This is a genomic window from Agarivorans sp. QJM3NY_33 (genome assembly GCF_050870865.2).
In the GTDB taxonomy this organism is placed as follows: Bacteria; Pseudomonadota; Gammaproteobacteria; order Enterobacterales; family Celerinatantimonadaceae; genus Agarivorans.
The window spans coordinates 2,624,627-2,682,297 of sequence record NZ_CP194039.2; the positions used below are offsets into that span (position 1 = coordinate 2,624,627).

The 57,671-nt window shown below is 42.9% G+C and carries 50 protein-coding genes, 6 tRNA genes and 2 pseudogenes (2 of these 58 running past the window's edge); 16 read left to right on the plus strand and 42 right to left on the minus strand.

All coding sequences use genetic code 11. The features are described from left to right. The 7 genes from ACRRSY_RS11760 to ACRRSY_RS11790 form a co-directional block, all read right to left on the minus strand. Nucleotides 1–509, minus strand: the 5' portion of a protein-coding gene (locus ACRRSY_RS11760) for a hypothetical protein (RefSeq protein ID WP_432463236.1). The gene continues 1,909 nt to the left of window position 1, outside the view; only the first 509 of its 2,418 coding nucleotides appear in the window; its start codon is at nt 507–509; its stop codon lies off the left edge, out of view. Between the two features lie 80 nt (nt 510–589). After that, nucleotides 590–3,661 carry a type I restriction endonuclease subunit R gene (locus ACRRSY_RS11765; RefSeq protein WP_432463237.1) on the minus strand — a complete coding sequence of 1,024 codons (3,072 nt, stop codon included), beginning with the start codon at nt 3,659–3,661 and terminating at the stop codon, nt 590–592. A gap of 36 nt (nt 3,662–3,697) precedes the next feature. Continuing rightward, a complete protein-coding gene (locus tag ACRRSY_RS11770; protein ID WP_432463238.1) occupies nt 3,698–5,689 on the minus strand; it encodes a DUF262 domain-containing protein in 1,992 nt (663 codons plus the stop codon). Then, a complete protein-coding gene (locus ACRRSY_RS11775; protein WP_432463239.1) occupies nt 5,682–7,094 on the minus strand; it encodes a DUF262 domain-containing protein in 1,413 nt (470 codons plus the stop codon). The genes ACRRSY_RS11770 and ACRRSY_RS11775 overlap by 8 nt, the downstream gene beginning before the upstream one ends. After that, a complete protein-coding gene (locus ACRRSY_RS11780; protein WP_432463240.1) occupies nt 7,095–8,417 on the minus strand; it encodes a restriction endonuclease subunit S in 1,323 nt (440 codons plus the stop codon). A gap of 1 nt (nt 8,418) precedes the next feature. Continuing rightward, nucleotides 8,419–10,803 (minus strand): type I restriction-modification system subunit M, encoded by a 2,385-nt coding sequence (locus ACRRSY_RS11785; protein ID WP_432463241.1) that lies wholly within the window; start codon nt 10,801–10,803, stop codon nt 8,419–8,421. A 53-nt stretch (nt 10,804–10,856) separates the two neighbouring features. Continuing rightward, a complete protein-coding gene (locus ACRRSY_RS11790) occupies nt 10,857–11,780 on the minus strand; it encodes a WYL domain-containing protein (protein ID WP_432463243.1) in 924 nt (307 codons plus the stop codon). Nucleotides 11,781–11,851: 71 nt separating this feature from the next. Between ACRRSY_RS11790 and ACRRSY_RS11795 the strand changes: the two genes are divergently transcribed. The 4 genes from ACRRSY_RS11795 to cas6f are packed head-to-tail and all read left to right on the plus strand — an operon-like array spanning nt 11,852 to nt 16,609. Then, a complete protein-coding gene (locus tag ACRRSY_RS11795; protein WP_432463244.1) occupies nt 11,852–13,036 on the plus strand; it encodes a TniQ family protein in 1,185 nt (394 codons plus the stop codon). Next, the gene (locus ACRRSY_RS11800; RefSeq protein WP_432463245.1) at nt 13,037–14,962 is read left to right on the plus strand and encodes a type I-F CRISPR-associated protein Csy2; all 1,926 of its coding nucleotides are present in this window, start codon (nt 13,037–13,039) and stop codon (nt 14,960–14,962) included. It abuts the gene before it with no gap. Next, nucleotides 14,946–16,007: a type I-F CRISPR-associated protein Csy3 gene (gene csy3, locus ACRRSY_RS11805; protein WP_432463247.1), complete on the plus strand. Its 1,062-nt coding sequence runs from the start codon at nt 14,946–14,948 to the stop codon at nt 16,005–16,007. The genes ACRRSY_RS11800 and csy3 overlap by 17 nt, the downstream gene beginning before the upstream one ends. A 2-nt stretch (nt 16,008–16,009) precedes the next feature. Then, complete coding sequence (gene cas6f / locus ACRRSY_RS11810; protein ID WP_432463248.1) at nt 16,010–16,609, plus strand: type I-F CRISPR-associated endoribonuclease Cas6/Csy4; 600 nt, start codon at nt 16,010–16,012, stop codon at nt 16,607–16,609. A gap of 453 nt (nt 16,610–17,062) precedes the next feature. Here cas6f and ACRRSY_RS11815 read toward each other — a convergent pair whose 3' ends face one another. After that, nucleotides 17,063–17,269 carry a helix-turn-helix domain-containing protein gene (locus ACRRSY_RS11815; protein ID WP_152782792.1) on the minus strand — a complete coding sequence of 69 codons (207 nt, stop codon included), beginning with the start codon at nt 17,267–17,269 and terminating at the stop codon, nt 17,063–17,065. A gap of 94 nt (nt 17,270–17,363) precedes the next feature. Here ACRRSY_RS11815 and ACRRSY_RS11820 point away from each other — a divergent pair, with 94 nt between their 5' ends. Continuing rightward, on the plus strand, nt 17,364–17,912 hold the full coding sequence (locus ACRRSY_RS11820) for a hypothetical protein (protein WP_432463249.1): 549 nt from the start codon (nt 17,364–17,366) through the stop codon (nt 17,910–17,912). Next, nucleotides 17,906–17,995 (plus strand): annotated as a pseudogene (locus tag ACRRSY_RS11825) (hypothetical protein); the annotation flags it as partial. The gene ACRRSY_RS11820 and the pseudogene ACRRSY_RS11825, both read left to right, overlap by 7 nt. Nucleotides 17,996–18,041: 46 nt before the next feature. Here ACRRSY_RS11825 and ACRRSY_RS11830 read toward each other — a convergent pair. The 3 genes and pseudogenes from ACRRSY_RS11830 to ACRRSY_RS11840 all read right to left on the minus strand — a co-directional run. Further along, nucleotides 18,042–18,164, minus strand: a pseudogene (locus tag ACRRSY_RS11830) (IS3 family transposase); the annotation flags it as partial. A gap of 39 nt (nt 18,165–18,203) precedes the next feature. After that, a protein-coding gene (locus ACRRSY_RS11835) for an IS3 family transposase (protein WP_432462919.1) occupies nt 18,204–19,288 on the minus strand; the annotation gives its coding sequence in 2 pieces (ribosomal slippage) (nt 18,204–19,039 and nt 19,039–19,288; 1,086 coding nt in all). A 128-nt stretch (nt 19,289–19,416) separates the two neighbouring features. Beyond that, nucleotides 19,417–19,713 carry a transposase gene (locus tag ACRRSY_RS11840; RefSeq protein ID WP_432463250.1) on the minus strand — a complete coding sequence of 99 codons (297 nt, stop codon included), beginning with the start codon at nt 19,711–19,713 and terminating at the stop codon, nt 19,417–19,419. 162 nt (nt 19,714–19,875) lie between these two features. On the opposite strand from ACRRSY_RS11840, the gene ACRRSY_RS11845 reads away from it, so the two are divergent. Beyond that, the gene (locus ACRRSY_RS11845) at nt 19,876–20,679 is read left to right on the plus strand and encodes a DEAD/DEAH box helicase (protein ID WP_432463251.1); all 804 of its coding nucleotides are present in this window, start codon (nt 19,876–19,878) and stop codon (nt 20,677–20,679) included. Nucleotides 20,680–20,845: 166 nt separating this feature from the next. Here ACRRSY_RS11845 and ACRRSY_RS11850 read toward each other — a convergent pair whose 3' ends face one another. The 21 genes from ACRRSY_RS11850 to ACRRSY_RS11950 all read right to left on the minus strand — a co-directional run bounded on the left by ACRRSY_RS11850 (nt 20,846) and on the right by ACRRSY_RS11950 (nt 35,915). Continuing rightward, nucleotides 20,846–21,835: a TniB family NTP-binding protein gene (locus ACRRSY_RS11850; RefSeq protein WP_432463252.1), complete on the minus strand. Its 990-nt coding sequence runs from the start codon at nt 21,833–21,835 to the stop codon at nt 20,846–20,848. An 11-nt stretch (nt 21,836–21,846) separates the two neighbouring features. Continuing rightward, a complete protein-coding gene (locus ACRRSY_RS11855; RefSeq protein WP_432463253.1) occupies nt 21,847–23,658 on the minus strand; it encodes a Mu transposase C-terminal domain-containing protein in 1,812 nt (603 codons plus the stop codon). Continuing rightward, the gene (locus ACRRSY_RS11860; RefSeq protein WP_432463254.1) at nt 23,651–24,340 is read right to left on the minus strand and encodes a Tn7 transposase TnsA N-terminal domain-containing protein; all 690 of its coding nucleotides are present in this window, start codon (nt 24,338–24,340) and stop codon (nt 23,651–23,653) included. Before ACRRSY_RS11860 ends, ACRRSY_RS11855 begins: the two co-directional genes overlap by 8 nt. A gap of 142 nt (nt 24,341–24,482) precedes the next feature. After that, nucleotides 24,483–25,532, minus strand: coding sequence for a GMP reductase (locus ACRRSY_RS11865; protein WP_432453230.1), 1,050 nt, complete (start codon nt 25,530–25,532; stop codon nt 24,483–24,485). A gap of 436 nt (nt 25,533–25,968) precedes the next feature. After that, nucleotides 25,969–27,027, minus strand: a complete 1,059-nt coding sequence (gene nadA, locus ACRRSY_RS11870) for a quinolinate synthase NadA (RefSeq protein WP_432463255.1) — start codon at nt 27,025–27,027, stop codon at nt 25,969–25,971. Between the two features lie 117 nt (nt 27,028–27,144). After that, nucleotides 27,145–27,220: transfer RNA gene (locus ACRRSY_RS11875), tRNA-Lys, on the minus strand. 23 nt (nt 27,221–27,243) lie between these two features. After that, a tRNA-Lys gene (locus tag ACRRSY_RS11880) sits at nt 27,244–27,319 on the minus strand. 35 nt (nt 27,320–27,354) lie between these two features. Further along, nucleotides 27,355–27,430 (minus strand) — tRNA-Lys (locus ACRRSY_RS11885). Between the two features lie 17 nt (nt 27,431–27,447). Further along, nucleotides 27,448–27,523: transfer RNA gene (locus tag ACRRSY_RS11890), tRNA-Lys, on the minus strand. Nucleotides 27,524–27,542: 19 nt separating this feature from the next. Next, a tRNA-Lys gene (locus ACRRSY_RS11895) sits at nt 27,543–27,618 on the minus strand. 30 nt (nt 27,619–27,648) lie between these two features. Then, nucleotides 27,649–27,724, minus strand: a tRNA-Lys gene (locus tag ACRRSY_RS11900). A 197-nt stretch (nt 27,725–27,921) separates the two neighbouring features. Then, the gene (ybgF, locus tag ACRRSY_RS11905; protein WP_432463256.1) at nt 27,922–28,683 is read right to left on the minus strand and encodes a tol-pal system protein YbgF; all 762 of its coding nucleotides are present in this window, start codon (nt 28,681–28,683) and stop codon (nt 27,922–27,924) included. A gap of 25 nt (nt 28,684–28,708) precedes the next feature. Beyond that, nucleotides 28,709–29,266, minus strand: coding sequence for a peptidoglycan-associated lipoprotein Pal (gene pal, locus ACRRSY_RS11910; protein WP_432463257.1), 558 nt, complete (start codon nt 29,264–29,266; stop codon nt 28,709–28,711). A 30-nt stretch (nt 29,267–29,296) separates the two neighbouring features. Next, entirely contained in the window at nt 29,297–30,646 is a 1,350-nt protein-coding gene (gene tolB, locus ACRRSY_RS11915; RefSeq protein ID WP_432453234.1) for a Tol-Pal system beta propeller repeat protein TolB, read from the minus strand. Beyond that, nucleotides 30,646–31,710 (minus strand): cell envelope integrity protein TolA, encoded by a 1,065-nt coding sequence (gene tolA / locus ACRRSY_RS11920; RefSeq protein WP_432453235.1) that lies wholly within the window; start codon nt 31,708–31,710, stop codon nt 30,646–30,648. Before tolA ends, tolB begins: the two co-directional genes overlap by 1 nt. 13 nt (nt 31,711–31,723) lie before the next feature. After that, entirely contained in the window at nt 31,724–32,161 is a 438-nt protein-coding gene (gene tolR, locus ACRRSY_RS11925; protein ID WP_432463258.1) for a protein TolR, read from the minus strand. A gap of 8 nt (nt 32,162–32,169) precedes the next feature. After that, the gene (tolQ, locus tag ACRRSY_RS11930) at nt 32,170–32,853 is read right to left on the minus strand and encodes a protein TolQ (protein ID WP_432453237.1); all 684 of its coding nucleotides are present in this window, start codon (nt 32,851–32,853) and stop codon (nt 32,170–32,172) included. Then, nucleotides 32,843–33,241, minus strand: coding sequence for a tol-pal system-associated acyl-CoA thioesterase (gene ybgC / locus ACRRSY_RS11935; RefSeq protein WP_432453238.1), 399 nt, complete (start codon nt 33,239–33,241; stop codon nt 32,843–32,845). The genes tolQ and ybgC overlap by 11 nt, the downstream gene beginning before the upstream one ends. Before the next feature lie 173 nt (nt 33,242–33,414). Continuing rightward, on the minus strand, nt 33,415–34,422 hold the full coding sequence (gene ruvB, locus ACRRSY_RS11940) for a Holliday junction branch migration DNA helicase RuvB (protein ID WP_432453239.1): 1,008 nt from the start codon (nt 34,420–34,422) through the stop codon (nt 33,415–33,417). A 15-nt stretch (nt 34,423–34,437) separates the two neighbouring features. After that, on the minus strand, nt 34,438–35,058 hold the full coding sequence (gene ruvA, locus ACRRSY_RS11945) for a Holliday junction branch migration protein RuvA (protein ID WP_432453240.1): 621 nt from the start codon (nt 35,056–35,058) through the stop codon (nt 34,438–34,440). Between the two features lie 224 nt (nt 35,059–35,282). Then, on the minus strand, nt 35,283–35,915 hold the full coding sequence (locus ACRRSY_RS11950) for a TetR/AcrR family transcriptional regulator (protein WP_432463259.1): 633 nt from the start codon (nt 35,913–35,915) through the stop codon (nt 35,283–35,285). 239 nt (nt 35,916–36,154) lie between these two features. Here ACRRSY_RS11950 and rssA point away from each other — a divergent pair, with 239 nt between their 5' ends. Both rssA and ACRRSY_RS11960 read left to right on the plus strand, forming a co-directional pair. Further along, entirely contained in the window at nt 36,155–36,979 is an 825-nt protein-coding gene (rssA, locus tag ACRRSY_RS11955) for a patatin-like phospholipase RssA (RefSeq protein WP_432463261.1), read from the plus strand. Between the two features lie 181 nt (nt 36,980–37,160). Continuing rightward, nucleotides 37,161–38,102 (plus strand): YeiH family protein, encoded by a 942-nt coding sequence (locus tag ACRRSY_RS11960; protein ID WP_432453243.1) that lies wholly within the window; start codon nt 37,161–37,163, stop codon nt 38,100–38,102. A gap of 12 nt (nt 38,103–38,114) precedes the next feature. Here ACRRSY_RS11960 and ACRRSY_RS11965 read toward each other — a convergent pair whose 3' ends face one another. Continuing rightward, nucleotides 38,115–38,282 carry a hypothetical protein gene (locus ACRRSY_RS11965; protein WP_432453244.1) on the minus strand — a complete coding sequence of 56 codons (168 nt, stop codon included), beginning with the start codon at nt 38,280–38,282 and terminating at the stop codon, nt 38,115–38,117. A gap of 181 nt (nt 38,283–38,463) precedes the next feature. Here ACRRSY_RS11965 and ACRRSY_RS11970 point away from each other — a divergent pair, with 181 nt between their 5' ends. Further along, a complete protein-coding gene (locus ACRRSY_RS11970) occupies nt 38,464–38,907 on the plus strand; it encodes a hypothetical protein (protein WP_432453245.1) in 444 nt (147 codons plus the stop codon). 18 nt (nt 38,908–38,925) lie between these two features. Here ACRRSY_RS11970 and ACRRSY_RS11975 read toward each other — a convergent pair whose 3' ends face one another. From ACRRSY_RS11975 to ACRRSY_RS11990, 4 genes are all read right to left on the minus strand, one after another. Then, nucleotides 38,926–39,747 (minus strand): lipase family protein, encoded by an 822-nt coding sequence (locus tag ACRRSY_RS11975; protein WP_432463262.1) that lies wholly within the window; start codon nt 39,745–39,747, stop codon nt 38,926–38,928. A gap of 90 nt (nt 39,748–39,837) precedes the next feature. Continuing rightward, a complete protein-coding gene (locus tag ACRRSY_RS11980) occupies nt 39,838–40,398 on the minus strand; it encodes a hypothetical protein (RefSeq protein ID WP_432463263.1) in 561 nt (186 codons plus the stop codon). Nucleotides 40,399–40,455: 57 nt separating this feature from the next. Further along, nucleotides 40,456–41,199 carry an alpha/beta fold hydrolase gene (locus ACRRSY_RS11985; RefSeq protein ID WP_432463264.1) on the minus strand — a complete coding sequence of 248 codons (744 nt, stop codon included), beginning with the start codon at nt 41,197–41,199 and terminating at the stop codon, nt 40,456–40,458. Nucleotides 41,200–41,243: 44 nt separating this feature from the next. Next, nucleotides 41,244–42,254 carry a DUF2817 domain-containing protein gene (locus ACRRSY_RS11990; RefSeq protein ID WP_432463265.1) on the minus strand — a complete coding sequence of 337 codons (1,011 nt, stop codon included), beginning with the start codon at nt 42,252–42,254 and terminating at the stop codon, nt 41,244–41,246. A 249-nt stretch (nt 42,255–42,503) separates the two neighbouring features. Here ACRRSY_RS11990 and ACRRSY_RS11995 point away from each other — a divergent pair, with 249 nt between their 5' ends. The 3 genes from ACRRSY_RS11995 to ACRRSY_RS12005 all read left to right on the plus strand — a co-directional run bounded on the left by ACRRSY_RS11995 (nt 42,504) and on the right by ACRRSY_RS12005 (nt 45,052). Further along, entirely contained in the window at nt 42,504–43,196 is a 693-nt protein-coding gene (locus tag ACRRSY_RS11995; protein WP_432453250.1) for a sensor histidine kinase, read from the plus strand. Nucleotides 43,197–43,229: 33 nt separating this feature from the next. Further along, entirely contained in the window at nt 43,230–43,997 is a 768-nt protein-coding gene (locus ACRRSY_RS12000; protein WP_432453251.1) for a DNA repair protein, read from the plus strand. A gap of 98 nt (nt 43,998–44,095) precedes the next feature. Continuing rightward, a complete protein-coding gene (locus ACRRSY_RS12005; RefSeq protein WP_432459328.1) occupies nt 44,096–45,052 on the plus strand; it encodes a methylenetetrahydrofolate reductase in 957 nt (318 codons plus the stop codon). A gap of 72 nt (nt 45,053–45,124) precedes the next feature. Here ACRRSY_RS12005 and topA read toward each other — a convergent pair whose 3' ends face one another. Then, nucleotides 45,125–47,767, minus strand: coding sequence for a type I DNA topoisomerase (topA, locus tag ACRRSY_RS12010; RefSeq protein WP_432463266.1), 2,643 nt, complete (start codon nt 47,765–47,767; stop codon nt 45,125–45,127). A gap of 300 nt (nt 47,768–48,067) precedes the next feature. Between topA and astB the strand changes: the two genes are divergently transcribed. Beyond that, entirely contained in the window at nt 48,068–49,408 is a 1,341-nt protein-coding gene (astB, locus tag ACRRSY_RS12015) for an N-succinylarginine dihydrolase (protein WP_432463267.1), read from the plus strand. A gap of 131 nt (nt 49,409–49,539) precedes the next feature. Here the strand turns inward: astB and sohB are convergent, their stop codons facing one another. From sohB to ACRRSY_RS12030, 3 genes are all read right to left on the minus strand, one after another. Beyond that, complete coding sequence (gene sohB, locus ACRRSY_RS12020) at nt 49,540–50,565, minus strand: protease SohB (RefSeq protein WP_432463268.1); 1,026 nt, start codon at nt 50,563–50,565, stop codon at nt 49,540–49,542. Nucleotides 50,566–50,941: 376 nt separating this feature from the next. Beyond that, nucleotides 50,942–52,270 carry a 6-phospho-alpha-glucosidase gene (locus ACRRSY_RS12025; protein WP_432463269.1) on the minus strand — a complete coding sequence of 443 codons (1,329 nt, stop codon included), beginning with the start codon at nt 52,268–52,270 and terminating at the stop codon, nt 50,942–50,944. A 10-nt stretch (nt 52,271–52,280) separates the two neighbouring features. After that, nucleotides 52,281–53,816: a PTS transporter subunit EIIC gene (locus ACRRSY_RS12030; protein ID WP_432463270.1), complete on the minus strand. Its 1,536-nt coding sequence runs from the start codon at nt 53,814–53,816 to the stop codon at nt 52,281–52,283. Nucleotides 53,817–54,084: 268 nt separating this feature from the next. On the opposite strand from ACRRSY_RS12030, the gene ACRRSY_RS12035 reads away from it, so the two are divergent. After that, entirely contained in the window at nt 54,085–54,783 is a 699-nt protein-coding gene (locus tag ACRRSY_RS12035) for a GntR family transcriptional regulator (protein ID WP_432463271.1), read from the plus strand. A 157-nt stretch (nt 54,784–54,940) separates the two neighbouring features. Here ACRRSY_RS12035 and ACRRSY_RS12040 read toward each other — a convergent pair whose 3' ends face one another. After that, a complete protein-coding gene (locus ACRRSY_RS12040) occupies nt 54,941–57,397 on the minus strand; it encodes a VolA/Pla-1 family phospholipase (protein WP_432463272.1) in 2,457 nt (818 codons plus the stop codon). 148 nt (nt 57,398–57,545) lie between these two features. Between ACRRSY_RS12040 and ACRRSY_RS12045 the strand changes: the two genes are divergently transcribed. Continuing rightward, nucleotides 57,546–57,671 carry the 5' portion of a YciK family oxidoreductase gene (locus tag ACRRSY_RS12045; RefSeq protein WP_432453257.1) on the plus strand. The gene runs 636 nt beyond the window's last position, so 126 of the gene's 762 nt are visible here — the first part of the coding sequence; it begins with the start codon at nt 57,546–57,548; its stop codon lies off the right edge, out of view.

Here is a 57,671-nt window from a genome sequence, read left to right on the forward strand (position 1 = left end):
TCGCTGAAAAAGGAATTGACACCATCATGAACCTTCTTCGACTCGCCTTCGAGCGGCACCAGCAGGTCTGAACGTAAACAGGAAATACTATCGTCAGTAATTGAATCCTCTAAAGGAAAGTAGCACTCACTTGGCGCTTTGACCTGATTATTATTGGTTGGAATGATCCTTAGGGAACTTACATGATAACTAAGCTCGTCTCTCAGTTCTGACACAAATAGCGAATACAAGCTTCTCAACCATTGTGAACTTTTTTTCAATACCCACTCATCAAAACTAGCCAATTCCTGCTTGGTTGCTTTCTCTTCAAATGAGTAACTTTTAGGTTGGTAATAGTCGAAGCACTCTATTAAATCATCCTTAGTCCACTCTGAAACTCCTATCTTTTGCTGTTGAAATGATAGTCTTTCAATAACATTATTCTCCCACCAATCATCTGATAACGTGGGCAAATTGGAGCTAAGAAAGTCTTGCAAAGCTCTAGTCATGATTTTAAAACTTGTAAACATCAAAGAACCTCTCGATCTAAAGCATAGGTTACATATGACAGTGAAAAGTACTTACCAAATCACGCCAAACACAAATCAAATCACATCCCAACCATACGCTGCATACTTTGCGTCCAAGACGCTTTAAAAGCAGGGTCTTGTGCAAACAGCTTGTAGAGTTCTAATTCGTCTTTACGGCGTAGAAGCATGATTTCTTTCAACATCTTCTCAAACGCTAGCTCTCGCGTATGAGGGTCTGCGTTGTTTTGGTATTTAGCTTCGAAGTCTGGATGATTCCGGATACTCTCAGCAATGTTCACAAACTTAACTCGTTGCTCTTCTGGTGTTGCGCTCCAACCTTGAAACCAACGTTCGTTAAAGATTTGGATGATCTCATCTAAAGGGTCTTTTTCAGTTTCAATACCGTGAGCTCCGCGAGGGTTCGGGTTTTGAGGGTCTAACTCAGTTTCAGAGTCATCTAGCTCGATGGAGTGGTTAAGCTTAACCCTTTGTAATCCATAAGAGCTCAAATCGACTGAATCGAGTAACGAGTCTAATGCTTCTTTATCCGGGTCTTCGATGGAAAGTTTTGGAATCAAAAACTTCAAGAACCAGAACAGTTTTTCCCACTGAACGACCTCATAAGGCATGATAGATGCCATTTGGCCGTTGATTTTCACAAACTGCTTAGCCTTCACTTTGAAATCGACTTTAAATTCGTTCTCTAGTTCTAACTCGTGGTTAAAACGCGCAGCTGCGATATCAATGATTGGGCTGAGATCCTGAGCATCTCTTCCTTCAAAAAAACGCTTGTTGAACTCCTCAACCTCAAACCATTCATAAACACCTGTGTCGTCCATTTCATCTTTTAGCTCATGAAGAACGTTGACGTCTGTTGCTCCTGATAGCGTTGTAGAACAATGAAAGTCATTAAACGGTTTTTGAATATCCTGTATCGAGTTGAAGAAATCCAATACAAATATATCTTCAGTCTTCTTACCCAAATTCAAAGCAGAACGATTCAGCCTAGAAAGAGTTTGTACACACAGTACATTCGCCAGTTTTTTATCCACATACATTGCACAAAGCTTCGGTTGATCAAAGCCCGTCAAATACTTATTCGCCACGACCAATAAACGGAAAGCATCTTGATCTACATGCTTAGGAATTGGGGAGTCCGACTCCTTACGCTTGTAATTCACATCAAAATAATCTTTGGTATCCCCTTCTGGGAACCCATTAAGATCTGCTTCAGTGTATTCAATACCACCAACTTCTTTGGTGCCAGAGAAAGCAATGGCAACTTTAAATGGGTTACCCATCTTATCGAGTTGTCTTGTTAACGCTCGATAGTAACGGATAGCTGACTCAATATTTTGAGTCACCACCATGCCTTTGCCTTTACCTTTTAGCTTCTTACCGTTAATCACATGTTTGATAAAATGCTCAAGCATGATCTCGGCTTTGGTATCTATTGTTTGTTGGCTTGCCTCTACATACGCTCGCAAACGCTTCTGCGCTTTCTTACTGTCGAACTCAGGGTTATCTTGGATTGATTTTTCAATCTCGTAATAACTCTTATAAGTCGTGTAGTTGGCAATAACATCGAGAATGAACCCTTCTTCGATCGCTTGTTTCATCGAATACAAATGGAAAGGAGCGTAAGTTCCGTCCGCTTGTCGCTGACCAAACTTTTCTAGAGTGGTGTTTTTGGGCGTTGCGGTGAACGCAAAATAAGAGGCATTTCCACGCATCTTACGAGAGCGCATAGCATGTAGAATTTTGTCCTGAGCATCTTCTAGCTCTTCCACTTCCTTCTTACCCATTGCACGGTTCATATTGTCATGAGCGGAGCCTGACTGAGAGCTGTGAGCCTCATCAATAATGACGGCAAAGCGCTTATCACTTAAATCGGCAATACCATCAATAATGAATGGGAATTTTTGAATGGTAGTGATGATGATTTTCTTACCATTCTCTAGTGCAGCTTTTAGCTCTGACGATTTGAACGCAGGTGCAACAATGTTCTTCACTTCGGAGAACTCTTTAATATTGTCGCGTAGCTGCTTATCGAGCAATCGGCGGTCAGTAACGACGATGACCGAATCGAATAGAGGCACTTCTTGTCCTCTACTACCTGGGAGATCATCGCTGACAGGATAAGTTTCGATGAGCTGATACGCAGCCCATGTAATTGAGTTAGATTTACCTGAACCCGCTGAGTGCTGTATCAAATACGTTTGCCCAACACCATTAACTGAGCAGTGATCAACCAAGCGACGCACGACATCCATTTGGTGGTATCTAGGAAAAAACAAAGTTCGTTTATCTAATTGTTTTTTACTGCTGCCATCAAGGCGAACAAAGTGCTGAATAATATTAGCGATGCTTTCTTTACGGAACACCTCTTGCCACAGGTAAGCCGTCTTATGGCCATATGGATTAATCGGGTTTCCTTTACCAAGGTTGAAGCCTTTATTGAACGGTAGGAAGAATGTCTTTTTACCTGTCAGTTTGGTCGTCATATAGACTTCATCGGTATCCACTGCCATATGAACCAAACAGCGTGCAAAGTTCAACAACGGCTGTTTTGCATCTCTATCATCACGGTACTGTTTCTGACCATGATAAGCCGCATTTTGGCCAGTCCATTGGTTTTTTAACTCAAGAGTAATCAGCGGAATACCATTGATGAAAAGTACCATATCAATTTCTTCCAATGGATTTGCATTGGAATAACAAACTTGGCGAGTCACACTAAATAAGTTGGCTGAGAAATCTTGTTTTACCTTATCTGAGCTACTTGCGAGTGGTGCTGGATACATTAACGTTAGGAACGCGTCATCAAGTTCTAGCCCCTTTTTCAGAAGTCGTAAAATACCATGACGCTTGATCATACGATCAAAACGCTCAAGGATTTTTCTCTGCCAATCGTGAGGGCTGGTGCGCTTGAGTTTTTCTAACTCACTTGCTTGAGTATCTTCAAGGAATTGCCAAAACAAACGGGTATCTAAAGCGTACTGTTTGTCAAAGTCGCTTGGAGAGCCAATAAGATAAAGCTCATTATTGTAATTAAGAGGCGCTTCACCCAGCGCTAGCTCTTCTTTACAAATACCGGCTAAACCTTTTTCTATTGCAGCCTCTAGCGCCTGTTCATTTGTTTTACTAACCATAAATACCACTTTGTTTGGTTTGATTACTCGAAGTTTTTATTGATGTTTATAGTGCTGAGCAAATACTGCCACCATGTCTTCTAGATGGTCATCTATCTGCTGTTTGCCCCACAATCCTTGACCTTTTACACCAAATATCTCTCTTAATTTCAGTGCATCAAAATGGGGCTTCCTATCGAAATCAATACGTTTCTTGTCAACGTCTTGATTGCTATAAGAAGAGTTTTCACCGGGACTAAGTAGTACTAAATTACCAAATGAGTTTAACGTTTCATATACTAACTCACTGTTATACTCATCATTTTGAGGATGAACATGTTCTACTGAGTTTTTGGATGTAATTCGGTACTTTTTGAACTTATTCAATTCTTCAGAAGACAACGAAGATTCTGAAGCCTTCATTTGCTTCCAAATCAAGTATTCAAGCTTCTGAAACCAGTAGTGCTCGAAACTCGTTCCTAACGACTTTGCAAAATATGTCGATTGAGATTGCCAACTCTGGCAGTTTGGCTCAAAGCCCTCAGCGAGTGCAAAGCTGGCCTCTTTTTGAGTATCAACAGACAATGACATTTTGTTGTCGATGTTTTCAAGTAGCTCTAACGCCTCAGAGTCTTGCTTGATACTCGAACGGATCAAGCCTGAAATAAATGGTGTTAACCAGTACTGGGCGCTGCGCTCACCGGTAAAGTTGCGAACACTTTGCAGAAGCACACTATCCGTCAGCTCTCTCTGCGTTCGGTTGATGTAGTAAGTGTCATTCGACTTGCTTCGAGATTGATACGTTAAGCCTAGTTGCGCATCTGTGGCATCATCACGTTCAACCCATTTCACAACCCAACGGTCAAACTGGTAACGAACCTGCCATAACGTTTCGATAAACTGCTTTACCGATTGCTCATCACCATTGATAAGTGGATCGAATATCTCCAACAAGCGATCGCTATGAAGGCGCGGCTCAATATCTTTATGGCCGTTAAGCGCTAGGTAGACCCGGTAAGAATGAATCAATAACAGCGGGAACTTGATGATCGGGCGACAGTAAACTGTTTCAACGTCCAAATCGTAGGTTTCAAACTTCTCTTGCTCGGTGTTATCAGGAATTGAACTTGCTTTAACCAGTGACGCTAGCTCAGCAATCGACAAACCAGACAAAGCCTCTGACGTTTCATCTTTTGCTGCGAAGCGTTCAGCATCAAAAGACGCCAAGTGTTCTGGTTCAATATAGTACCAATCCGCATTAGGAAATACTTTGCGTACATTGCGTTCAAAATAGTTTTCCAGATGCTCACACGCCACCCACATTGCATCATACTGTGCTTTATCGGTAAGGATATTTTTGAACAGCTTCGCCTTTAAAATGTCCGCTTGCTCTAACTGTATGCCAGCGGTGTTCATGGTGGCGAACAATTGGTTTAAGTCCATTTGTGTTGGAACAACGTTGTTCACCCACTGAACTTGGCGGTAGAGGTAATCCCCCATGGCTTCGGCACTCACCTCATCATCTGATTTGAGTTTCTCTACCTCTTTGGTCAATACATCTAACGCCACACCCATCTGTTTCAAATAAGCATTGTCGGCGATCGTTTCCTTAGACGGTACTTGATAGCTCTTAAGCCCCGCTAGGCCACCCAAAAGCTGCTGAACTTGCTCGCGAATTGAAAACTGAAGACGAGGCTTATCTTCACCGTTATTCGATGTATAAACAGCAAGCCCGGCTAGATCTGATTTAATGCCTGCGTATTTAAAAGCAATGGTCATGAGCATTAACGTCGTCGTACGCTGCTGACCATCGATCAGCTCATAGAGCCGCTCTCCATCCTGTTCAATGCGAGACGACAGGATGGTACCGATAAAGTAGTTTGGTTCTTTTAATCGACACGCTTCTTTAATATCTCTAAACAGCAGCAAGACATCATCGTCTGACCAGACATAAGGACGCTGATAGCTAGGAATAGAAAACTGGTAGTTATCGGTATAGATTTTCTCAAGCGTCAGAAGCTCAGTTTGCACTGATAAATGATCACCCATGTTTTGCTCCTAACACAGAGATGTGTTGGCTAAATGCAGGGCCAAATTTATTGGCATAATCTTGCTTGTCTATATCAAGGCCAAAGTATTGAGATACTTTTTCGACGAAACGTTTTTTAACGCTGTTTTTATCAAAGCCATTCTTGTCTACCGAAAGCTCAAAACCATCTAACTGTGCAAAACACTGCTCTGGGGTATAACTCATCGCAATCCAATCCAACACTGGGGTTTCTTTTACGAATGCAGGAACCGATTTCTCTTTTACTGCTTTTTGGTTCTCTACTCGGCGAGAATAAACAACACGAAATAGTTTTTTCGCTGCTACGTCTAGGCTTTGCTGCCCATGCTGACTGATGTAAAGCAGCAGGCAAGCGTCATAAAGCTGTTTAAGATAGCCGCAGCCATCGAGCTTACACACCAGCTTTTGATAGAACTCGTAAAAGCCTGCAAGCTCACCTTGCGTTGAGTTTTTCAGCAAATAGGTTTGGCGCAGTTGCTCAAAATATTGCAAATAGTGAATGGTATTGGCGCCACTATTTAACGGCTGACGCAACTCATAACCAACTTGAGGCTGCGCCAAGCTCTCACCACCACTTGGCATATAAGTACGAGCAATTCTGCCAAAGGCAATATCGTCGCCTTTGCCTGTTTGCTCTGCTAGCTCGGTGACAATACTATTACGCACTTGCTGAGTTTGGTTGTGCAGCGGGTAGTCTCGGAAGTTCAGATATTGCCAATAGCGACCACGTAGCAAAATATCGACCACGGGGTTTAAATCCCCCAGCGCTTCCCAACGGGTGGCAAAGGTGTTTACCGCAGACTTATCTTTCTCATCAACCGCTCGAAGATGGTGCGCTTTAATAATATCTGGCCCGGCTAATCGCACGCCGCCCGTGTTTTGGGTTTCAAAAAAGCGGTAGGCTTCATCTTCGCTGTCTGTTACCACCAAGGTGATGTTGATTTGCGCAAAATCGATATCAGCCAATGAAGCGTCATGCTTATACAGCCAACCAAGGTTGTGTTTGATTTGCTGTTGGCTCTCTGGGGATTCGAAAACTAGCTTTAGGTCAGCATGTTTATTCACTAAATAAGAAAGCAAAGCCATTGTGGTCAGGCGTTGCTGACCATCGATGATATTCAGCTTGTCACCGTATTGATGCAAGATCACACTGCCCAAATAGAATGGGCAATGTTCTGCTTCAGGCTTACTAGCCAGCTCTTGCTGATGAAGCTTAAAGTCATTCAACAGACGGGTGATTTGCTCTTCATTCCAGCGATAGGGGCGCTGATATTCAGGGATGGCAAGCATCCCGTGAACGTCTTTTTCAACCTTACCATCAGAAGCCAAAATCGGTAAACCAGAGAACAGATTTTCTAGTGTGCAACTGGCAACGACAACCGCCATTTATGCCAACTCCGTTACTTTGATCTTGCCTGTAACGGCGCTGTTAATAAGGGTGGTTTTATATTCTTTAAGCTTACTTACTTGCTCAGCCTGAACTGTTATTGCTTCGTCAACTTTCGAACATTCTCTGCTTATATGTTCAACAATTTGTGTTTGTTCTTCATAAGAAGGAAAGCCCAAAGCCATATCAAACAACATATGCCCATAAAAACGCAATCGAGAAGAATGAAGCCCTGTAGAGACTTTGTTGTAGTATTCAACATACTTAGTTGATTTCAGCAACATCTCTAGATATTTAGGTACAAAAGTTCCCTCGCGCTGTTCACGGAATACTCCATATGATGGGCTCACAATACCAGTTCTGTCAGATACACCTAACGCTCCCATCCAAGCCCACATTATGTTGATAACTAGGTCACCAGAGTGGCAAAGCTTTGAACCTGTATAATCTTCCGCCATGAACATGGTGACGTTTTTCTCGGATCTTGGAGTTACGCCTGTCATGTGAGAAACTGAAAGTAGCTCTTCAAGCCCTGTATCTGAACGCTCATTGATTTCATCTAAAAGGTATTTAGCTCTTTTGACGATCCAATGCTCAGGAATTTCACCAATCCAATCCACACCAGAATCTTTCATTGGCACATCAGGATGCAAACCTTGCGTCACTGCTTGCTGAATGATGATTTGCTTGCGTTCTTTTAACAGCTCAATTTGCTTTTGTTTGATCGCGAGTAAATCGTCAACTAGTGCAACTTTTTTATCAAGAAAACTAGCGATTAGTTTCTGAGTTTTAAAATCCGGGAAGGGTATCTTTATAGCTTTTATCGACGATGTCGGCACCGAAACCTGATTAATAGCAGGCTTACAAGCGCGCTTCATAGCACCAATGAATACTTCTGATTTTAATAAATGCTTTAAAAATGAGACGTCAACATTGTACTTAGGGGAAACCCTAATAAGATTCATTCCATGCCAGAGTGGTCTAGAACCATCATAAAGTGCCGAGTTGCCAATTTTTTCATAACTATTTATGTGACTAATTAAAAAGTCATTTTTTTTCAATTGATAAGCTTGAATATTTCGAACATCTTTAAGATAGCCAACTCTTGAGTAATCGATAGCTCCTGAAGAAATCGTCTCTATTCTGCTAACAAGAAAGTCAGAAATATCATGCTCAAGTTGATTAGCAGTGGTTCCATTAGCAAAACGCGAGGTAACATATCGAAGCTGCACGCAACTCCAACCTTCAGGGATATCACCAATCCAATACTCTCCAGAATATTTGAATTCGTCGTATGTAGATAGTGCTATTGATTTAGCCATTTCATTCTCCTTGTAACCCTGCTAAATCAAGACCTAAAATATCAACAAGCAGGCCTTCCGCCTGACGTTCAAGCTCAATAATATCTTTAGCAACTTCATCCATAGGACTGAGTGGCTTATGTCGATAGAAGTGCTTGTTAAAGCTAATCTCATAGCCAATTTTGACTGATTCAAGGTTTACCCACGCTTCATTCACATGCGATTTCACTTCATCAAGGAAGTATTGGTAGATGCTTTGCTCAAGCGGCACGGATTCGCTATCACGCAGATCTGAGCTTGACTCATAAGTCACGAACTCGTTGCGATTACCCGTAGGGTAGTAACCAAAATCTGGCAAGTCTTGCAGCTCGCATTCGTAGTTTTCTAGCAAATCATCTAATTTGTCTTGCTTAATCTTGGCGACTTTCTTTATCACTTTTTCTGCGTTTTCATCGTACCAGCTGACAGCATCCATGATAGCTTTTTTTTCAGGAGCCGAAAGCTTTATACCGAGTGTTTTAAGCTCTGCATCTACTAATTGTTTGAACTGGTTAAAGTCGCTGTAAGTGTCTTCACCAATCTTGCTGTGTAACTGATTTGCCGCATTAACCAGTGCGCGCTGTTTAATCCAATTTTTCGTATCTAGCAATTTAGTTTTTGCCGCTTTGTTTAGGCTGATATCGTTTTCTTCACACCATTTGGTGATCTCTTTTTCAATCCCTTTAACAAAGCCAACTTCATAAACTTGTGCTCCATATTCGGTGTACAAGTACTCCATCACTTCACGCAGTGATTTTTCAAACCGTAGCGGCTCAATTAGGTCCGCACGGAATTGCGCACTACGGCGATCAGGGCGCTCAATGTTTACTTTGTGGTAGCCGAAGTCTTGGTTCTTGAATACTTGCGCGGCAATACCCACCGAATCGCCTTTCTCGTCAATAGCGCGCTCAACGGATTGGTTATCTAGATAGGTCGAGACAATTTCCGCAATGTGCTCTGGTGAGAATTCACAGTTTTTATTACCCAAGTTCTTACGCAGTTTGCGGAACAGTAGGCTAGCATCAATCAGCTGCACCTTGCCTTGGCGGCTTTGAGGTTTGTTGTTATTAAGAAGCCAGATGTACGTGGTAATACCCGTGTTATAGAACAGGTTATTTGGCAACTGCACAATCGCATCCAGCATGTCATTTTCAATAATGTAACGACGAATGTTGCTTTCACCACTGCCAGCGTCACCAGTAAACAAACTTGAACCATTGTGAACCGATGCAATACGAGCCCCTAATGGGCTTACTTGCGGCGATTTCATTTTAGTGACCATTTCCATCAGGAACAGTAACTGGCCGTCACTTGAACGAGAAATCGCATCTTGTTCTGACTCAACACCCCAGTAGTCTTTTAGTGTCACTTTAAAGCGACCATCTACGACATCTTTACCGTCTTTGATGTGCTTTTGTTCACTCGCCCAGCTCTTACCATAAGGCGGGTTAGAAAGCATGAAGTCAAAACGTTCAGACGAGAACTCATCGGTAGAAAGCGTTGAGCCAACACGGATGTTTTCTGGGTTGTTACCTTTGATCATCATGTCTGATTTACAAATGGCGTAAGTCTCATCATTGATCTCTTTACCGTAAAGGTAGATATCACGGTTTGATGCAGGGTATTTCTCTTCAACAAAGTTCTGTGTTTCTGTCAGCATACCGCCACTACCACAAGCAGGGTCATACACTGTGATTGAAAGTGGCAAGTTATCTTTGATTGGATCGAAGACAAGGTGCGTCATCAGCTCGATAACTTCACGCGGAGTAAAGTGCTCACCCGCCTCTTCGTTGTTTTCTTCGTTGAATTTACGGATCAACTCTTCAAATACATAACCCATACCAAGATTGCTAAGTGCTGGTATTTTATTGCCTTCAGGGTCTTCTTTAACCTCTGGCGTTAAGTTGATGTATGGAGAGACGAATTTCTCTACCACATCTAGCAACACATCTTTACCCGCCATGTGACGGATTTGAGCTTTCAGGTTAAAACACTCAACAATCTCTTTTACGTTGTCGCTAAAACCATTGAGGTAATCTTCAAAGTTAGCCAGCAGAATCTGTTGGTTATTGGTCGCGGTACTGAACAACGTTTGGAGGGTCCACTTAGAGGTGTTGTAGAACACATAACCTGATGCAGCACACAATGGTGCATCATCAAGCTCAGTTTCATTCATCTCTTCTGTTTGGAATTTAACTTCTTCCAATACTGCTTCTTTTGATGGTTCTAAAAGCGTATCCAGACGGCGTAACACCACCATAGGCAAGATAACGTCGCGGTATTTACCACGAACATAAACATCACGAAGGCAGTCGTCGGCAATCGACCAAATAAATGAAACGAGTTTGTTATGTACTGAGTGGTCCATATGGGATCCTATTTCTTTGTTACCCACACCTAACCGTGTGGACGGCATTAATCTTATTGGTTGAAACCAGGTAAAAGCTGGGTGCTTTCTATACCTGATAACACGTCTGTATTTTTTAAGTGCAGCTGATATTGCGAAGCGTTCAGGGAGCCCTCTTTTGAGCAGTCCACATTCCACTGTGTGAGCAGGTATCCCACCAGAGCAGAGCGAACTTCAATATTCAACTTCCCTTGACTCATTTCATAATCAAGTTCAATAGCCTTTGGATGCTTTATTTGAGGATGAACACCAATCTCAAGGTGAAGAACTGTATTCCAAGCATTATCGTAACTTGCAGATTCACCGGTTTTTGGTGGTGTTGCTGAGCTCTCAATTTTTGTAAATCGACTACAAACGAAATCACGAAAGCTGTTCGTCTTTCGATCAAATGCTCGAACATGCCAACGATGACCATTGTTTATGATGGCGTGAGGGACAATGGTTCGATTGCCAGCACCAGAGGAAAGTGAATGGTAGCGACATTGGATAGCCTGATTATTATGAATAGATCGCATCAAGGCTGCGACAATGCTTTGCTTCGGTTGCGTCAATCGAACGGCATCAAAGCACATTTGAGATTTGTCACCTTGAAGAGAGGCTCCATGCCCTTGCATCAGTTGATTCAATGCTTGTTCAGCATCATGAGCAAACAAAGGTGTGAAGCTATCAGTACGCACATACTGCTTAGTTTGGTGTACGAGCTCAGCATTATCAGGTGCCAACTCTCTGTAAAGAGTGAGATCTCTAGAACAAGAAGCTAACCCCGTTTGAAATTGTTGAACTAGGTCTGCTCTCGCAACTACCCCATAGTATTCGAGGCAGAAATCGATGAACGCTAAACGCTCCCGCTGCGCGTGATTGAGTTTATCTATAGATTCGTACGTCATAATAATAAAGATGGCATGTTGATAGGAAGATTCTATACCATAAACTTGCACAAGTAATCATTTTGATACTATCTTTTTGATATAGAGCAATAGATATTATTCAACAAGGATAGATAGCCTCTGTGTTTTTGCAAAGACCTAAACCGTACAGCGATGAAAGCCTCGAGAGCTTCTTTATCCGTGTGGCAAACAAAAATGGCTATGATGACGTGCACCGTTTTCTTGTGGCCACAAAACAATACCTTCAAAGCATTGACCATTCAGGGTTCCAAACCTTCCCTAGTGATATCTCTAAGATAAATCCAGCATCAGCGAAAAGCAGCTCTCGGTCTCGAAACTCTGCCTTACTCAAACTCTCTCAAATGACATATAACGAGCCTACTGATTTAACAAGCTTGGCCATCAATCGAACTCATTTAAAATACTCACCAGCCACGAGTGCGTTAATTCGTGGTTCAGAAGTTGTCCCGCGCTCGCTACTTCGCAAAGGGTCGATACCATGTTGTCCACTGTGCCTAGCAGAACATGGTTATGCTTCCTATTTGTGGCACTTTGAAGGCTACGATTACTGCCATATTCATTATCTACCGCTCACTAGAACTTGTAACTGCGGTGCCGATTATGACTATCGTGTATCGGGACTGAATGGATTATGCAAAGAGTGTGATGCACCGCTAAGCAGTAATGCTTCCGAAATGGATAAAGGGATCCCATCAAGTGTGTCAAATTGGCTTGCTGGTGAGCAATGTGAGGTTCTTCCCGCTTTACCCAAAAGCTACCGGTGGGGCTTGGTTCACTGGTGGAACACTATTAACGATGATGAGTTCAATCCAACCTCATTCTTTGAATTTTTCTCTACCTGGCCCAACTCGCTCTATTCCTTGATTAAGAAAGAGATTGAGTTCAACCTTGAACACGCTGTTGTTAGCCGAAATGAGTTAAGGCTAAACGATGTTCTTGGGCGGTTATTCTTCAGTTCCATCCGGCTTCCAGAGCGTAGTCTTCGCTACAACATCATCCTCAGAGAGCTTCTGAGCTACATCGACCAAAACCTATGGCTCAATAGCGGGTTACTCGCAAACCTAAGAATGAATGCGCTACAGGTGGCTATATTTATGAATTGTAGTGTCGATGAAGTGGCATCTATGGTTGAGCAGCGTATTGTGACACCAAATCGTAGAGTTAAACCTAATACACCTATTGAGAAAACAGAACATCTATTTCATTTAGGTGATATCTATTGCCTTTGGTTAGCTGAGTTTCAAACCGATGAGTTTAATCGCTCGTTCTATGTATCAAGGTGGTAAATGGAAAGTCTCAAAGAGTTACTACAATCAAAACCAGATGATTTGAACGTGGAATTAAAACGAGCATTCCGCCCCCTTACTCCACATATCAGTATTGATGGGAAGGAACTCGATGCACTCACCGTATTAGTGAACCTAACGGACAAAACAGCCGATCAAAAAGACCTACTTGATAAAGTTAAATGCAAGCAAAAGCTTAGAGATGAAAAATGGTGGGCTGGCTGTCTAAAAACGGTTGAATACAGACAAAGCCACAACCTTAAATTTCCAGACATACGCTCTGAAGGTGTTATTCGTGCAACGACTTTAGGACAGCTCCCCGATTTTTTACTTTCATCTTTTAAATTAAAACCACACAACTGGGCGTACAGCCATGATTCCAGTGATGTTAACAAAAGCGCCTTATTAACCAATGAATTCAGTTGGAATGGTATGATTTCATGCCTTGGGAATTTGCTTAAAGATGCAGAACACCCGTTGTGGCAAAAACTCAGTAAACTTGGTTGCTACCAGAAAACACGTAAGGCTATCGCTAAAAAATTGGCTCAGATTGCTCAAACAACGATTAAGGTCAGTCTCGCTCCAAATTACTTAACTCAATTATCTTTGCCGGATAGCGAGAGTTCATATATTTCACTCTCGCCAGTTGCTTCTCAATCGATGCAAAGTCACTGCTATCGGGCGCTAGAGAAAGAGTATCGATATACAGCATTAACCCGTTATAGCCGCAGTACTAACATGGGAGTCTTACCCATGACATGTGGTGGTACTTTAAAGATGTTGAAAGCTGTCCCTAACTTTTCCCTTACACCTCATCATTCTCAGATAATTACTGGAAAGTCTTGGCTGACCCAAAATCATATTCAATCGTTAAAACAGTACCAAAAGTATGCTCAATATTTAATGCCAAAAAACAAGCAAGCAGCTTATCGCAGAACTGTCAAAAACGAGATACGAGAGATGGTTAAGACTTGGTTACTAACACAAGACCACAACATAGATGTAAACACTCTTGTAGAGCACCTAAACAATGATCTATCCCGCTTCAAGTCAGCTAAGTGTTTCGCATACGAGCCGAGCATTACCAAACTCCTGCTTGAGATTATCAAGGGTGAACTAACCGAATCGACAGTCGTTCCAACAAATATTCACCGTAGTGCGGAAAAGGATTCATTTTTCGCTATTCCAAATATAAGAGTTTGCGGAGCAAGCGCATTGAGTTCGCCTATTACGGTCGGGCTTCCATCACTCACAGCATTTTTGGGGTTTACTCATGCGTTTGAGCGTAACTTAAACGACTCTTTTCCTAGGCTCACAATTAATTCGTTCGCCATCTGTGTCCATCAGTTACAAGTTGAAAAGCGCGGTTTAACGAAAGAGTACGTACAAAAGGCAAACCACACCATATCCCCCCCCGCGACACACGATGATTGGCAATGTGATTTGATGTTTAGTTTGGTTATTAAGCTTGATCGGAGCCAAAGCGTTGATGAAAATATTGTTGTTAGAGCGCTACCAAAAAGATTTGCCAGGGGCTCAGCTAAGATTGCCATTGCGGATTTCAAATACATCCAATCATTTGAATCAATAGAAATAGCGATTCAATCTCTTCCCCAGAAAGCAGGAAAATGGCTTTCGATGCACACTGAGCCAGTTGAAAGCATAAGTGATATTTTATCGGCCATTAAAGAGGACAGAAGACTTACTCCAACCTGTGTGGGATATCATTTTCTTGAACAGCCAACAGACAAATCTAACTCTCTTCGCGGCTATAAGCATGCTTTTTCTGAGTGCATCATTGGTCTGATTGAGACAATCACTTTTGATCATAACACCGACATAAATACTATTTTGTGGCATCACAGGTGCTATCAAAACTACCTTTCTGTGCAGCCAAGGAGTACTCATCATGGAACTACCGACTAACCTAGCCTATGAACGCTCTATTGACCCTTCAGATGTATGCTTTCTAGTTGTCTGGCCAGATGGTCGAAAGACTCCCTTAACCTACACTTCTCGTACCGTACTAGGACAAATGGAAACCGCAGCTTTAGCTTATGACACGTCGGGGAAAATCAAAGAGAGTGCAACCGCTGAAAAACTGGCTCACGGTAATCCACATCAAGTCGATTTTTGTCATGTTCCTTTCGGAGCGAGCCACATTGAATGCTACTTTTCAGTCTCTTTTTCTTCTGAGCTACGCAAACCTTACAAGTGTAATTCGTCTACGGTTAAAAGCACGCTAATGCAGCTCATTGAAGCGTATGAAGAAAGTATTGGTTGGAATGAGTTGGTTTCTCGATATCTAGTCAATATTTGCAATGGATCATGGCTGTGGAAAAATACTCAAAAAGCCTATTGCTGGGATATAGAGCTAACTCCTTGGCCTTGGGCAGGAGGTGCTGTTACATTTCAAGACATAAGGGCTAACTACCTAGATAGAAATGACTTTGAGAATCATAAAGATTGGGAAGCTATTGCTCAAATGACCAGAAATGCTTTTTCTCACTCTAATGGTTTGGCCATATTTGAAGTAAAAGCCACCTTGCGGCTACCAACGAATAAACAGATTTTCCCAAGCCAAGCGTTTACAGAAAAAGAAAATAACAGTACCAGCAGATCTAAAGCTCAAAGTAGAAGCCGAATTTTTCAAAGTACAACGATTGAGGGTGAACGAAGCCCAATACTGGGTACCTATAAAACCGGCGCCGCCATTGCAACCATAGATGACTGGTATCCAGATGCAACTGAGGCACTACGCATCGGCAGATTTGGCGTTCATAAAGAAGATGTCACTTGCTACCGCAATCCCTCTACGCGAAAAGATTTCTTTTCTATCCTGCAGCAAACCGAGTCTTACATTGAAGCACTCACATCTTCAGAAAAACTAAATCAAGAGACCATAAACGACCTACATTTTTTGGTCGCAAACATCATCAAGGGTGGAATGTTCCAACATAAGGGAGATTAAGTATGAAGTGGCACTACAAAACGGTGACTTTTCTACCAGTACGTTGTAACAATGAATCATTAGCCGCTAAATGTCTTCGGGTTCTCCATGGATTTAACTATGAATATGAAACAAGAAGTATTGGGGTTTCATTCCCTTTTTGGTGTGATGATACCGTAGGAAGCAAAATTTCGTTTGTTAGCACAAATAGAATCGAGCTCGATTTGCTACTCAAACAGCACTACTTCACCCAAATGAAAGAGCTGCACTATTTTGATATATCGAAGACAAAGGTTGTCCCTGACGGCTGCGAGTACGTTTCATTTAAGCGCTGCCAGTCGATAGACAAAACAACAACTGCAGGACAATCTAGGAAACTTAAAAGATTAGAAAAACGCGCTATTGCTCGGGGCGAACAGCTTGACCTTACCTCAATTAGACTGATAGAAACCATAGTACTCCCGCATTACCATTCGTTAGAAGAAAGTAGTCAAAGTCATAAAAGTAGATTTCGCCTTAATATAAGGATGCATCCCGAAAGCAATTCAGAGGGTAGCTCTATTTTCAGTAGTTATGGTTTAGCGAACTCAGAAGATTCATTTCAACCAGTTCCATTGATTTAACCCTTTTTCACAGTAAGAACGTAACACATTGAAAAATTTTATTTTTATCCAACATAAAATAATATAGGTAAAAATGGCTTTTTCTAATTAACTATCCGATAAAGCTGTACTATTCTCAATTTAGCTATTGTGTACTGCCGAATAGGTAGCTGATAAGTAATTTTACAAGTCAGCAGTTAGACGCTTTCAGTGTACTGCCGAATAGGTAGCTGATAAGTTCAAAACGCTCTCTTTCCAATTGAATATGCAGTGTACTGCCGAATAGGTAGCTAACACCGTATCAACACTGTAGCTTTAGTCACAAGCAGCCGAATGGCTGCTTGCCCCACCCAAAAAAGAGGACTATAATCCTCATTACTACTGAGATAGTAGTTGATGATAAACGGACCACATTCATTCGAGTTCAAGACCAATATACTGCTGCATAAGTAGATATTTTAGGGCACGCTGATTTTATGGTAATAGCTCTCTCACATCACACTCAAGCACTTGTGCTAGATGATACGCTTTTTCGAGTGTGATGTTCACTTCCCCTCTTTCGATTCTGCCTACATAGCTTCGGTCAATATCAGCTAACAACGCCAACTTGTCCTGAGAAATAGATTTATCTCTACGCATTCCACGTAGATTAGCACCAAACCTCTTTGCTAAGTCTTTCATTTTATTTGACTCTTAAATTGAAAGACTATCCGCTCTTGATGCAAATATAACCACGGATTATAATCCGCATTTACACTAAAAACGGCCAGAAGAAATGCGCATACAGCAACGAATAAATAGCGATATCTATAAATCCATATCGCCAACAAACATCACTCAATTTACAGTCGTTGAAGTGAGAGATTCGATTTTAGAAAGATCTGACATGTACGGAAACAAAGATACTGCGAGGCTGTTCGTTGCAAGGCAACTTCAGATTCTAGAAGACACTGGTTTTATAAAGTCAGATCGTATCGGTCACAAGAAATACTATTCGAGAACGCCGACCTTCTTTGAGGCTAATTTTAAACTCATTGAAAAAAAGAAACGAACCAACGTAAGCTATTCCTCTAAGAATAAACAGCAGAAGCCGGTAGTAATTGACCTTGAAAATGAAAAAACTGACATTGAAGCTAAACTTGCGATTACTTTAGCCGAGGTTGATGAGTACAAGATTCTTATGGCACGGTCAGGAGAGTTAAAAAAATTGCTATCCCCATCCTATTCGGCCGCTACTCAAAAAGCTGCTGCTTTAATGGCGAAGCTTAACGTATGGTCGAGCGCAATTGACCTTATCAAACACAGTAGGTCTACTGCATGCTAAGAACCTGGCAGAAACAGTGTATTGACTTAGCGCTCGACAAATACTGCGATAACAAGTTTCATTTTCTCGCCCAAGCAACACCTGGTGCCGGAAAAACATTTATGGCAGCTAACTTGGCTAAAAGAATGTTCGATAACCGTAATGCCCACAGCTCTCAATCCAGAACTGTTTTATCTGGCCTAGCAGTTTTCTATCTGCACTTTCTCGTTGGCTTAGTGGCTGCTTAAGCCAGTCATAATAACCACTAGGGTGGGTAATCCTCCCATTATTAACCGCATTTATTCGTAGAATTCATGCTGCCGTTTTTAGTGGTGGGAACCCTCCATTTGCAAGGTGTGGTCGTTGATGATTGTAGAACCATAACCATTGGGTCGCCCGATCTTGAACCTCTTCAAGTGTGTCAAACAAATACTTACTCACTAAGCCAAACCTCATAGTACGGTTGAACCTTTCTATATACGCGTTTTGTTGTGGGTTCCCTGGCTGAATATAATCGATTCGAATGTCGTGGTTGTTGGCCCATTTAATAAACGCATGGCTAATGAACTCAGGACCATTGTCGCAGCGGATCGCAACAGGTTTGGTTCGTTGTTCGATGAGCTGCTCTAAGATCCGAGTGACTCGTACTGTGGGCATTGAAAAATCAGGTTCTGACGCCAGACCTTCACGTTTGTAATCATCTATCACATTGAATAAACGGTACTTCCGGCCATCAGATAGCTGATCATGCATAAAGTCCACGGACCAAACTTGGTTTGTTTTAATCGGCTCTTTAAGAGGCTCTGGCGTATGGCGATTCAGGCGTCGTTTTGGCCTAATACGTAAGTTTAGAGCCAATTCGCAGTAGATCCGATAAACCCGCTTATGGTTCCATGTATACCCTTTAACGTTCCGCAAATGGTGAAAACACAGGCCAAAGCCCCAGTCAGAGCAGTCTTCACTGTTGCACAGCGTTACTAACTCTTGAGCTATCAACTCATTCTCAGGTTGAAGCTTCGATTTATAGCGATAGCAGGTCTCGCTGATCCCAAACCAATAGCATGCACTTTTAATGCTGATGTGATAGTTCGCCACCGAACGCTGAGCCATCAATCGACGCTCACAGGGCTTCACCACTTTTTTGCCATCGCCTCTGAGATCACCTCTGCTTTAAGGCGTTCTTCCGCATACATCTTTTTAAGCCGTCGATTTTCATCTTCGAGTTCTTTCATCCGCGCCATAAGGGATGCGTCCATACCACCGTATTTCGAACGCCACTTGTAAAAGGTTGCGTTGCTCATTCCATGCTCACGACAGAGCTCAGGAACAGGTGTACCAGCCTCAGCCTGCTTGAGAATAGATAAGATCTGACTGTCCGTGTAACGTGACTTTTTCATGTTGAATCTCCTGTATTTACTATACGAGAAAATTCTACTTTTGCATGGGATTAATTTTCGGGGGGATTACCGGTGCACCTGCAAAGCCCGACACAGCAGCCGAACGGGATAATGATTGCTACGAGATTTTATGAACGGGTAGCGTTCTTTGACTCGCTTGCAAAGAACACGGCGGCTTCCTTTAAAATGTCCCTCTCTTGCTGTGTGCGTTTAAGCTCTCGCTTAAGCCTAGCGACTTCAGCCTGAAGGTCTTGCTCTTGAACACGCTGTTTAGGCGGTTTTGCATAGATACGCATCCAGTTATACAAGGCTTTAGTACTTACGCCTAAGCGCTCAGCGACATCTGCAACGGGATAACCGTGAACAGTAATTTGATTAACAGCTTCTTGTTTGAACTCTGCTGAATAGCGTGTGCCTTTGGTCATGGTTTTACCTTTTATAGTGAAGTTACATTTTTACCATAAAAAGTGTCGGGTGTTTTCAGGCCTTACCACTCAAACCCTGAGGGCGAGATTGTTTGTGACTACCAATACTCGTTAGCTCAAGCAGTCACAGATGGTGTGTGCCGAAGGCCAACTATTGCCCTAATGGATTGCGAATATTCAACAATTGAAACTAATAATCATATTGAATCATTTAGTTCATTGTACAAGTTGATTACTAATGGAGATGTCAATTATTCAACTATACTGCACAACGACTCTGCGCTAATCTATATCTTAGAATCTGCGGTATCTCGCTTAAAGCTAGTCCGCACTGAGTCACCTTCTGCCGCAGGTTTAATTGTTGCGTCTTCGATCACCCATGCGAAAATAATATCATCATTACTTGCAACCACATTCAATCAAACGACTGTGACCGTTACGTACAAAGAAGATGATCCACATTCACGTCTTGAACGCTTTAAATCGAGCAATACCGAATGGATTGTTAGTGTAGGAATGGTAAGTGAAGGAACCGACATTCCAAGGCTTCAGGTATGCTGTCACCTGAGCAACATAAAAACTGAGCTCTATTTTAGACAAATACTGGGCCGTATTTTACGCACCACATCATCTAGGAACCAAGAGGCCTGGCTGTATACATTTGCTGCCCCAAAGCTTATTGAGTTTGCAGAAGAAATTGAGCAGGATATTCCCAATAGCTGCCTATTTCTTAAAGAAGAATTTGATACATTAGACACAGGGCTAACTTCGAGTAATTTCGGTTTAGCTGCACCAACTGCGGTTCAAACTAAACATCAATTATCAATGAGCTTTAGAGGCCATATAAACTCTACCCCTGCATTCAGCAGAAATAATAACACCTCTACCTGCGAGCAGTTATCGTTAAAAGAATTCAACCAGAGAGTTATTGAAGCCTTTCACTATGACCGCCAACCTAGCGTGTAGCATAGATAAGACTATTAGGGTGACTAATCTGTAACAACTCAGACCTAATCTGACAGTTACCCAACTTTTATGGGTGCTCTGTCAGCTTAGATATGAGCGAAATTCTTTTCGGCCCAAATCAACTTACCATCAATTAATGTTGCAATAAGTGACCAAAGCAAGCCTCTTATTCAAACATATTAGGACCTTTTCTAATTGCTCTGGAGCTATTATTGCTGAGATAGTAGTCTTCCCATCCAATATCTTTAGGTGGTGGGCGCAACATATCCTCCGTCACATTAACATCATCATTGAAAGGGTTTTTCCATTTGATTGGCTTATTACCACGCGTGAGTTCTGATGCAAAAACTAAGTCTTGGTAAGTAATCGTATCTTGCTCATTATTGATCGCTTCAATCGAAGCGTGATAAATGAGGTTTCTCAATGATCGCATATTTCCTTGAGAGAAAGCGTACAATTTTTTTTGCAACTCGTCATAGGCTAAACCAGCCTCTTTCTCGAAAGGCAAAGCCCTGTCTAGATGGCTCAAGAATGTTTTAAATACCCCATTACCTCTTTGATAGCTAAACGGCCGCAGCTCAAACTGGATTGAGAATCGACCATGAAGTTGAGAGTTTGCTTGTAGTACAACTCTTGAGTAAGGCATACCGAAAAGAACGATTGGACATTTCGTTTTATTGAGTATCATTTTTAGCCAGTTACCTACTTGCGTGAGAACCCGATTTGACCTTTCTTCGACTAAATGCTGGAACTCATCGATAATAATTAACTTCACGCCGACCACTGGGATTAAATCTATCAGTTTTTTTGTCAACCTGGCTAAATCTGTTTCATAAAGCGCCAGCGGATCCCCCATTTCGACCAGCAACTCCTTCGCAGCATCTACCGGTTTCGCATTATCCGGCAACTCTATATGCAAGACTGGAATTATATCGCCCCCAACTACAGAATCTCGCCGATTTTGATTTAAATATTGTTTGATAACGGTCGTTTTACCTACACCCGAAGCACCATAGACCATCATGCAAGTAGGCTCAGAATCCAAGTCTGATAAATCTCTACATCTATCCATGTAGTTTAGGATTTTATGAACACTCGGCGTGGATACAAATGCTCTTTTGGCTTTTGAAATGCGAGTTTCTCGAGTTTCATTCATCTGATGATTTCTCAGACATAATCAATATCCCAATCTTCATTCTCAACAATTACAACTTCTTCTTCATGTTTCTGAGATGGAGCTGGCTTGGTGTCGCTGATAAACTTTGCTCTTGCACTATTCTCTTGATGTCTAGCACCACGCCTCCGGGATCTGATTTTCTTAGTCTTTAGAATTGAACGGTCAGCGATTTCTTCAATTTTTATCTCTGCATCAATTTCCTTATCTTCGTCATATTCTGCTGAATTTAATTTTGCTTGATACTTCATATTATATTTATGTTGCCAGAGTGATACTGTACTTGCATATTCGTAGTCTATAGCGCTCACCGTGAAGTACTCGTTCTGGTCTTCATCTAGCACCCAAATGGCCGCCATACACTCTGGATTGTATTTAAATATTACTTTATGGTTACCCTTCCTACCTCTATATTCAGCCAAACGCTCACTGCTGAAAGTCAGCCCGTTAAAGACTGTAATCCCTACTTTAGTTAGTTTTTTCTCATCGGAAATAGCGAACTTAAAATCTAACTCATCTTTCGTTCCGGTAAACTCCTCTGGCTCCCAATCTTTACACCCGTTTTTCCATGCTATATTAGGACAGTTAGTTCCTCTCTGGTTAGGGCTTCGGTGATAGATGTCAACCAACCAGATCAAATATATTTCTTTAATTTCATCTAACGTTAGCGTCGCTTCACTTACAGAATCGTATCCTTCTCTATGAAGATATTGACTAAACGCTTTGCCAGGCAAGTCATCTAAAAGTGTCGTATTTACAGTCCCATAAGTACGTTCGACATGAGGCTTATTGTCTGGTATTTCTACTTTGTTCTGATGCACTGTTATCAACAAGTTTTCACACGCAGAATCAAAAGCTTTAGACAGAAACTCCTTACCATTGTCAGTTACTAGTAAGTCTGGGACTCCGTAACAAAGCCATTCATTTTCTATTGATTCGAACGAGCTCAAAAGGTCATCTTTCCGCAGTATTGCATTCTTAAGAGCGAGTGAAACTGATACATAACTCGGCGGTTCAAACCCTAGGTAAAACCCAATAACTGCTTTACTGTAACAATCGACCAATTGAGTAAGCCAAGGTCGTCCCAATGGCACCCGATGTTCCTCATGTACAGCAAAAACATCCAGAACTGTATGATCTATTTCGACCCTCTCAAGCACATAAGAAGTCAATATCTTTTTACCCATCCGACGGAATTCTCTTTTGGCGACACGCTCTCCCTTGGTCGCGGCCAGTAACTCAAAAGGTGTCTTTTTTTTAACCCGCTTTCGAAGCGATTCATAAGTTGGATATTTGTACTTAGTTCCATTGATCAGATTATGCTGACGTAATTTCCTTCGTACGCGCTTGTAAGCACTTCTTACTCGCACTTTTCGCCCAGAAATAACTCTTTCTACAGCCTGGTCCATCAAGGCATTGACGAATACTGGTACTTTGGCTTTACTATTACCCTTATCTTTATTTCTGGGAGCCAGACTTACCGGATTATAATCAGACGCTCTGAAGACTAACCACCATCGGTATATTGATATCGCACTTGGAATATTTCTATCATGTAACCGTTGTATTGCAACGCGATGCGGTTCGATAGTCTTTGGAATAATTTTTTCGCACTTGCTAGCTAAATAACGAAGAATGCTTAGACGAAAAGTAATCTGAGTGGCTATGTTTTCAGGAAATGCAGATATATCTCGATATGTTGCATCATTAATTCCGCTTGGATCAACAACGCAATCAATCGAATCAAGATTAACTTTTGGAAGCGCTGACTTCCGATGAAAACTCGAAAATGGTTTCTTAGGCATAACAACCCAACTCGAACTCAGACTCAAGTGAGAGTGGGGTTTCTAAGCTGGATTGGAGTAGGTTGCGAGAGAGCAAATCACAAAGAAATGGAAATACTTTTCTTCCATTAAGGCCGAGGTAATCCCCTAAACTTTTTGCTGTTTGAGTACCATTTAATTTTAACGTGGTAAGGAGAGTTTGATGAAAATGGTTCAAGTTATCTCTAGAGGCATATCGATGCAAAAGCTTTAGGTTACGAAAGATGACCTCATCCAGTATTTCTTCCTCTGTAACCAGTTCTAGTTCCACACCCAACTCAAACGCGCTTTGTACTTTTGCTTCCCACTCACATTGAAATTCCGGTCTTGAACTCTCCATATCGGATTTTACTTCGTACAGCGTATATTCACCGGTATCAAATTCAACTAAAAAGTCTGGAACATAGGTATGGGCCTTACCATTAAGACAGTAAGAAAACCGTATCGGCTGGGAACAAAAGCGAACGATACTGGGCTCGAAATCAAAATGATAACAAGCGGCACATTCTAAAAAAGATTCTACCGTAACTCTTTTTCCCATCTTAGCGCTGACATAGCGGTGTATATTTTTTCCACGTGACTTAGTTAGGTTTCGGGCAGGAGTATCAAATGCACGTTCAAGTGCGATTAAGGTGTCGATAGAAAGTAGAGGTAGATCAGACATAATATTGCCTCTTCACGATTTTGTCGTAAACTTTCATAAGTCTAGACCATGAAGAGGCAATATCAAATTATGGTTGTACCAAATATCAATATATGGTTGTAAATATCAATTTATGGTTGTTTCAACAAAAACCTTCGATTGATTACACTTTAGTAATACCGAACACTTGATTCTCTTGCTCTTGAACTCGGATAAAAGTGGTTCGTTTGGTGAGTTCTTTCAGTTCAGATGCACCCACATAGGTACAAGCCGAACGAACGCCACCAAGAATATCTTGAATCGTGAATTGCACGCTGCCTTTATATGGGAGTAATACCGTTTTGCCTTCAGAGGCACGATACTCTGCAACACCGCCAACATGTTTATCCATCGCAGTTTGAGAGCTCATACCGTAGAACTTCATGAATTTTTCACCATTTTGTTCTACAAGTTCGCCGCCGTTTTCAGCATGCGCAGCCAGCATACCGCCGAGCATCACAAAATCAGCGCCGCCACCAAAAGCTTTTGCGACATCCCCTGCCTGAGTACAGCCACCATCTGCAACGATTTGTCCGCCTAGGCCATGGGCAGCATCCGCACATTCTATAATGGCCGATAATTGCGGGTAACCCACACCAGTTTTCACCCGAGTGGTACACACGCTACCGGGGCCAATCCCTACTTTCACAATGTCTGCGCCACTTAAGATCAGTTCTTCAACCATCTCACCCGTTACTACGTTGCCAGCCACGATGACTTTGTCAGTAAAGCTGTCACGCATTTTACGTACAAATGCGACAAAATGTTCAGAATAGCCGTTGGCTACATCAACACAAATAAATTGTAAATTCTGATTCAGCGCTAAAATTTGCTTGGTTTTTTCAAATTCAGCATCTGATGTGCCGCAACTAACCATTAAATATTTAATTTTTTCTGGTGCCATCGATGCTAAAAACTGTGACCACTGCTCAATGCTGTAATGTTTATGAACCGCAGTCATCATACGATGTTCCGCTAGCGCTTTTGCTAAGCCAAAAGTTCCCACCGTATCCATATTCGCCGCAATAACAGGTACACCGTGCCATTGACTATTGCTGTTTTTGAAGGTAAACTCCCGATCAAGTACAACCTGTGAGCGACTCTTCAAGGTTGAACGTTTAGGTTTAATCAAGACGTCTTTAAATCCCAGCTTTATATCTGTTTCAACTCTCATTTACTTCTCTGCTAGTTATTAGGCACAAAACCCACGAAGTATAACAAACCATTATTGATAACAAAAACGTTAATAATATGATTTCGAAATAGGATTACTGTGAGAATTAGTTTTGCCAATATTAGTGCAAAAAAAGTACTCGTCGAAACTCTGCAGAATAGATCATTTTTGCAAATAACTTCCATATATTAAGTCATGAACAATACCAATCTGATTCATTATATAAGCAACTTATTGCGCAGATGAATCTGCCGATAACGAGGCATGAAGCGCATTAACTAATGGCTCTAGTGACAAGATACATAATGCAACTGACGATGATTTAGGCTTTTAAGAATAAAGTTAAATTGGCATAACTAGCCACTGAATTCAATCGAGTGCACTAAAAGTAAAAAACCAGCTCTAAAGCTGGTTTTTTCAAGCAAAGCAACGCAAACTAAGCGTTACCTTTCACCTTTAATTGGTTACCTTTAGCAAAGTTGAGCATCCTGTTTAATGGGACCAACGCTTTATCAATCAAGGCATTGTCTACAAATACCTCTTTACCCTTTGCGTCTATTAAGGCCTCTTCGATGGCCTGCAAGCCATTCATAGCCATCCAGGGACAATGCGCACAAGAACGACAAGTCGCCCCATTGCCGCCAGTTGGCGCCTCAATCATCTCTTTATCTGGGCAAGCCTGTTGCATCTTGTAAAAGATGCCACGGTCGGTAGCAACAATTAACTTTTTATTCGGCAGCGTTTGAGCAGCCGCAATGAGCTGACTGGTCGATCCCACCGCATCAGCCATCGCAACTACGTTTTCTGGCGACTCAGGGTGAACCAAAATAGCCGCATCAGGAAACTGCTGCTTAAGCGCCCACAAGGCCTTGGCCTTAAACTCTTCATGAACAATACAAGCGCCTTGCCAAAGTAACATATCGGCACCGGTTTGCTTCGCAACGTAGCCTCCCAAATGTTTATCAGGCGCCCAGATAATTTTATGCCCTTCGGCATCTAAATGTTCCACAACATCCACGGCAATGCTAGAAGTAACGACCCAATCGGCCCGCGCTTTTACAGCTGCGGAAGTATTCGCATAAACGACAACCGTATGCTCTGGATGCTGGTCACAAAACGCAGAGAATTCTTTTTCTGGGCAGCCTAAATCCAAAGAGCAAGTGGCTTCTAAGGTCGGCATGATGACCTTTTTCTCTGGCGTTAAGATCTTGGCAGTTTCCCCCATAAAACGCACCCCCGCCACTAGCAAGGTTTTTGCTGGATGGTGATTACCGAATCGTGCCATTTCTAAAGAATCAGCAACGCAACCACCAGTCTCTTCGGCCAAGGCTTGGATTTCAGGATCGGTGTAATAATGAGCGATTAATACTGCATCTTGCTCAACTAACAACTGCTTTATACGTTGCTTATGGGCCGAACGCTGTTGCTCACTCAAAGGCTTGGGTTTAGGCGGAAAGGGGTAAATTGATTCGTTAAAATATTCGGGCTGCTGCATAACTACATCTGAGATAAAATAATTAGAGTATTATACACCGCAGAGAGTGCAGATGTCAGTCATTGGACTAAAGAATTAGATGAGGTAATAGAGTCATGATTTGTAATGATAAAATAATGGTGGGTTGTGAAGGATTTGAACCTTCGACCAATTGATTAAAAGTCAACTGCTCTACCAACTGAGCTAACAACCCATAATATTTGGTATTTACAGTGATGGTGGGTTGTGAAGGATTTGAACCTTCGACCAATTGATTAAAAGTCAACTGCTCTACCAACTGAGCTAACAACCCGTAACTGTAAATCACCTATTTGGAAACGAAAAGCGTGGTGGGTTGTGAAGGATTTGAACCTTCGACCAATTGATTAAAAGTCAACTGCTCTACCAACTGAGCTAACAACCCGTAACGTTTCAAAATAGTGGTGGGTCGTGAAGGATTTGAACCTTCGACCAATTGATTAAAAGTCAACTGCTCTACCAACTGAGCTAACGACCCACTAAAGTGGTAATAGATATGGTGGGTTGTGAAGGATTTGAACCTTCGACCAATTGATTAAAAGTCAACTGCTCTACCAACTGAGCTAACAACCCGTATACATCTACTACATTAAAGCTACAAAGTGGTGGGTTGTGAAGGATTTGAACCTTCGACCAATTGATTAAAAGTCAACTGCTCTACCAACTGAGCTAACAACCCGCTTTGAACTTCAGCTAAATCCGCCTCACTGCTGTGTTAGCAATTGACCCGACTCAACGGCGGCCTATGATACGGATTTAAGACTGTTGTGCAATAGTATTTTGAATCTTTTTTTCTAAGCGTTCAGCAAATAAGCAACCAGCTTCAACTTTGTACAGAATTTTGAATTTGCTAAAGTTTATTATTCAAAAACTGTACTAAAGTTGGCCTAATCTATTCTTCGCTAAACTCGCAGCACTACTATTAGGGTGCTCTTGGACCACTCGAGTAAACAATTTTTTGGCTTCATCATTATTTTTTTGAAACTGCGCAATGATACCCAATTTTAACAATGACTCAGCAACCTTATTAGATTTGGGATAATCGTTAACAACTTTAAGGAATTGCTGGGCGGCTTGCTCCCGTTGCCCACGAGTATATTGTAGCTGGCCTAACCAATAATGTGCATTCGGTGCATAGCCAGACTTAGGGAAATCCTGGATAAAAGCTTGAAAGGCCGGAATCGCTGCATCATAGTTTTTATCTTGCATCACTAGCGCCACGGCTGCGTCGTAAGCCTGATCTTCTCCAACCGCTGCAGGGACAGCAGTAGTTGTGGCGGCAACTTTAGGCACGGCTGTTTGCAACTGAGCAAATCGACGGTCTAACTCTTGGTAGAGTTCACGTTGACGTTCAGTAATTTGTTCAATCTGATAGTTACTCTGTTCTAGCTGACCAACCATGGTTGACATGCTATTGGACAGCTCATCGACCTGACTTTGTAGTTCTAACTGGACCTGATTTCTAGCCTGCAACATCCTTTCCAGGCGTTCGACCCTTTGCTCAAGGCTTAGTTGACTACTGGGAGAATTTAAAGAAACGGCGGTTCTATTACCCGCCTCTTCGACTGGCGCAGCGGCATTAACACTGGCGGCTAATAAAACGGCCACTGTAGTAGCCGTAATCATTTTAAGTTTCATAGCTCACTCTACACTTGTAAGTTTATTAATAAACTAACACCGCGCGGCGATTTTTAGCCATCGCTACTTCGGTGTGTGAATTATCAACGGCTTTCTCTTCACCATAACTAACAATAGAAATTTGCGAGGCTAAGACACCTAAGCTTTGTAAATACTTCGAGACCGCTTTACCACGACGCTCACCCAAAGCAATATTATATTCAGGCGTCCCTTTTTCATCGGTATGGCCTTCAATTAACACCGTTACCGAAGGATTATCACGCAGATAGCTAGCGTGCGCTTCTAATATTTCGGCAAACTCTTCTCGAATATCGGTTCGGTCAAACTCGAAGTAAACGATTTGACTCTGACGTAACTCAGCAGCCTTGAGACGCTCTTGCTCTTCGGCACTAAGTACTGGGTCAACTGAACCCATTTCTACGCCGCCAGCTGCTTCGGTGCCAGTGATTTCCATCGAGGAATCTCCGCCAGCCTTGCCTTGTTCATTTAAATCACTATCGCTACTACGGGTAGAACTACAAGCGGCTAAGCCAGTGAGTACCACACCTAAAAATAGAGTTTTAGCTAATTTTTCAAATTGCATTATGGATCCCTTATGATCAGATTTAGTTATTTAGTTTAAAAATGGCGACCAAGCTGGTGCGCGAACACTGCCCTCTTTTGCTGGTAGCGTCGCTTTAAATCTTCCATCCATAGAAACCAAAGCCAATACTTGGCGACCATTGGCCACGGTGCTGTACATAATCATACTGCCGTTCGGTGCAATGGTTGGCGATTCATCTAATTGAGTACGGGTTAATACTTGTACATAACCGGTATCAAAATCTTGTCGGCTAATGCGATATTGGCCATTTACACGGCTCACCATTACCAACGCGGAGCCATCGGGTGTCACCGCCCCACCTAAGTTCATTTCGCCTTCCCAGGTCACCCGACTAATTTTATTTGTATTCAAATTAGCCCGATAGATTTGCGGTTTACCACCACGCTCGGAAGAAAACAGCAATTCATGTCCAGATGGTAACCAGCTAGGTTCGGTATCAATCCGACGACTTTTAGTGATCCGTTTCAGTTGCTTAGTGGCGACATCCATCACATAGATATCTGGCTGGCCATCCTTGGATAATACCAATGCAATTTGACGTCCATCTGGCGACCAATCGGGCGCACCATTAATGCCACTAAAAGCACTCAACTTAGTGCGTTGCGAGGTATAAATATCCTGAATATAGATTTCTGCACTACGATTTTCAAAACTAACATAAGCAAGCTTTTCACCATCAGGAGACCACGCCGGAGACATCAGTGGCTCTTGTGAGCGAAGTAAAGTCTTTTCGTTATAACCGTCATAATCTGCAATACGAAGTTGATATGGATAGTTAGCATCGGCATTCACAACTACATAAGCAATTCGGGTTAAAAATGCCCCTCTTTCACCAGTCAAAGATTTATAAACACCATCGGAAATTAAATGGGCCATCTGTCGTAACTGAGCTTTCCCTACGCTTTTATATCGATCGAGCAGCACATGATCCTGGCTGGTGACTAATTGACCGTCTTTAAGTTGTTGCTTATTGCCGGCACTCACCTGCCCACGCAGTACATCGACTAAGGCATAATTAACCTTATAAGTGCCATCAGCCAAGGCTTCTATTTTACCGGTCAATACCGCTTCTACGCCAAGCGCTGCCCACGCTTGATAGTCAATCTGTTCCACTGATTGCGGAGTTTGCGGCATCTGGCTAATCGCCACAGGATTAAACTTACCGCTGCGGCGTAAATCATCGGCAACAACCTTCGCTAAGTTCAAAGGTGCTTCGCCGTGTCCTTGCCAAACAAAAGGGACCACGCCTACCGGACGGGCACTGTCGACCCCTTCGGTAATGACAATTTCTAGGTTAGCTTGAGCTAGATTTGAAAAGACAAACCATAGGCAAACGCCCGTTAACAGTTTTTTAATCATCACAGCTGTTCCGGTTTTAAAGTTAAAGTAATGGTTTTAAGTTTGGCAAAAACATCCGGGTCTTTAGAAACCGGTAAAGTCATTGCCTTTTTTATCGCTCGACGAGCCGACTCACACACCGCTTTATCTCCACGCCCTTCGCTGGTTTTTGTCACAAAACCATTGGTGGCTAAGTGAATGTCAATACGACATTGCTTGCCAGACATACTTGGATCGGTGAGCCAGTTTCGTTGAATTGTCGACATAATCATGGCTTTGTATTTATCCACTTCACTTAATACTTGTCGTTGACGTCGTACATTCGTTTCGGCCGCCATCTCTGTTTGTAATTGCTTTTCAAATTCAGCTTCTTGACGAGCGATTTCGGCTTTACGTTGACGCTCAGCCTCGGCCTTCGCGGCTTTCTCTGCAGCCAATTTAGCTTCCTTCTCTTTTTGCTTACGAGCCAACTCAGCTTTGCGCGCTGCCTGTTCAGCTTTTTGGGCTGCTATTTCGGCTTGCCGTTGCTGTTCAAGCTTACGAGTTCGCTCTGCTTCTGCGGCTGCAGCTGCGGCTTCAGCTTTCTGCTGTTGCTCAACCTTACGAACCCGCTCCGCCTCTGCTTTGGCTGCTGCCGCCTCCGCCAACTTGCGCTGTTGTTCCTGTTTGACCCGTTCGGCTTCAGCTTGCTTGGCTCGCTGTTGTTCTAACTTTTGTTTTTCTTGAGCACGACGCGCCTGCTCATCAGCTTTTTTCTTGGCTTGTTCATGTTGGCGCTTTTCTAATTCCAACTGCTTAATCCGTTTTTCTTCGGACAAACGTTTCTTACGGGCCAATTCCGCTTGTTTCTCTGCTTGAGCAACTCGCTGTTTCTCTTTGTCTGTTACGGCCTTTTGCTGTTGCTTTAAACGTTCAACTTGCTGGCTTATCTGTTTCGCATCAATCGCGGTAGCCTTAATAATCGGAGCGCTGGGCGTTGCTTCGAGCTTAACGCGCTCAAAATCAACTGACCACACTAACGCAATAAACAACAAAGCATGCAGTAAAATGGAAATAACAACCGACAGGCTAAATGGCGATTTCAATGCTAATCCTAATTTAGTTGTTTTCAGGTTGGGTCATAAGGCCAACCGATGGTACACCTGCATTTTGCAGCAATACCATTAAATTGATGACTTGCTCATAACGAACGTTCTTATCCCCGCGAACCACTACTGGTATTTTAGGGTCAAGCTGTAAATGCGCCATCACCAAGGCTTGCAGATCATCGCCCGACAAAACTTCAGTAGCGGATTGAGAGTCATTCCCCGTATCTAAGTAATATTGCCCACTTTCAGTGACCGTCGCCACTAGCGGCGGTTTACTATCTTCTGGCAAAGCCTCGGCACTCGCTTGTGGCAAATCAACTTTGACCCCTTGGGTAATCAAAGGCGCTGTCACCATAAAAATAATCAATAGCACCAACATCACATCGATATAAGGTACCACGTTGATTTCAGCAACCAAGCGGCGCTTGGGGCGTTGGTAATAATTCACGACGCCTCCTAATTTGTACCACTGTGGGTTTGGCGATGCAGAATACTTGAAAACTCTTCCATAAAGTTGGCGTAATTATGTTCTAACTTACCAACGCCCGTAGAAAAACGGTTAAAAGCGATCACAGCAGGGATCGCCGCAAATAATCCCATCGCAGTTGCAATCAGTGCTTCGGCAATCCCGGGAGCAACCATATTTAAACTGGCTTGCTGAACTTCTCCCAGAGCGATAAAAGCATTCATAATCCCCCACACCGTACCAAATAAGCCAATATAGGGGCTAATAGAACCAATCGTTGCCAACATTGGCAACTGATTCTCTAAAGCCTCGACTTCGCGGGACAAGGAGACTCGCATGCTCCGATAAGTACCATCCATCACCGCATCGGGACTTCGATTTCCTGATTTATGTAGACGAACATACTCTCTAAAACCAGAATGAAATATCTGTTCCATACCTTGCAGATGCTCGGCTCTAGCATTACTTTCTTGATAGAGCTTATTGAGGTCAATGCCAGACCAAAATTTCTTTTCGAAACTATCACTGGCAGTTTTTGCCGACTTCAAGATTTTATTACGATTAATAATCATCGCCCAAGAATAAACCGACATGCTCAATAGCAGCAGCATGACAAATTTAACCAGTAAGCTCGCCTGCCAAAACAAGCCAATAAATGACATATCAGAATGCACCGAGTAAATCCTCTTTTAATTGATCGGGAATGGCCGTGGCCTTCATTGACGACAATGTGACGCAAGCAACGGTAACCATTCCATGGGCAATAACTTGTTGGTCAGCATTTTTAATCGTTTGCTCAAACACCATGCTGGCTCGTTTCATATTTTCAATACGAGTTTCAACCGTGAGTACTTGATTAAAACGAGCTGGTAGTTTGTAGTCAATTTGCAGCGCTCGAACCACAAAACATAGATCTTGCGCCATCAAACGGTCTTGTTCGTAACCTAATTCTCGCAACCATTCGGTACGACCTCGTTCGAAATACTTAATATGATTTGCGTGATAAACAACCCCACCCGCATCAGTATCTTCGTAATACACTCGAACCCTTAAAACCGACATTACACCTACCTAAGTATTTCAATTAGAAAATACTATACACAGGCAAGTGCTTAAGGTTAAGACTCAAACCATTTAATTTGAACAATTGCGATACAAATTTCGGCCAACGGCTTAAAAATGAACACATTAAGCCGTTTTATTGACTTGCCTGTCGCCGATAAACGACAGCATTTCTAACGTTTAGGTAAATCTAAACCAAGGTGCAAATAGGCACGGTCGCTGGCGATCCGTCCGCGAGGAGTACGTTGCAGATAACCCTGTTGAATTAAGAAAGGTTCAAGTACATCTTCAATGGTTTCTTTATCTTCACCGATAGCTGCGGCTAAGTTATCTAAGCCAACAGGGCCACCGCCAAAAGTATCAGTAATGGCAAGCAACAATTTGGTATCCATATAATCAAAGCCAGCACTATCGACACTAAGCAAATCCAAAGCTTGTGCTGCGATTTCTTGAGTGACTTTGCCATCAAATTTTACATCGGCAAAATCTCTAACCCGACGTAACAGACGATTCGCGATCCGCGGCGTACCACGAGAGCGACGAGCCACTTCCCAAGCACCCGCTTCATCCAAGGTTAAATTCAAATAATGAGCGCTGCGCTTCACAATATCAGCCAAATCATCAGTTTTATAAAACTCTAAGCGTTGCACAATCCCAAAACGATCTCTAAGTGGTGAGGTTAACATTCCCGCTCGAGTGGTTGCACCAATTAAGGTGAACGGCGGCAAATCAAGTTTGATAGAACGCGCGGCTGGCCCCTCACCAATCATAATATCCAACTGATAATCTTCCATTGCCGGATAAAGGATCTCTTCAACAACTGCACTTAAACGATGAATCTCGTCGATAAATAACACATCGCCAGGTTCTAAATTAGTTAACAGTGCCGCTAAGTCTCCCGCTTTTTCAAGCACTGGGCCGGAAGTGGTTTTAATATTCACTTCAAGTTCGTTCGCCACAATATTCGCAAGCGTCGTTTTGCCCAAACCTGGCGGGCCAAAAATCAATAAATGATCCAAGGCATCTTCACGGCGGCGCGTGGCTTCAATAAAGATTTCCAATTGCTCAACAACCGCCTGTTGGCCGGTATAATCACCTAAGCGTTTTGGCCGAATAGCCCGATCGACGGTTTCTTCTTCTGCAACGGGCAAGGCTGCTACCAAACGATCTGCTTCTATCATCTTTTGAACCTTAAATTATAATGCAGCCTTAAGGGCTTCACGGATCAACTGTTCACTGCTCATACCCGACTGCCATACTAGCTTCACGAGTTTTTCAGCTTGAACGCCTTTATAACCCAGCGATTCTAAGGCTGCAACGGCTTCTTCTTTGGGATCGGTAGCAGGACTCAGCGGTAGATCGCCATTGGCTGTAATACCATCGCTTAATGGCGTAGCTGGTGGTTCTGCATGCCAGTTTTTCAAACGATCTTTCATCTCGACCAATAGCCGTTCAGCCGTCTTTTTGCCGATCCCAGGAACTTTTACCAAGCTGGATAAATCTTCATGTTTTACCGCATAGACAAATTGTTCACAGCTGAGTCCTGACAAGATGGCCAGCGCCACTTTTGGACCTATTCCATTCACCTTAATCAACTCGCGAAACAAGGCGCGCGAAGATTTATCATGAAAGCCATAAAGCAACTGAGCATCTTCACGAACAATAAAATGGGTCAGTAAACGCACTGGCTCGCCCAATTCGGGCAATTGATAGAAGCAATTCATGGGTAACTGGATTTCGTAACCCACGCCAGCTACGTCGACTAACACAAAAGGGGGTACTTTTTCTTCTAAAATACCTTTGATAGTGGCTATCACTAAGATGACTCCGTCTAAATACAATACCAGCTAACTCACCTGAGCAAGTCAATCATAAAGCTGGCACACTACGCTGATAAATTGAAGCTAGCTTAACTCAAAGACTGGATATTTATCCAGTCTTTCTCCGTATTCGAAGCGGATTTTGCGCAAAACGATTCATAAATAGCGGCTTAAAATCAAAGTAGCACAGAACTTAACCACGATAGCGACTCAGGTATCTATTAATTTTTAAACAGTCCACGAGCCAACAAAGCAATGTTATGTTCTGCCAGTTTCAATAATTTATCTTTTGGCAGACTAATGTGATTGGCCTGCAATAAACGCTCCGGGATCAAAAACGGAAAGACCATTAAACTCATAAAGCTCAACTGAGCTAATTCAGCATCAACCCCTTCCGCAAAAGAGCCCTCTGCCGCTAAACGTTGAAATAGGCCCTTCCCCAACAAACGGCCAAGATTTTGCAAAATTAAATTCAATTGCTCGAGACTTTCATGGTTGCCGGGCATACTTGCCAACTGAAAGATTAGCTTCGGAAAATGAGGATTATCGGCCATCGTTTGATAATAAATACGCATTAAGTCATTTAAGCTGCGGCTGCCTAGCTGCGCCGTAACCTGCTGTAAAGTAGCAAACACCGGACTGGATACCGAGCTTAGCATTTCGCCAAATAGACCAGCCTTAGATCCGAAATAGTAAGCAATTAAGGCAGGATCTAATTGCGCCTGCTTACCAATCATCCTCAACGACACTCGGTCATAGTCAAACTCAATAAATAACGCTGTTGCCACCTCTAATAACCGTTGCCGGGCTTGACTCTCACCTTTCGGTCGACCGACTTTATTTTTTGAATTCATTACTTTTTCCTATTCATCAGCTATAGAATAGTTTACTGAATAGCTACACAAATCACCTCATATATTGGCACAATTAACTCAATATAAAACGGTGAAAACGACTTGTTTCGCGTCATTAATATGTGCATCCCCCCCGAGGAGGTAGTCCATGGCCAAACGAAAAGACAGAGTGATCGGCTTAGCACTTGGCAGTGGAGCCGCCAGAGGATGGGCTCACTTAGGCGTAATTTTGGCATTACGTGAGATGGGGGATCCGTCCACACCTAGTCGCAGGCTGCTCCATTGGAGCTCTTGTTGGCGCGGCTTATGCATGCCAACGTGTCGACCAATTAACCAACTGGGCGCTAGGATTATCTAGTTGGCAAGTATTCAACCTTATGGACTTTTCGTTCTATAAAGGGGGGCTATTAACTGGTGAAAAAGTGTTTAACGCCGCCGAGCAATATATTGGACGTAGCAATATTGAGCAATTAAGTATTCCCTTTGGTGCTATCGCAACAGAGTTGGGATCGGGGAAAGAAGTGTGGCTGCAGCAAGGCCGAGTCCGCGATGCGGTCCGCTCTTCCTGTGCCATGCCAGGCTTAATGGCTCCTTACCAGCTGAATAATCAATGGTTGGTGGATGGCGCTTTAGTCAATCCCGTTCCTGTTTCGCTATGCAGAGCCATGGGCGCCGATGTGGTGATTGCTGTCAACCTAAATAGTGACAAGTCTCACCTCAATAACTTCGACGATGAGCTTAAAGATAGCACTAGTGAACCCGACCAACCCTTCTTACGCTTATTGGGCGGAGGTAAAGAATTTTTAACATCAATGCTGGCAAGCATCAAACAGAATAATGATGATCGGTCACCGGGAATGATCGGCGTTATGTCGACCTCAATTAATATTATGCAAGAGCGCCTTACCCGGGCCCGTATGGCCGGCGATCCACCTGATATTTTGTTAAACCCTAAATTAGGTAGTATTAGTGTGATGGATTTCCACCGCGCCGAAGAAGCGATTCAAGAAGGACGGCGAGTCACCGAGTTACTACAACCACATATCGAAGAAGAATTGAGATAAAAACAGCCATATTGATCCAGGAATATTATTGATTACTTTAATCAATAATATTGATAACGACAAATTAACTTCTATTAAATCAATTATTAATGGTCAATTATTGCTTTTTTTCAGGTCTTAATTAGCCATTTAACTAAACCATCAGTGCTCTATAATAAAACTTCACAGTTAGGGGCACGTTATGCTGAACAAATTAAAACTTTTATCGACTAATGATTATCTATGTATTGCGGTTGCTTTATCAGTATTAACCCCTTGGGTAAATGGGCCGGGAGCGCTGATTATTGGTGCATGTTTAGCCAGTTTAGGCTTGACGCCAAACAACATAAATATCGGCATAGTCACCAAGCGTTTGTTAGCCATTTCCGTAGTTGGCCTTGGCTTTGGCATTTCTATCGAGCAAGCCATTGAATATACCCAAGCAGGCTTTGGTTTAATTGTTGGCTCTATCGCCTTTACCTTATGTTTAGGTTTTGTGGTCGCAAAGTTGCTAAAAGTAGAGCGAAAAACGGCTTATCTCATTTCTGTGGGTACCGCGATTTGTGGCGGTAGCGCAATTGCCGCGGTTTCTCCCGCGATAAAGGCCAACAGCAAGCAGATTTCCTTAGCATTAGCCACCGTATTTATTCTCAACGCTTGTGCTTTATTTATCTTTCCACTGCTAGGACACTTACTTCACCTCAGCCAAGTCCAATTTGGTTACTGGGCGGCGATTGCCATTCATGATACGTCTTCTGTAGTCGGCGCTGCCGCAAGTTATGGAGACCAAGCCTTAAACGTTGCTACCACCGTCAAGCTGGCAAGAGCTCTATGGATCATTCCAGTGGCCTTAATTAGCGCGGTATTATTTAAAGAAAAAGACGGTAAGCTTTCGGTACCTTACTTCATTTTGTTTTATATCTTAGCAATGTTGGTCAGTAACTATGTGCCAATATTTGAGTCACTTTATCAAGGTTTATTTAAGGTATCGAAACAACTACTCGGGGTTTGTCTGTTTTTCATTGGTTATGGGCTTACCACAAAAAATATTCAAGCGGCTGGGATGAAACCCTTACTATTAGGCCTTAGCCTATGGTTTAGCATTGCTAGCGCATCATTACTGATTATCCTCGCTTATTATTAACATCGACGATGTTCAGCTTTCATGACTGGCTTTTTCATCCTTAGCTTTAAGCTTGCTAGCCAAAATCAACAGTAAGCTAAGGAAAGCCAAAGATTCAAAAATCAAACGCATCAACTCGCCACTAAAGACCGATAGTAATAAAAATAAAGGGATAAGTATCCACAACAGAGTCTGTAACATATTGGCTCCTCATTTAAGCAAGCTAAGCTTAAACCAATCAAAGGCCGTAACAAATTCCGAATATCCATAAGCTAGTTCACTCGGGTATAAGTGAGAGGCAGACGCAAAAAGTAACAAATATTAGACTTACATCACGTTTTTGTTAAAATCGTCAGCAATTATTGAAATTAATGGCAGAAACATGCTTCAAACATTGCTCTACAGAATACTATTTCCTTTCATCATCGTAATACTCGCTATTATCCTACTGATATTGGAAATGCAAAAAGTTACCCTTGCCGAATTTTATGGAAAGCAGCTTAGCCTTAAAGAATACCTCAATTGGTTTTCTACTCATCCCGTGAATACCATCGATGTACTCGAGGTATTGCGTGCACGACAACCCAATACTCACGGTGGCAATAGTAAAGACTGGTGTCCAAATATTCATTCTGAGAAGGGCTTTATTAGCATCAGCTATCTAGGTGACCAAGCGATTTGTTGTAGCTTAGGTAAGGGGCAACGTTACGTTTATTATAAAGAAAATGAACAAGAACTGACGATACTCTGTGGCCGCTGGCCTCGAACCGAGACCCTCACGATTAACAAAGCACAACTGAAGTCAGCGCGCGCTTATGCGAACTGATGGAATACTTTTTTGCAGTTAATGCTCGTCAAAATAATCTTTATTTCGAATATATTTACGCATGTAATGATAAGTAAAAGGCAACAGCATCCAGCTAATTAGCGACTTCGACATTCGATACCAAGTGGGCGTATTCTCATATATTTTCTCATCATGTAACCACAGCATCCTCCCGACATGCCAGTAAACAAAAGGCAAAGGCGGTAAGAAAGTCACAATATCTAAGTCACAACAGATTCGATAGGTTTTACGATGAAGTTTATAGTGACGCTTAAAATTCCACAGTCCGGTGGCTGGCTGACCGAAAGTTACCACCCGCTTCACTTTTTTGGGATATTTACGCTCTAAGCGATCGGCGACTAAAACCGCCATTGCACCGCCAGAGGAATGTCCCGTCAAAGTGATTTTTTTCCCTTGTGTCATCAGTGGCAATAATACTGACTCCAGACGCTGGTAGACACTGCACTTCTGTTTCCCTCGGTTTGGATCACAACTCATTTGCTCCAATAACTGTAAATAGCCCCAATGCACATGGTAGTAAACATGCTCAAACTGATAACGTCTGGGGAAAAAAGCCAAATTAACCAGCCAATCTAATAGATTGGTAGAACCACGAAATACCACAATCACTTCACTCTTATCGGGTTTCCACAATACCCGCGTGGTTGAGCGTCCCCAACGGTCAAATATCTCTTGGTAACGATAGTTATCCAACTGATCTTGCATCTTACCTAGCGCCGAAGGATAAGCCAGACGGCAAAGCACCGCATAACGTTCATACTGATAACGCTTTAGTTTTTTAAGCTTAAAGTTCGTTTCAAGTGCAAGTGAAGAGTCCAAACAGTAAATCCTGATAAAATGGTTCGCCTTATTGAACCACAGCTCTCGGTCTACAATATGACAGTTAGATGAAGCCCTTAATAAAAGGGCCTATTTATGCTCGTCTCGAGACATTTGAGCATAATAATCAAGCCAAAACTGCTGTGCTCGCTGGGGTTCGGGTAACACAGCTTGCCAGCGATAATCATTGGCAAATTTATGCAACACAAAAAAACTGAGCGCTTGACTGCCGCGGCCCTGATTGACTTCAAATTTTCCCCAGGCCGAAGCAAAAGTCGTTAATGGCGGAAATATCATCTGTAGCTCAGCTGTCGAACAAGCGAGCTCTGAGCTTGGAAAATCAACCATATAAGACAACTCAAGCCAGTTCTGAGTTTGACTAAGCTGTTGCAACTGCTGAGTAATGATTTGATCTAGGGTCAATTGCACTGCCACTAAACGACCGCTTAACTGCTGAAACGTATCAGACAAACAACTTGAACTAGTTGGTAAGGTGATCTTATAGCGACCATCTGCGGAGAGCTTAATTGACTGAGCCTGATCAATTGTCAAACTTAATAAAGGATAAGCACCTTCGATTACCTTTAGCGATAGCTGATTCGCGAAACCAAAAGGACTACACAACAAAAAAGCAATCATCCATTTCAACATCATCATTCCTTAGGCGTTGATATTCACAAGACATCTTAGTACAAGCTAGTTGAGCCGCTAGCTTGGGTCAACCAAACTTAACCAAGAGCTCAATTGATTCACCGTCCACTCCGCGTCATCTAGCGGTAAATCATGACCAGCACTTGGATGCTGCTTATGCTCACATTGCCAATGAGTCGCCAATACCTCACTACAACGGCAATCAACCAGCTTATCTTGGCGACTACTGAGGAGCAAAGTAGCCACTTTAGGTTTATCGGTACAACGAAACCGAGCGGCTGCCCAAAGCTGCCGCAAACTATTTTGCCAAGTCACCGGATACTGCTCTGACCAACTCAACCAACGCGCTAATACACCTAAATGTTGCATAGGGGCACAACTGGTTAACTGTAAAATTTTGAGCTGACGCTGGAAGCGATTAACCGTGAAAAGTATCGACAAAATCTTGCCCAAGCTTTGCCAACGCAAACGTTGATAAAAAGGAGAAAAGCTGGCGTTGCTAGAGTTAATCAAAGTTATTGAATTTATTTCTTCAGGGAAATGGGCTTGCCAGTCAACGGCAACCATCCCACCTAAAGAGATGGCGACAATATCAATCTTGTCGTTATTGAGCGAGCTTAAACGTAACTGTATACGCAAACTTTGACGCATCGCCGTAATAGAGCGAGGGCTGCGCAAGTGGACTAAATGACCATTCCCCGGAAGATTAAAACTCAACACCGTCCGGTTTGGAAACTGGGCTTGCAATTGTTCCGCAAAATCCCCCCAGTGACGACGTTCTCTGATCAAGCCTCGTAGCAATAATATAACCCTACCCGACCGACTTACAAGATGGTTTGATGATACTAGTACCACAGTTTCCTCGCTGCATGTTTCGCCGACGCCAAGCCGTCGACCTGATCGAAGCTTTGCCATGAATAACTCACATTAATTAAAAACTCCATCAGTACCAAGTGTCGCCGCATGACTCTTTGCACCCGATGCGGCTTCATTGGATGATACAAACCTAAACCACTAAAAACCTGCAAAGGGTTTTTCTTGAGCCATCGCCAAGATCCCATTTCTAAAGTAAGAGGAAGAAATATGCCGGGCCATGATAAAGATTGCTGATAGCAATAATCCCAGAGATCACCGTGGCACCGATAATGTTTGGTCTGCGGCTCAAACAAGTAATTCTGATGTGGGTAACTGGCAAAAAAAATTTCCCTTAGGCGATAAACCCAAGCAATATCATCGATAGGCTCAGCAGCTGATTTTGCGTAGGGAAACCAGATCCTATCCGCATGACCAAAACCACTATGGCAATCGAGCACTAAGCTAAAAGGCCGTCCATATAAGTGCTGCTGAACAAATTGACACAAGGCCGCAGCCTCTTGCTGCATCGGTTGATTAACAGCACCACGATACCAAGGCAGGCGAGCACTTAAACGCTGCCCACCAACCATCCAAGTGGCGCCACACTCGGCGACTGCCGGAGAGTTTCGCATTAAGTCCACGCCCTCTGCGTTGGCTCGCCGCTGTAATAACATCCCCACTGGATTTACGATGGGAATAAATAACAATTGCATATGTAACAGCAAATTTTGCAACTGCTGATCCCAAGCCAAGCGAGTGAACAAATTATGCATAAAAGACAACACCACTTGGCTGCCAATACGCTCCACACCATGTACCCCAGCCACAAAACAAATCGCAGGGTCGCGTTTATTTTCGCTCCCTAAACGAATCGCCTGTACTGGATAATTAAAACCTTGGTACGTTATCGAGCTAATCGTCTCCACCCGTAACATACGTTGATGTTGAGCCAACAACGCTTGTAGTTGCTCCATCTCTGGAAAAAGAACTCGATTTAGCATCTTTATCTCTATCACGAAGGCTTGTGAATTACACTTAACCAACGGTGATGACAGCAAGATGACAATCATCCATGAAACCTAACTTTCTAAATTATTTAGCCACAAACTGTTCAGAACTAATACATCCAGAGTAAACGTTTAATGAAGAGACCCAGCTTAAATAGACAATCTCTCCCTCACATGGATTCATTTTGGGATGCGGCTTGGTTTCAGTTACACTTGTATTGACAGCATAAAAAAGGAGCGACGATGCCGCTACACAACCAGCTAGATTTTTCGACCGTGTTAGCCACTGCCGTACACGATATGAAAAATTCATTGTGTATGTTAACCCAATCCACCGAAGCGATCGCTCTTCGTTCCAAACAGTTGGGTCGCGAAGATAGTGAAGAGCTATCGCGACTTCATTATGAAGTATCGCGTTTAAATGGTAGTTTGATGCAGTTGTTGGCTTTATATCGCTTCGAAAAAGAACAAATGCCAATGACCATTGAGGAGTGTTATATCGAAGATCTACTCAATGACATTTATTACAAAAACCAAACCTTTATCGAGCAGGCTAATATGAGCGTGCAAATCGAAGTAGAAGAAGGTTTAAGTTGGTATCTCGACGGCGTATTGGTAGATTACCTACTTAATGATATTGTAGTAAACGCACTACGCTACTCTAAAAAACAAATTAAAATTTCAGCGAAACAAGCCGATAGCTACTTATGTATTCAAATTGATGATGACGGCGATGGATTTCCCCAAGAGATTATCGATTTGGCCCACGCTGAATTAGCACCAAGTTTAGACTTTTTAAATAATCGTAGTGGCTTAGGTTTGTTTTTTGCGAAATTGATCGCTAAAGCACACATAAATTCAGGTAAAGAAGGTAGAATTGAACTAAATAATGGAGGCTTACTTGAAGGCAGCCGTTTTAGCTTATATCTCCCGTAGAACAAACATTTAGGATATTTTTTCGGTTAAATTATGGTATTTACCTTAATATTGCTCGGCGTCGGCACCCTACTATTTTTAGTCATCGGCTATAACATGGTGCAGCAGTTTAAACAAAAACAAGAAACAGAACGTCGCTTAGCCATTGCGAAGCAAAAAGCGATCATCAATGAAACCGAAGAATTATTATTACATTCTTCCATTCTTCCCTACAGTAAAGAATTGGTGGAAACCCTACACTCTCGTATTTTACAAGCCTTAAACCATATCCGTACTACCGATCCAACAGTCAAGGGCTTGAACAATCGTATTCGCGCCACCAAAGGGCAATTAAGCCAAATCAAAGGTTCAGGTGGCGAGGTCAGCGATAGTGCCTTCCGAGCCCCAGATACCGATAAAGATGCTTTACAAATGCTTCAAATTGTTAAAAAAATTCGTGCAGTGGTTCGCTCAGAACACGCCAAGGGCCGTTTAAATACTCAAGTATTCGTCTTAGAAGATCGCCGATTAGAGTTAATGCAACTAAAAATTAATATCGAGAACGCCTTAAAACGCGCCATTGAAGCTCAAGCACTACGCCAATGGGGCAGCGCTCGCCAATTACTCAACAAAAGTATTTCCGCACTGAGTAACATTTCTGATCGCGACGCCTACTTAGAACAAAAGCTCACCGACATGAAACGGATGAATTCGGAAATGAGTGAGAAGCTCAAATCGGCCAGTCAACAACAAGTACAAGACTTAGCCGAAAAAGAAACGGACGAGCTTGACGTCTTATTCCAGCCCAAGAAAAAATGGTAGTTCGGGCGGATTTTTAACGCGATCTCTTTCGCAACTGGGGATTTTTAGCTTTCGCTATGCGAAAATGAACCCAATTATTCCTATAAGCTTTACATATCATGCGCAAAACACTGCAACAAATCTCTAGTGATAGCTCCCATGGCGTCTACTTTATTGGTACGACGCCGCCCAAAAAAAACACCGATATAGAAAAAGTCAGCGCGATTGCAGACAAATTATTATCTCGTCTTGATGAACTGGATTATGACGGTTTGATTGTTTATGACATTCAAGATGAGAGTAGTCGAATTGATAAGCCTAGACCCTTTCCTTACATGCAAACCCATGACCCAAGGCTATATGCACAATTATTAATGCAAAAAAGCCAACGTTCGGTAATCACTTATAAGAGTGTCTCACAACGAAATGAAGCTGAGTTTGTAAACTGGCTAAAACAGGCCTGGCACCAATATGGAATTCGTGACTTAGTATTAGTAGGTAGCCCGGCAGCTAATTCGGAAATAAAGCTGAGCTTAGCGGACGCTTATCAAGCTTTAGCCAACCAAGCCCCAGAGTTTTACCTAGGCGGCGTGACCATTGCAGAGCGTCATGCGAAGAAAGGGGATGAACACCTTAGGTTACTGCACAAAATGGAACAAGGCTGCCGCTATTTTGTCTCACAAGCAGTGTATAACGCTCAAGCAACCATCGATATGTTAAGCCGCTATGCCCATCAATGTCGTGAAAACCAGCAGCAGCCACAGCGGATCATACTCACCTTTTCACCTTGCGGTAGTGCTAAAACCCTTGAGTTTATTGAATGGTTAGGGATTTCGGTTCCAGAAGCCACTAGTTTGCGTATTCTCAATGCAGAAAAACCGCTAAACGAATCAATTTTAATTTGCTACAACAATCTGGTGCAGATCTTAGAAACCTGCTTGCCCTTAGGGATCCCCTTGGGTTTAAATATCGAGAGTCTCACCAACCGCAAAGAAGAAATTGATGCTTCGATCCTGCTCTATAAATTACTAAAAGCCACTATGGATAAGAAGCTAGCACAACAACAATTACGATGAAATAAGCAGTTATTCTGAGCGAAAACAGCAATAATAAACATTAAAAAAGGAAGCTCTCGCTTCCTTTTTTATTTAATCCGCCTTCGCCGCTTTTGGCTTCTTACGTTTATCTTCAATCACCCATTTATTATCGGTAAAATAGGCCCGCCAACCAGTTGGTTTACCTTCCACCTCAGAACTTAAATATTGCTCTTTGGTTTTACGACTATAACGCACCAAAGTTTTGACCCCATCGGGATCTTCCGTTGGGCCATCGGCCAAATAGTAAAACTTCTCGGGTAAACGATCTTTAAAGCGTTTCAACTCTTCAACGAACGGCGCTCGAGTTTCACGCGAGCGTGGAAAGTTACTCGCCGCCATAAATATCCCTGAAGCCCCGTCACGCAATACAAAATAGGCATCGCTATTCACACAAGGTAACTCAGGCAAATGCACCGGATCTTCGCGTGGAGGTGCAACCTCGCCACTTTTTAATATCTTACGAGTATTACTACAATCTTCACCGGTACAAGCCATATACTTACCAAAACGGCCGGTGCGTAACTGCATATCATTGCCGCATTTCTCACACTCAACAATCGGCCCATCGTAACCTTTGATTTTAAAGCTACCTTGCTCAACCACGTACCCGTCACAATCTGGATTATTACCACAGACATGCAACTTACGAGTTTCATCGATGAGGTAACTATCCATCGCGGTCGCACAAATTGGACAACGTTCTTTCGCACGCAGAGCTTCTGTTTCTTGCTCTTCTACATTCGCCGCGACCGCTTCTTCTCCGGGGATAAGATTAATGGTGCATTTACAGCGCTCTTTGGGAGGGAGCGCATAACCAGAGCATCCTAAAAAGACCCCGGTACTGGCAGTACGGATCCCCATGGGACGTCCACAATCAGGACAACTAATGTCAGTGATGACGGGGGTATTGCTACGCATCCCATGCTCATCATCATCAGCCTTGCTTAATTGGCCTTTAAAGTTCTTATAAAATTCATTGAGAACCTGCTTCCATTCAAAGCTACCATCCGCAACTTCATCCAAGCGCTCTTCCATTTCAGCGGTAAAGTCGTAGCTCATCAGATTTTCAAAGCTTTCACATAGCCGTTCAGAAACAATTTCGCCCATTTTCTCCGCATAAAAACGACGACTTTCGGTACGCACATAGCCCCGATCTTGAATTGTGGAAATAATCGATGCATAAGTTGAGGGCCGTCCAATACCACGTTTTTCCAACTCACGGACTAAGGAAGCTTCGTTAAAACGAGCCGGTGGTTTAGTAAAGTGCTGCTTAGAATCAAGCTCAACCAAGTTTAATACATCACCTTGGCTAACCGCTGGTAATACACCGTCTTCATCTTTTTTAGCTTTGCCTACCGGTTGTACTCGCGTCCAACCGTCAAAACGTAATATTTTACCCTTCGCTCGCAACTCAAACTGACCCGCACTCACTGTCACAGTGGTTGCGTCATATTGCGCATCGGTCATCTGACAAGCGACAAATTGACGCCATATAAGATCGTAAAGTTTCTTCGCATCAGCATCCACACCATCGATATGGTTCCCTAAGACGTTCACATCCGAAGGTCTAATCGCTTCGTGTGCTTCCTGGGCTCCTTGCTTGCTAGAATAACGCAAAGGATTTTCAGGAAGATAATCTGCCCCGTAATTATCGACGATATAGGCCCTACCAGCCTCCACAGCGTCGTTGCTCAAGTTTGTTGAGTCAGTACGCATATAGGTGATGTAACCCGCTTCATAGAGCCGCTGAGCCAACATCATCGTTCTTTTCACACCAAATCCAAGGCGAGTACTCGCTGCCTGCTGCAAGGTCGAGGTTATGTAGGGAGCTTTTGGCTTAGAACGAGTCGGTTTATCTTCACGCTTAGCAACTTTATAAGCCGCTGTTTTTAAACTACTTACTGCCGTAGAGGCTTGTTGTTGAGTAACCGGCTTAAAGGGCTGGCCATTTTCTTTGACAACTTCAAGACGAAAGTTTTTCGCTTGTTGGGTGGCTAAGTCAGCATGAATGTCCCAATACTCTTCTGGGACAAAAGCTTTAATTTCACGCTCCTTCTCCACCACGAGCCGAACCGCGACTGACTGCACTCGACCCGCCGATAAGCCACGAGCAATCTTTTTCCACAACAATGGAGAAACCATATAGCCAACCACTCGGTCAAGAAAACGGCGGGCTTGTTGGGCATTCACTCGATCCATATTCAGTTCACTGGGCTGAGAGAAGGCATCTTGAATCGCAGACTTGGTGATTTCGTTAAATACAACTCGCTTAAAGCGGCTGTCGTCACCCCCAATAATTTCTTTTAAGTGCCAAGCAATCGCCTCTCCTTCGCGGTCTAAATCGGTCGCGAGATAGATGGTGTCGGCATTTTCGGCGAGGGTTTTAAGCTCATTAACAACTTTTTCTTTGCCAGGAAGAATTTGGTAATTAGCTTGCCAATCTTTCTCCGGGTCAACGCCCATCCTAGACACTAAAGCCTTTTTGTCTTTTGCTTGCTTTAATTTGGCTTTTTCTTCTGCGCTTAAGCCTTTGGTAGAAATCGGTGCCGCCTTCTTTTTATTGGTGTTACTGCCGCTACTGGGCAAATCACGAATATGGCCGACACTCGACTTCACCACGTATTGGCGGCCTAAGTATTTATTAATCGTTTTTGCTTTGGCTGGTGATTCCACGATGACCAGTGATTTACTCATATTCTTCTTATTACCGATTAAGTCCGTCAATTATCTTTGTACGGAGAGTAGCAGACAGTGTGTTCTTTTTAAAATTGCTCGAGACTCAGCATAGGTCAATAACTTTTTTAATTCTTTGGTTTATTGGGTGAATAATTAAGCACTCGACCAGCTAAAAACAAACTGATAACATCTGAAAGTCTCGTAATCGCGTAGAGTTATACGCTTGATTTTCTTTATATGCCAATATAAATAACCATTACTATAAAAATTTTCAATAAAAGATAACTCATTTTTGATGAGCGTACTGCAAGGAATATTATGAAACACTTCGAAGTTAATTTTGACGGTTTAGTGGGCCCTACCCACAACTATGCAGGACTGTCATTCGGTAACGTGGCCTCCCTTTCTAATGCTCAAAATGCATCAAACCCGCAACAAGCAGCCAAGCAAGGCTTATTAAAAATGAAAGCCTTGCATGACCTAGGACTGTACCAAGGCGTACTCGCGCCACAACAACGCCCCGATCTTAACTTACTTCGTCGGATCGGATTTACTGGTAACGACAGCCAACTGTTGCAGCAATCCGCTGCGAAAGCACCAGATGCCCTACTCGCCAGCTATTCAGCCTCCAGCATGTGGACCGCCAATGCAGCCACAGTTTCACCAAGCGCCGATACTGGCAATGGTAAAGTACATTTCACCCCCGCAAACTTAACCAATAAACTACACCGTTCTATTGAGCCCGGAGTGACAGGCAACATCTTAAAAGCAGTATTTGCGAATCCTAAATACTTCGAACATCACCAACATCTACCAGAAAATGATTACTATGGCGACGAAGGTGCAGCAAACCACACTCGCCTGTGTAGCAATTACGGTAAGGCAGGTCTTGAGCTATTTGTCTATGGGCGCAGTGCCGCCAATAGTCAGCAAGTGGCACCAAGTAAATTCCCTGCTCGACAAACTCTTGAAGCCAGTCAGGCTGTCGCCCGTTTACATGGTTTAGATAACGATACCGCAATGTTTATTCAGCAAAATCCAGCGGTGATAGATCAAGGCGTATTTCATAATGATGTGATTGCCGTCGGGAACCAAAATGTACTGTTTTATCATCAACAGGCATTTTTAAACTCACAACAAGAAATTCAGCGTATTCAGCATCATTTCGGCGAAGATAAGCTCCATTTTATTGAAGTTAACGATCAAGAAGTCTCTGTGAGTGAGGCGATAAAGAGTTACTTATTTAATACTCAAATTATTACCACTGCGCCTGGAGAAATGGCAATTATCGCCCCAACAAACTGCCAAGAATCCGATTCGGTTCGTCGTTACCTTGAGAACTTAGTGACTCGCAACACGCCGATCAAGCAGGTGCATTATTTCGATGTAAAACAGAGTATGAGTAACGGTGGCGGCCCAGCCTGTTTACGCTTAAGGGTCGCCCTTAATGACATGGAACTAGCGGCGGTGAATCAGCATACTCTGCTCAATGAGCAACTGTTTAACACGCTTAACTGCTGGATTGATAAACACTACCGAGATAGCTTAAGATTTGATGATCTACGAGATCCACAACTGATCACCGAGGTGAACACCGCCCTGGATGAACTCACCCAAATTCTTCAGCTTGGATCCATTTATCCTTTCCAACAAGCCTAAAAAGAACCAATAAAACAATACGTTAATACAGTGATTACAACCGTAAGCTAGCTGAGCTAGCTTACTGATTAATTAAGACACAAAAAAGCCTGATGAGCATGATCAGGCTTAATATTTTACATCCTCTTAATTTATTTCGTCCAATCCCAAGATTGCGATTGCAGCAGTTTCATCACGCCTCGCTCTACCCCGAGACTAGCTGCTTGACTTAATTTTTCCGCCAACTTTTTCTTGCCGTGATATTTAAACTGAACGACTTGCTTGTCGGCATAGTGTTGCATCAAGTAGTCATCACTGGTGCTCACCTGATCGATAAGCTTCAAACCATAGGCTTGAGTACCATACCAATGTTCACCCGTCGCAACCTTGGCAATATCAAGTTGTGGACGAAACTCTTGTACAAAATCTTTAAATAGGATGTGAGTTTCTTCCAACTCCGCTTTAAATTTAGCACGAGCCTCATCGGTATTTTCACCAAACATGGTCAAGGTGCGCTTGAACTCACCGGCAGTCAGTTGTTCAAATTCAATGTCATGGTTTTTTAAGACTTTATTAAAGTTAGGAATTTGAGCGATAACCCCAATAGAGCCGACAATCGCAAACGGAGCAGCGATGATCTGGTCGGCAATACAAGCCATCATATATCCTCCACTCGCCGCAACCTTATCAACGGCAATGGTCAGTTTAATCCCTTTCGCCTTGAGTCGCTTCAGCTGAGATGCCGCTAAGCCATAGCCATGCACCATACCACCACCACTTTCAAGCCGAACCAACACTTCATCGTCTTGCTTGGCGGTAATTAACACTGCGGTGACTTCTTCGCGGAGGCTAGCAACCTCCTTCGCATCGATACTGCCTTTAAAGTCAATCACAAATAAGCGTGGTTTTGACTGCTCTGCGGTATTTTTTTTATCGGCTTTTTGTTGCTGTTTCTGCTGTTTTTTATACTGTTTAAGCTGTTCTTTATTCATTAGCGAGTCATTCAAATGATCCTCTATCTGATGATGACGCTCACTCAGATCTTTCAGCTCTAACTCACCACTCTTATGCTTATTCTTAACGGAAGCCGCCACAATAACCACAACAACCGCAACAATGGCGATAACAATAGTTATCGCCTTCGCAAAAAACAAACCAAATTCAATCAAGAAATCCAAACTTTTACCCTCATCAATTCAAGCAGCTATTAGTACCATAGCTTGAATCACGAGCCAAGTAACAAAAAAGACCTGCGCAATGCAGGCCTAGTAGCAAATTAGAGTCATTGGGATCACTTCGACTCACTCCAAACCCATTCAGTTGATTATCGGTATTTTGATCTGAGCTTTGATGACACATCCCCGGTGAGTCATAAAAACGGCGACATGAACAAACCGCCAGTTGTTTAAATAGCGTGAACATCAGATTAAGCTAATTGGTTACAATTTTCTAAATACCAGTAGCTAGCTCATTAAGTCCCTCTCGCGACTTTTTCCAGCGCGTGAGTGCGCTGGATATATGAAACTAGCATCCTCAGGATATGAGTTTCTTAGCTCAATGCAGCACTGGCCAGTATTCCTTGTTCGCCTCAATCAAATCATCCAGAATTGCTCTTGCTACTGAAGCGCTTGGAACAGTTTTCGACAACGAGATCGCCTGCCAAAGTTTCTGATAGCTCCCCTCAATCCAAGCCTCAACCACCAACTTCTCCACCGCGACTTGCTGCTCCATTAAACCTTTTTGGAATACCGGGATTTTTCCCATCGCCAGCGGTTCTGGGCCGTTTGCGCCCACTAAGCAGGGCACTTCAACCATCGCTGTTTCATCAAAATTGGCGATAGCCCCATTATTCTCCACAATTAGCAACATTCTTTCTTGGGTATTGAATGCAATTGCACAGGCTAGATCAACGATAAAAGTCGCATGGGCGCCAGCATGGAAATTCGACCCTTTAGCGCTATTCTGCTCGACAATCACTCGCGCCATATCGAACACTTCTTTTTCCCGGCCAATCACAATTTCATTCGCCCGAGTGAACTGCGGATCAGAATGACCCACAATATAATCCGGATAAAAATAATACTGCAGATAGGTATTGGGCAAGGTCTGGGGATCGAGCGCAAAAATATCTTTAGCTTTTGTGAAGGTCTCTATCCAGCTCGGTGCTTTATGTTGGAAATCTTCGGTTTGGCTGCAATAGCCAAATTCAGCCACATGCTTTTTCAATGCAGGCATTAAATCATGGCCCATTTTATCGGTAATACTTGTCCACCAGCCAAAATGATTCAGACCGTAATAACGAACATTCATCTCTCTGCGCGATGCCAGCCCAAGAATATCCGCAAAAATACCTTCAATTGCGACGGGCATATCGCAGATATTGATAATTTTAGAATCGGGCCGTAGGCGTCGTGTCGCCTCTGCGACAATCGCCGCGGGATTCGAATAATTAAGCATCCAAGCATTTGGGGAGTATTGCTCCATATAATCAATCAGTTCAAGAACACCGGAAATCGAACGCATCCCATAAGCAATACCACCAGGCCCACAAGTCTCTTGCCCGAGCACACCGTGCCGAAGCGGAATTTTTTCATCCTTTTCCCGCATCTCATACAGACCAACGCGAATATGAGCCATCACAAAATCAACTCCGGTAAAGGCACTTTGTGGGTCCGTCGTATAACTAAATCCAACTTCTGGGTGGCGCTCTCTCACCATAATCTGACAAGCTTCTCCAAGTAGACCTTGCCTTTCTGCGTTATTGTCATATAAACGAATTTCTTTGAGCGGAAAACGGTCCATATTATCAAGTAGCATTAATACAATACCAGGCGTATAAGTACTACCACCACCAGCAATTGTTACAACAAATTTGTCTTTCATATTTCACCTTTTATTCAATTACACCCAAAGTCTCATTTACATTATTTCTTACCTTGTTCACATTTAGTCCGTAAATAACCTGAACATGATTTTCCTTAATAATTACACCTGTGCCTCCGCTACTTTTTAACAATGCCTCGTTAATCAATGCCGCATCGCGTACATCTACACGTAGGCGTGTGAAGCAATTATCAACTGAGCTAATGTTTTGCTTACCGCCAAGCCCACGAACAACGCTCTCACCAACATGATTTGGTACCAATGCTTTATCTCGTACGTTTTCTTGCTGCTCTTCTTCTGCTTTTCTACCAGGCGTAGCCATATTAAATTTGGTAATAAAGAACTTACCCGCCATATACATGGTGAGTGTTTCCAAGAGCCCTAAGATGACGAATACAGGCCATTGAGTTCTAGCGACCCCAGTGGGAATGTTATAGGCAATAAAGTCAATAATGCCGTTTGTTGCACATATTCTGACATCGAATATCCAAGCGAGCATTTGAAAAAAACCGTCCAACAAGGAATAAACCAACCACAACAAGGGCGCGGTAAAAAGGAACAGAAATTCAAATGGTTCGGTAATACCGACTAAAAAAGAAGTAAGAATGACTGGGATTAACGTAAGTTTTAATTTTTCTTTATATTCTGGTTTAGCAGTTTTATAAAATGCCAAGGCTAAACCAGCCGTACCAAAAATCTTCACCATTCCAAAGACCAAAAACCGCGATGAGTCGCTCAACGACCCACCCGTGGCATTTGCTATTTCTGCCAAGAAAATCGGCTTCGCCCCTATTACTGTCTGCCCTTCAATTAATAACTGGCCACCAATAGAAGTGAAAAGAAATGGAGACCAAACAAGATGATGTAGGCCAGTTGGGATCAAAAACCGATTCAGGAAGCCATATAAAAAGACCCCAGGAGAGCCAAAGGTCTTCATCATCGTGGTCAACGCAGAGATGCCTTGCTCAGCCATTGGCCAAATATAGACCGTGGCGATGGCAAATAAGGCAATCACTGGGATCATGATAATCAGCACAAGTTTACTGTTACCATAAATAGAGAAAGCTCCCCGAAACTCCCTATTCGAAAATCTATTATGAATAAATGCAACCAGCAGCCCAAGAATAATGCCTAGAAAAACCCCCATATTGACGACTTTAAAACCAAAGGTGAATATCTGTCCGCTACCATAGAGTTGCGCATTCGTTGTCCCCTCTACCAGTCGATGGGTAAGTGTTAACCAGCTATTATTGGCAGCCAAGTACATAAAATAAGACACAGCTGCTACGAAAGATGCATCCGACTTTCGGTTTTTTGCTAAGCCGCTGGCTAGCCCTATACAAAAGAAAAAACCCAAATTATTCATAAATGCCCACAGCATGCTGGAAGCGTATTTACCAAAAATGTAGAGGTAGCTCCCTTCCTCTACCCACAATTTATTGGTGACAATACTGAACAACGCAATGAGCAAGCCGATCACTGGAAGGTACAGGACTGGCCCGATCATGGCTTTTGAAAAGCCTTGTAGTTTTTTTAATACCACCATTTAATGCTCCCCTAATTATTATTTTTAGATTCATTGAAGATAAATCTCTGTATTTGAATGATCTTATGTTGGAGTCAGAGTGAATCGGAGTCATAAAAATGCCAATTGTGACTAAAGTCATATAGTCACAATGATTGGATATATATGTATTTAGACAAATATATAGATAAGTGATCTAAATCAATTTTTTTAAAATTTAAAATTTTATTCTAATACATAGAGTTAAATAATTAATTGCTGGCTCGAGCCTCAATAAAGAGATCTAAAAGTGATCTACCTAAAAATCGCGAATGAAATAAAAATTCGCATCAATAGTGATCAATATGAAATCGGCGACCCCTTGCCCAGTGAAAAAGCGCTGGCACAAGATTTGGGGGTTTCTGTGATGACAATTAGAAAGGCACTGGCCTTATTAGAAAATGAAAGGCTTATCGTCAAACGCCATGGCAGTGGGTCATACGTTTCCCGTAAAATTAATTATATCGGGGGCGAACTAGACGGCTTTAATTATCAAATGAATATTGCTGGCAAGAAAAACTACGTCAACAAAGTAATTGAATTCATTATGATCGACGCACCACCAGCTATAGCCCAACAACTTAAAATAGAGCCAAGACAAAAAGTTTACTACGTCAGGCGATTACGCATCATCGATGAGGTGCCGATCCTGATTGAAGACAGCTATATTCCAGTTGCTCTTTTTCCTTGGTTAAGCATCGGGAATATGCAACAGTCGAAATTTAACTACTTCAAGAAAGAGTGTGATATCACTATTCTTGAGAGTCACCGCAGTTATACCCCCACACTGACAACTCGAGAACAAGCAGAACTATTACAGATACCGCCTAACAGTCTGCTGTTACGCGTACAATCATTAAGCTACTCACAGGATAACAAAGTCGTCGATTTCTCGGATACTTATCAAAATACCAATAAATATATGGTGAAACATGTTGTCCATCGATAACTCGTAGCGCGCTTTGTTGGGAAATATGAGCACAACTTCAAAAACATTTGTGAACCTCCATCAATCTATTGTTAAACAATGATGTATCCATCTTTATAACAACTCATTCAAACAAAAAAGGCCTGCGCAATGCAGGCCTAGTAGCAAATAAACTGACCTATTGGGTTGCAGCAATCACTGAGCTATCATTCACGACCACCGTGGCATTCCCGGCATCAGCGCTTACCGCATAGCTAACAAACTGAGTTTGCATCTCCAAAGTAGTGACTATGCTAGCGCTGGGACTAATTAAGGAAGCATGCGCGCCTTGACTAAATCGAACTGCATAACTGCCTGCGGAGGTCACCTCTGTCCCCTCTAAACCCATCGCTGAAATTAACGGCTCGGTACCAATTAACGGTAGTCCAGCTACGCGATTGGGAATGGTTTGGTCACCACTTTCGCTACTGCCATCCCCCACCACTTCGTGCAGTAACACTGGCATAGCAAAACCATTCTGACTAAAGTTTAACGGATCTGCGCCATCTACAACCGTTTGTGCCAAGGAACTAAACACCGAGGCAAAGGCTGGGTAATTGGCATTAATCACTAGTGCCGCCGCCTCAGGGTAACGAGCTTGATAAACGGCAAATTGCTCTAATGCTGTGCCACTGTCGTTGTCAACAAAACCTAAACCCGCAGCAACCAGAGCTAGATAACCAGTGTTCGCTTTCAAACCAGCTTCCACTGCTGGTCCAAAACTAGGGGAATACAAAAACACTCCAGCAAGTCCTCCACCCGGTACACTAAGTGCGGCACTGTCTAAGCGATAATCAACATCCATTCCATTCACGGTCACTATTTTCGCCAATGCAGCAACTGGGATCCCAACAACCGAACCCAAAGATTGCCCTACAAAATGCACCTTACTGCCATCTAATTCAGCAGGCGCGGTAGTGGCTTGTAAAGCGGCCCTCAATGCAAAAATATCGGCACTCGACTGACGCAAGTTTTCCCTAATACTCAAAAAACTACTGAGATTGGCAAACACTTGAGCATCAAGATTAGCACTTAGGTCTGGCTGACCATCCCCATCTAAATCAATGGCTCGGCTACCATGATATGGCAAATCAATCGCCACCACAGCATAGCCTTGTGCCGCATACCCAGCAGCAATACCTGCCGCCGTTTCTTTCAAAGTGGTAATGCCATGTTGGAACATGACCACCGGCCAACCATTGGCAGGCATAGTTAGGTTAGTCAATAGCTTGGTATCGGGCAGATATACATCAACCTTAAGGTTGGCCATGCTACGAGTTTTCGGTAAAGGGTTATAGGCGGTTAGATGATGATGAACGTCAACCAACTTCGTATTCCCATTTTCGATATAAGTCAGTCCCGACAAATCAGCTTGCGCTAACATTTGTGCCGCGCGAGTCGTATCACCCGCACCAACCAAAGTCCCAAAAGTAGTAACATCAAAACCTTTAGCGGCAGCTTGCGCCCAAAAACTTGTGGTACTACCTTGATTGGCAAAGTCACTATTGGTTTGCAGCAGTTGTAGTATGGCTACTGGGCTGTCAGTTTTGGCTTGTGCCCACTGATTAACATCGCCACCCGCAAGATCGGGATGATCTAAATCGGATAAGTAATAAGGCACCGTCAAACTTGATGTGTAATATTTTGCAGCTGCAAAACTTGGCTGGCTGGCCCCTAATACCGTGTTGGCAACATCTTGCGCGGTACTGCCAGTATCCACTAAGGATGACAATGATAATTGCCCCATCAGCGCCATGCCGCCATATACCTGTTGCAAACTACTTAATACCGGGTTTACAGACTGGGTGGTAAATACTGCCGTATAACTGATTGTACCTTCAACGCCTCGCGCAGCGAGCAAAGCATTATTCCAATTGGTTAAGCTTTTCAGCGACTGAACGGTAGCACTATCTTCAGCCTTTGGTACTTCACTTAACAAGGAATAACCCGTCCCAGCTTCCACAGAACGTCCATTCTCATCATGCAATTGCTCGCTCACCACCACCATATAAGAACTCGCGGGGGCGAAAGGTTTCAGTGGTACGACTACCAGTTCACCATCAGCAAAATTAACGGTATAGTCTTCCCCGTAAACCAACTGCTGGTCGATGCGACAAGTTTGACCAGCCACAAAACTGCCACCATTTTCGCTCACATCACTACAATCATCGGCAAAACCTGAAGCCCTCACTTTAAATAACAACAGCCCATCGGCAAAACTGGCATTATCAAGTTGTACATCAATTTTGTCGTTATAATCATCCTCATTGTCACCGTAACCCAGCGGGATCCTAAATGGTACGCTGGTTTGCCAACCGTCTAATGCGCCTAACACCTGAGTAATATCTCGGTATTCTGAAGTACTCACAATTTCAGCTTCACTCGGTAAATTAATGGTCCCATCTAAGCTGCCGCTAAATAGTAAGTTATTGGGCGTTGAGACATCGCCGGTCAGAGGATTGAAGCGAATTTTTACTGAGTTGGGGACTTGGGCCGTGCTATCATCTGCAAAATCTAATGGCGAGTTGCCACCGCAGCCCGCCAGAGATACTGACGCAAATAAAGTAATCGTTGTTGCTATTCGGGACAAACGCATATTCGCAAATTCCTTTTAATAGTAATGGTTCACAACAGCACCATAAACACCGCTTAACATTTTTGCAACAGGTCTAACCAGATGAATAAACAGTTGTTTAACTATTGAGTAATATTTGTGCGCTGTCGCACATCTACAGGAATCAAACATGAGCAAGGAAATCTTTCCTCAACAATTTCAGGCGAGTCAGCATGAATTGAATGACAAAGTCATTCTCGTCACCGGTGCCGGAGACGGGATTGGCCGCCAAGCAGCCTTAAGTTTTGCCGAACAT

What these genes read in the sequence shown, in the direction of transcription:
- ACRRSY_RS11850 (WP_432463252.1), bottom strand. Translation starts at nt 21,835, where the DNA reads ATGAATGAAACTCGAGAAACTCGCATTTCAAAAGCCAAAAGAGCATTT.
- ACRRSY_RS11995 (WP_432453250.1), top strand. Translation starts at nt 42,504, where the DNA reads ATGCCGCTACACAACCAGCTAGATTTTTCGACCGTGTTAGCCACTGCC.
- tolB (WP_432453234.1), bottom strand. Translation starts at nt 30,646, where the DNA reads ATGATTAAAAAACTGTTAACGGGCGTTTGCCTATGGTTTGTCTTTTCA.
- ACRRSY_RS12025 (WP_432463269.1), bottom strand. Translation starts at nt 52,270, where the DNA reads ATGAAAGACAAATTTGTTGTAACAATTGCTGGTGGTGGTAGTACTTAT.
- ruvB (WP_432453239.1), bottom strand. Translation starts at nt 34,422, where the DNA reads ATGATAGAAGCAGATCGTTTGGTAGCAGCCTTGCCCGTTGCAGAAGAA.
- nadA (WP_432463255.1), bottom strand. Translation starts at nt 27,027, where the DNA reads ATGCAGCAGCCCGAATATTTTAACGAATCAATTTACCCCTTTCCGCCT.
- ACRRSY_RS11820 (WP_432463249.1), top strand. Translation starts at nt 17,364, where the DNA reads ATGCGCATACAGCAACGAATAAATAGCGATATCTATAAATCCATATCG.
- ACRRSY_RS11965 (WP_432453244.1), bottom strand. Translation starts at nt 38,282, where the DNA reads ATGTTACAGACTCTGTTGTGGATACTTATCCCTTTATTTTTATTACTA.
- ACRRSY_RS11815 (WP_152782792.1), bottom strand. Translation starts at nt 17,269, where the DNA reads ATGAAAGACTTAGCAAAGAGGTTTGGTGCTAATCTACGTGGAATGCGT.
- ACRRSY_RS11775 (WP_432463239.1), bottom strand. Translation starts at nt 7,094, where the DNA reads ATGGCGGTTGTCGTTGCCAGTTGCACACTAGAAAATCTGTTCTCTGGT.
- ACRRSY_RS11765 (WP_432463237.1), bottom strand. Translation starts at nt 3,661, where the DNA reads ATGGTTAGTAAAACAAATGAACAGGCGCTAGAGGCTGCAATAGAAAAA.
- astB (WP_432463267.1), top strand. Translation starts at nt 48,068, where the DNA reads ATGAAACACTTCGAAGTTAATTTTGACGGTTTAGTGGGCCCTACCCAC.
- csy3 (WP_432463247.1), top strand. Translation starts at nt 14,946, where the DNA reads ATGGAACTACCGACTAACCTAGCCTATGAACGCTCTATTGACCCTTCA.
- ACRRSY_RS11770 (WP_432463238.1), bottom strand. Translation starts at nt 5,689, where the DNA reads ATGGGTGATCATTTATCAGTGCAAACTGAGCTTCTGACGCTTGAGAAA.
- cas6f (WP_432463248.1), top strand. Translation starts at nt 16,010, where the DNA reads ATGAAGTGGCACTACAAAACGGTGACTTTTCTACCAGTACGTTGTAAC.
- ACRRSY_RS11970 (WP_432453245.1), top strand. Translation starts at nt 38,464, where the DNA reads ATGCTTCAAACATTGCTCTACAGAATACTATTTCCTTTCATCATCGTA.
- ACRRSY_RS11840 (WP_432463250.1), bottom strand. Translation starts at nt 19,713, where the DNA reads ATGACCAAAGGCACACGCTATTCAGCAGAGTTCAAACAAGAAGCTGTT.
- ybgC (WP_432453238.1), bottom strand. Translation starts at nt 33,241, where the DNA reads ATGTCGGTTTTAAGGGTTCGAGTGTATTACGAAGATACTGATGCGGGT.
- ybgF (WP_432463256.1), bottom strand. Translation starts at nt 28,683, where the DNA reads ATGAAACTTAAAATGATTACGGCTACTACAGTGGCCGTTTTATTAGCC.
- ACRRSY_RS11800 (WP_432463245.1), top strand. Translation starts at nt 13,037, where the DNA reads ATGGAAAGTCTCAAAGAGTTACTACAATCAAAACCAGATGATTTGAAC.
- ACRRSY_RS12040 (WP_432463272.1), bottom strand. Translation starts at nt 57,397, where the DNA reads ATGCGTTTGTCCCGAATAGCAACAACGATTACTTTATTTGCGTCAGTA.
- ACRRSY_RS12005 (WP_432459328.1), top strand. Translation starts at nt 44,096, where the DNA reads ATGCGCAAAACACTGCAACAAATCTCTAGTGATAGCTCCCATGGCGTC.
- ACRRSY_RS11860 (WP_432463254.1), bottom strand. Translation starts at nt 24,340, where the DNA reads ATGTCTGATCTACCTCTACTTTCTATCGACACCTTAATCGCACTTGAA.
- pal (WP_432463257.1), bottom strand. Translation starts at nt 29,266, where the DNA reads ATGCAATTTGAAAAATTAGCTAAAACTCTATTTTTAGGTGTGGTACTC.
- topA (WP_432463266.1), bottom strand. Translation starts at nt 47,767, where the DNA reads ATGAGTAAATCACTGGTCATCGTGGAATCACCAGCCAAAGCAAAAACG.
- ACRRSY_RS11845 (WP_432463251.1), top strand. Translation starts at nt 19,876, where the DNA reads ATGGATTGCGAATATTCAACAATTGAAACTAATAATCATATTGAATCA.
- ACRRSY_RS11980 (WP_432463263.1), bottom strand. Translation starts at nt 40,398, where the DNA reads ATGTTGAAATGGATGATTGCTTTTTTGTTGTGTAGTCCTTTTGGTTTC.
- ACRRSY_RS11780 (WP_432463240.1), bottom strand. Translation starts at nt 8,417, where the DNA reads ATGGCTAAATCAATAGCACTATCTACATACGACGAATTCAAATATTCT.
- ACRRSY_RS12000 (WP_432453251.1), top strand. Translation starts at nt 43,230, where the DNA reads ATGGTATTTACCTTAATATTGCTCGGCGTCGGCACCCTACTATTTTTA.
- ACRRSY_RS11865 (WP_432453230.1), bottom strand. Translation starts at nt 25,532, where the DNA reads ATGAGAGTTGAAACAGATATAAAGCTGGGATTTAAAGACGTCTTGATT.
- ACRRSY_RS11785 (WP_432463241.1), bottom strand. Translation starts at nt 10,803, where the DNA reads ATGGACCACTCAGTACATAACAAACTCGTTTCATTTATTTGGTCGATT.
- ACRRSY_RS11950 (WP_432463259.1), bottom strand. Translation starts at nt 35,915, where the DNA reads ATGAATTCAAAAAATAAAGTCGGTCGACCGAAAGGTGAGAGTCAAGCC.
- ACRRSY_RS11990 (WP_432463265.1), bottom strand. Translation starts at nt 42,254, where the DNA reads ATGCTAAATCGAGTTCTTTTTCCAGAGATGGAGCAACTACAAGCGTTG.
- ACRRSY_RS11960 (WP_432453243.1), top strand. Translation starts at nt 37,161, where the DNA reads ATGCTGAACAAATTAAAACTTTTATCGACTAATGATTATCTATGTATT.
- ACRRSY_RS11855 (WP_432463253.1), bottom strand. Translation starts at nt 23,658, where the DNA reads ATGCCTAAGAAACCATTTTCGAGTTTTCATCGGAAGTCAGCGCTTCCA.
- ACRRSY_RS12030 (WP_432463270.1), bottom strand. Translation starts at nt 53,816, where the DNA reads ATGGTGGTATTAAAAAAACTACAAGGCTTTTCAAAAGCCATGATCGGG.